The organism is Mesorhizobium yinganensis, from assembly GCF_040081985.1.
Classification (GTDB): Bacteria; Pseudomonadota; Alphaproteobacteria; order Rhizobiales; family Rhizobiaceae; genus Kumtagia; species Kumtagia yinganensis.
The window spans coordinates 1-56,328 of the sequence record NZ_JBEBMH010000001.1; the positions used below are offsets into that span (position 1 = coordinate 1).

54 protein-coding genes and 1 pseudogene (1 of these 55 only partly in view) are annotated in these 56,328 nt (G+C 64.1%); 28 read left to right on the top strand and 27 right to left on the bottom strand.

Annotation, left to right across the window (positions count from 1 at the left end; genetic code table 11):
* Positions 1 to 135 (top strand): integrase core domain-containing protein (locus ABMA59_RS37100; protein ID WP_425475858.1); only part of this gene is annotated, 135 nt, incomplete at its 5' end.
* Between the two features lie 55 nt (positions 136 to 190).
* On the opposite strand, the pseudogene ABMA59_RS00005 reads toward ABMA59_RS37100, so the two are convergent.
* The 7 genes and pseudogenes from ABMA59_RS00005 to bglB all read right to left on the bottom strand — a co-directional run.
* Positions 191 to 1,123: pseudogene (locus ABMA59_RS00005) on the bottom strand (ABC transporter ATP-binding protein); the annotation flags it as partial.
* 9 nt (positions 1,124 to 1,132) lie between these two features.
* Positions 1,133 to 2,185: a carbohydrate ABC transporter permease gene (locus ABMA59_RS00010; protein WP_349003242.1), complete on the bottom strand. Its 1,053-nt coding sequence runs from the start codon at positions 2,183 to 2,185 to the stop codon at positions 1,133 to 1,135.
* On the bottom strand, positions 2,182 to 3,219 hold the full coding sequence (locus ABMA59_RS00015) for a carbohydrate ABC transporter permease (RefSeq protein WP_349003243.1): 1,038 nt from the start codon (positions 3,217 to 3,219) through the stop codon (positions 2,182 to 2,184). The genes ABMA59_RS00010 and ABMA59_RS00015 overlap by 4 nt, the downstream gene beginning before the upstream one ends.
* A gap of 16 nt (positions 3,220 to 3,235) precedes the next feature.
* Positions 3,236 to 4,504: an ABC transporter substrate-binding protein gene (locus tag ABMA59_RS00020; RefSeq protein WP_349003244.1), complete on the bottom strand. Its 1,269-nt coding sequence runs from the start codon at positions 4,502 to 4,504 to the stop codon at positions 3,236 to 3,238.
* Between the two features lie 88 nt (positions 4,505 to 4,592).
* Complete coding sequence (locus tag ABMA59_RS00025) at positions 4,593 to 7,127, bottom strand: hypothetical protein (RefSeq protein WP_349003245.1); 2,535 nt, start codon at positions 7,125 to 7,127, stop codon at positions 4,593 to 4,595.
* On the bottom strand, positions 7,124 to 7,960 hold the full coding sequence (gene kduI, locus ABMA59_RS00030; protein ID WP_349003246.1) for a 5-dehydro-4-deoxy-D-glucuronate isomerase: 837 nt from the start codon (positions 7,958 to 7,960) through the stop codon (positions 7,124 to 7,126). Before kduI ends, ABMA59_RS00025 begins: the two co-directional genes overlap by 4 nt.
* Entirely contained in the window at positions 7,957 to 9,057 is a 1,101-nt protein-coding gene (gene bglB, locus ABMA59_RS00035) for a beta-galactosidase BglB (RefSeq protein ID WP_349003247.1), read from the bottom strand. The genes kduI and bglB overlap by 4 nt, the downstream gene beginning before the upstream one ends.
* 107 nt (positions 9,058 to 9,164) lie before the next feature.
* Between bglB and ABMA59_RS00040 the strand changes: the two genes are divergently transcribed.
* Complete coding sequence (locus ABMA59_RS00040) at positions 9,165 to 10,205, top strand: LacI family DNA-binding transcriptional regulator (RefSeq protein WP_349003248.1); 1,041 nt, start codon at positions 9,165 to 9,167, stop codon at positions 10,203 to 10,205.
* A gap of 335 nt (positions 10,206 to 10,540) precedes the next feature.
* On the opposite strand, the gene aztC is transcribed toward ABMA59_RS00040, so the two are convergent.
* From aztC to aztA, 3 genes are read right to left on the bottom strand one after another with little or no spacing between them, the layout of a single operon-like run.
* Complete coding sequence (aztC, locus tag ABMA59_RS00045; protein ID WP_349003249.1) at positions 10,541 to 11,551, bottom strand: zinc ABC transporter substrate-binding protein AztC; 1,011 nt, start codon at positions 11,549 to 11,551, stop codon at positions 10,541 to 10,543.
* Positions 11,552 to 11,571: 20 nt separating this feature from the next.
* A complete protein-coding gene (gene aztB / locus ABMA59_RS00050; protein WP_349003250.1) occupies positions 11,572 to 12,447 on the bottom strand; it encodes a zinc ABC transporter permease AztB in 876 nt (291 codons plus the stop codon).
* Positions 12,447 to 13,331, bottom strand: a complete 885-nt coding sequence (gene aztA, locus ABMA59_RS00055; protein WP_349003251.1) for a zinc ABC transporter ATP-binding protein AztA — start codon at positions 13,329 to 13,331, stop codon at positions 12,447 to 12,449. The genes aztB and aztA overlap by 1 nt, the downstream gene beginning before the upstream one ends.
* 118 nt (positions 13,332 to 13,449) lie before the next feature.
* Here aztA and ABMA59_RS00060 point away from each other — a divergent pair, with 118 nt between their 5' ends.
* On the top strand, positions 13,450 to 13,848 hold the full coding sequence (locus tag ABMA59_RS00060; RefSeq protein ID WP_349003252.1) for a Fur family transcriptional regulator: 399 nt from the start codon (positions 13,450 to 13,452) through the stop codon (positions 13,846 to 13,848).
* 164 nt (positions 13,849 to 14,012) lie between these two features.
* On the opposite strand, the gene ABMA59_RS00065 is transcribed toward ABMA59_RS00060, so the two are convergent.
* From ABMA59_RS00065 to ABMA59_RS00085, 5 genes are all read right to left on the bottom strand, one after another.
* Positions 14,013 to 14,771, bottom strand: a complete 759-nt coding sequence (locus tag ABMA59_RS00065) for an ATP-binding cassette domain-containing protein (protein WP_349003253.1) — start codon at positions 14,769 to 14,771, stop codon at positions 14,013 to 14,015.
* Between the two features lie 4 nt (positions 14,772 to 14,775).
* Entirely contained in the window at positions 14,776 to 15,762 is a 987-nt protein-coding gene (locus ABMA59_RS00070; protein WP_349003254.1) for an ABC transporter permease, read from the bottom strand.
* Between the two features lie 84 nt (positions 15,763 to 15,846).
* Positions 15,847 to 16,794, bottom strand: coding sequence for a substrate-binding domain-containing protein (locus tag ABMA59_RS00075; RefSeq protein WP_425475851.1), 948 nt, complete (start codon positions 16,792 to 16,794; stop codon positions 15,847 to 15,849).
* A gap of 309 nt (positions 16,795 to 17,103) precedes the next feature.
* Positions 17,104 to 18,186 (bottom strand): hypothetical protein, encoded by a 1,083-nt coding sequence (locus ABMA59_RS00080; RefSeq protein ID WP_349003255.1) that lies wholly within the window; start codon positions 18,184 to 18,186, stop codon positions 17,104 to 17,106.
* Between the two features lie 29 nt (positions 18,187 to 18,215).
* Positions 18,216 to 19,214, bottom strand: a complete 999-nt coding sequence (locus ABMA59_RS00085) for a LacI family DNA-binding transcriptional regulator (RefSeq protein WP_349003906.1) — start codon at positions 19,212 to 19,214, stop codon at positions 18,216 to 18,218.
* Between the two features lie 245 nt (positions 19,215 to 19,459).
* On the opposite strand from ABMA59_RS00085, the gene ABMA59_RS00090 reads away from it, so the two are divergent.
* From ABMA59_RS00090 to ABMA59_RS00110, 5 genes are all read left to right on the top strand, one after another.
* Positions 19,460 to 20,536 carry a Gfo/Idh/MocA family protein gene (locus tag ABMA59_RS00090; RefSeq protein WP_349003256.1) on the top strand — a complete coding sequence of 359 codons (1,077 nt, stop codon included), beginning with the start codon at positions 19,460 to 19,462 and terminating at the stop codon, positions 20,534 to 20,536.
* On the top strand, positions 20,533 to 21,666 hold the full coding sequence (locus ABMA59_RS00095) for a Gfo/Idh/MocA family protein (RefSeq protein WP_349003257.1): 1,134 nt from the start codon (positions 20,533 to 20,535) through the stop codon (positions 21,664 to 21,666). Before ABMA59_RS00090 ends, ABMA59_RS00095 begins: the two co-directional genes overlap by 4 nt.
* A gap of 156 nt (positions 21,667 to 21,822) precedes the next feature.
* Positions 21,823 to 22,668 (top strand): MurR/RpiR family transcriptional regulator, encoded by an 846-nt coding sequence (locus ABMA59_RS00100; RefSeq protein ID WP_349003258.1) that lies wholly within the window; start codon positions 21,823 to 21,825, stop codon positions 22,666 to 22,668.
* Positions 22,669 to 22,773: 105 nt separating this feature from the next.
* Positions 22,774 to 23,571: an SDR family oxidoreductase gene (locus ABMA59_RS00105; RefSeq protein ID WP_349003259.1), complete on the top strand. Its 798-nt coding sequence runs from the start codon at positions 22,774 to 22,776 to the stop codon at positions 23,569 to 23,571.
* Positions 23,572 to 23,671: 100 nt separating this feature from the next.
* Positions 23,672 to 25,105, top strand: a complete 1,434-nt coding sequence (locus ABMA59_RS00110) for a mannitol dehydrogenase family protein (RefSeq protein WP_349003260.1) — start codon at positions 23,672 to 23,674, stop codon at positions 25,103 to 25,105.
* Between the two features lie 34 nt (positions 25,106 to 25,139).
* Here ABMA59_RS00110 and ABMA59_RS00115 read toward each other — a convergent pair whose 3' ends face one another.
* Positions 25,140 to 26,318, bottom strand: coding sequence for a Gfo/Idh/MocA family protein (locus ABMA59_RS00115; RefSeq protein ID WP_349003261.1), 1,179 nt, complete (start codon positions 26,316 to 26,318; stop codon positions 25,140 to 25,142).
* Between the two features lie 282 nt (positions 26,319 to 26,600).
* Here ABMA59_RS00115 and ABMA59_RS00120 point away from each other — a divergent pair, with 282 nt between their 5' ends.
* From ABMA59_RS00120 to maiA, 13 genes are all read left to right on the top strand, one after another.
* Positions 26,601 to 27,515, top strand: coding sequence for a sugar phosphate isomerase/epimerase family protein (locus tag ABMA59_RS00120; RefSeq protein ID WP_349003262.1), 915 nt, complete (start codon positions 26,601 to 26,603; stop codon positions 27,513 to 27,515).
* A 64-nt stretch (positions 27,516 to 27,579) separates the two neighbouring features.
* Positions 27,580 to 28,608 carry an ABC transporter substrate-binding protein gene (locus ABMA59_RS00125; RefSeq protein ID WP_349003907.1) on the top strand — a complete coding sequence of 343 codons (1,029 nt, stop codon included), beginning with the start codon at positions 27,580 to 27,582 and terminating at the stop codon, positions 28,606 to 28,608.
* A gap of 73 nt (positions 28,609 to 28,681) precedes the next feature.
* Positions 28,682 to 30,220 carry a sugar ABC transporter ATP-binding protein gene (locus ABMA59_RS00130; protein WP_349003263.1) on the top strand — a complete coding sequence of 513 codons (1,539 nt, stop codon included), beginning with the start codon at positions 28,682 to 28,684 and terminating at the stop codon, positions 30,218 to 30,220.
* A complete protein-coding gene (locus tag ABMA59_RS00135) occupies positions 30,217 to 31,191 on the top strand; it encodes an ABC transporter permease (protein WP_349003264.1) in 975 nt (324 codons plus the stop codon). Before ABMA59_RS00130 ends, ABMA59_RS00135 begins: the two co-directional genes overlap by 4 nt.
* Positions 31,188 to 32,174, top strand: coding sequence for an ABC transporter permease (locus ABMA59_RS00140; protein ID WP_349003265.1), 987 nt, complete (start codon positions 31,188 to 31,190; stop codon positions 32,172 to 32,174). Before ABMA59_RS00135 ends, ABMA59_RS00140 begins: the two co-directional genes overlap by 4 nt.
* A gap of 158 nt (positions 32,175 to 32,332) precedes the next feature.
* Positions 32,333 to 33,463, top strand: coding sequence for an ABC transporter substrate-binding protein (locus ABMA59_RS00145; RefSeq protein WP_349003266.1), 1,131 nt, complete (start codon positions 32,333 to 32,335; stop codon positions 33,461 to 33,463).
* Positions 33,464 to 33,529: 66 nt separating this feature from the next.
* Entirely contained in the window at positions 33,530 to 34,015 is a 486-nt protein-coding gene (locus ABMA59_RS00150; protein WP_349003267.1) for a hypothetical protein, read from the top strand.
* Positions 34,016 to 34,018: 3 nt separating this feature from the next.
* Complete coding sequence (locus ABMA59_RS00155; RefSeq protein ID WP_349003268.1) at positions 34,019 to 34,315, top strand: type II toxin-antitoxin system RelE/ParE family toxin; 297 nt, start codon at positions 34,019 to 34,021, stop codon at positions 34,313 to 34,315.
* 8 nt (positions 34,316 to 34,323) lie between these two features.
* Complete coding sequence (locus ABMA59_RS00160; RefSeq protein ID WP_349003269.1) at positions 34,324 to 35,244, top strand: branched-chain amino acid ABC transporter permease; 921 nt, start codon at positions 34,324 to 34,326, stop codon at positions 35,242 to 35,244.
* 8 nt (positions 35,245 to 35,252) lie between these two features.
* Positions 35,253 to 36,227, top strand: a complete 975-nt coding sequence (locus ABMA59_RS00165) for a branched-chain amino acid ABC transporter permease (protein WP_349003270.1) — start codon at positions 35,253 to 35,255, stop codon at positions 36,225 to 36,227.
* Positions 36,220 to 36,969: an ABC transporter ATP-binding protein gene (locus ABMA59_RS00170; protein ID WP_349003271.1), complete on the top strand. Its 750-nt coding sequence runs from the start codon at positions 36,220 to 36,222 to the stop codon at positions 36,967 to 36,969. Before ABMA59_RS00165 ends, ABMA59_RS00170 begins: the two co-directional genes overlap by 8 nt.
* Positions 36,966 to 37,652, top strand: coding sequence for an ABC transporter ATP-binding protein (locus ABMA59_RS00175; protein ID WP_349003272.1), 687 nt, complete (start codon positions 36,966 to 36,968; stop codon positions 37,650 to 37,652). Before ABMA59_RS00170 ends, ABMA59_RS00175 begins: the two co-directional genes overlap by 4 nt.
* Before the next feature lie 60 nt (positions 37,653 to 37,712).
* A complete protein-coding gene (gene maiA, locus ABMA59_RS00180; protein ID WP_349003273.1) occupies positions 37,713 to 38,354 on the top strand; it encodes a maleylacetoacetate isomerase in 642 nt (213 codons plus the stop codon).
* Between the two features lie 41 nt (positions 38,355 to 38,395).
* Here the strand turns inward: maiA and ABMA59_RS00185 are convergent, their stop codons facing one another.
* The 8 genes from ABMA59_RS00185 to ABMA59_RS00220 form a co-directional block, all read right to left on the bottom strand.
* A complete protein-coding gene (locus ABMA59_RS00185) occupies positions 38,396 to 40,447 on the bottom strand; it encodes a hydantoinase/oxoprolinase family protein (protein ID WP_349003274.1) in 2,052 nt (683 codons plus the stop codon).
* Between the two features lie 8 nt (positions 40,448 to 40,455).
* A complete protein-coding gene (locus tag ABMA59_RS00190) occupies positions 40,456 to 41,502 on the bottom strand; it encodes a branched-chain amino acid ABC transporter permease (protein WP_349003275.1) in 1,047 nt (348 codons plus the stop codon).
* 2 nt (positions 41,503 to 41,504) lie between these two features.
* A complete protein-coding gene (locus ABMA59_RS00195) occupies positions 41,505 to 42,386 on the bottom strand; it encodes a branched-chain amino acid ABC transporter permease (protein WP_349003276.1) in 882 nt (293 codons plus the stop codon).
* Complete coding sequence (locus ABMA59_RS00200) at positions 42,383 to 43,108, bottom strand: ABC transporter ATP-binding protein (RefSeq protein WP_349003277.1); 726 nt, start codon at positions 43,106 to 43,108, stop codon at positions 42,383 to 42,385. Before ABMA59_RS00200 ends, ABMA59_RS00195 begins: the two co-directional genes overlap by 4 nt.
* Positions 43,108 to 43,860: an ABC transporter ATP-binding protein gene (locus ABMA59_RS00205; RefSeq protein ID WP_349003278.1), complete on the bottom strand. Its 753-nt coding sequence runs from the start codon at positions 43,858 to 43,860 to the stop codon at positions 43,108 to 43,110. The genes ABMA59_RS00200 and ABMA59_RS00205 overlap by 1 nt, the downstream gene beginning before the upstream one ends.
* Positions 43,861 to 43,878: 18 nt before the next feature.
* Positions 43,879 to 45,054, bottom strand: coding sequence for an ABC transporter substrate-binding protein (locus ABMA59_RS00210; protein ID WP_349003279.1), 1,176 nt, complete (start codon positions 45,052 to 45,054; stop codon positions 43,879 to 43,881).
* A gap of 36 nt (positions 45,055 to 45,090) precedes the next feature.
* Complete coding sequence (locus tag ABMA59_RS00215; protein ID WP_349003280.1) at positions 45,091 to 46,887, bottom strand: hydantoinase B/oxoprolinase family protein; 1,797 nt, start codon at positions 46,885 to 46,887, stop codon at positions 45,091 to 45,093.
* 241 nt (positions 46,888 to 47,128) lie between these two features.
* The gene (locus ABMA59_RS00220; protein ID WP_349003281.1) at positions 47,129 to 47,407 is read right to left on the bottom strand and encodes a hypothetical protein; all 279 of its coding nucleotides are present in this window, start codon (positions 47,405 to 47,407) and stop codon (positions 47,129 to 47,131) included.
* A 696-nt stretch (positions 47,408 to 48,103) separates the two neighbouring features.
* Between ABMA59_RS00220 and ABMA59_RS00225 the strand changes: the two genes are divergently transcribed.
* A complete protein-coding gene (locus ABMA59_RS00225; RefSeq protein WP_349003282.1) occupies positions 48,104 to 48,685 on the top strand; it encodes a methylated-DNA--[protein]-cysteine S-methyltransferase in 582 nt (193 codons plus the stop codon).
* A gap of 370 nt (positions 48,686 to 49,055) precedes the next feature.
* Here the strand turns inward: ABMA59_RS00225 and ABMA59_RS00230 are convergent, their stop codons facing one another.
* Together ABMA59_RS00230 and ABMA59_RS00235 are read right to left on the bottom strand one after the other, a co-directional pair.
* Positions 49,056 to 49,562, bottom strand: coding sequence for a methylated-DNA--[protein]-cysteine S-methyltransferase (locus tag ABMA59_RS00230; protein WP_349003283.1), 507 nt, complete (start codon positions 49,560 to 49,562; stop codon positions 49,056 to 49,058).
* A 17-nt stretch (positions 49,563 to 49,579) separates the two neighbouring features.
* Positions 49,580 to 50,329: a 2OG-Fe(II) oxygenase gene (locus tag ABMA59_RS00235; protein WP_349003284.1), complete on the bottom strand. Its 750-nt coding sequence runs from the start codon at positions 50,327 to 50,329 to the stop codon at positions 49,580 to 49,582.
* 156 nt (positions 50,330 to 50,485) lie between these two features.
* On the opposite strand from ABMA59_RS00235, the gene ABMA59_RS00240 reads away from it, so the two are divergent.
* Complete coding sequence (locus ABMA59_RS00240) at positions 50,486 to 50,851, top strand: hypothetical protein (RefSeq protein WP_349003285.1); 366 nt, start codon at positions 50,486 to 50,488, stop codon at positions 50,849 to 50,851.
* Between the two features lie 39 nt (positions 50,852 to 50,890).
* Here ABMA59_RS00240 and ABMA59_RS00245 read toward each other — a convergent pair whose 3' ends face one another.
* Positions 50,891 to 51,916: a LacI family DNA-binding transcriptional regulator gene (locus ABMA59_RS00245; RefSeq protein WP_349003286.1), complete on the bottom strand. Its 1,026-nt coding sequence runs from the start codon at positions 51,914 to 51,916 to the stop codon at positions 50,891 to 50,893.
* 177 nt (positions 51,917 to 52,093) lie between these two features.
* Here ABMA59_RS00245 and ABMA59_RS00250 point away from each other — a divergent pair, with 177 nt between their 5' ends.
* The 5 genes from ABMA59_RS00250 to purU all read left to right on the top strand — a co-directional run.
* Positions 52,094 to 53,197, top strand: coding sequence for a fatty acid desaturase family protein (locus ABMA59_RS00250; protein ID WP_349003287.1), 1,104 nt, complete (start codon positions 52,094 to 52,096; stop codon positions 53,195 to 53,197).
* A 71-nt stretch (positions 53,198 to 53,268) separates the two neighbouring features.
* Complete coding sequence (locus tag ABMA59_RS00255; RefSeq protein WP_349003288.1) at positions 53,269 to 53,583, top strand: MocE family 2Fe-2S type ferredoxin; 315 nt, start codon at positions 53,269 to 53,271, stop codon at positions 53,581 to 53,583.
* Positions 53,584 to 53,618: 35 nt separating this feature from the next.
* Positions 53,619 to 54,836: an NAD(P)/FAD-dependent oxidoreductase gene (locus ABMA59_RS00260; protein WP_349003289.1), complete on the top strand. Its 1,218-nt coding sequence runs from the start codon at positions 53,619 to 53,621 to the stop codon at positions 54,834 to 54,836.
* A 28-nt stretch (positions 54,837 to 54,864) separates the two neighbouring features.
* Positions 54,865 to 55,665 carry a 3-methyl-2-oxobutanoate hydroxymethyltransferase gene (locus ABMA59_RS00265; RefSeq protein WP_349003290.1) on the top strand — a complete coding sequence of 267 codons (801 nt, stop codon included), beginning with the start codon at positions 54,865 to 54,867 and terminating at the stop codon, positions 55,663 to 55,665.
* Positions 55,662 to 56,328 carry the 5' portion of a formyltetrahydrofolate deformylase gene (gene purU, locus ABMA59_RS00270; RefSeq protein ID WP_349003291.1) on the top strand. The gene runs 227 nt beyond the window's last position, so only the first 667 of its 894 coding nucleotides appear in the window; it begins with the start codon at positions 55,662 to 55,664; its stop codon lies off the right edge, out of view. The genes ABMA59_RS00265 and purU overlap by 4 nt, the downstream gene beginning before the upstream one ends.

A 56,328-nucleotide genomic window follows, 5' to 3' on the forward strand; every position in this document is an offset into this window, starting at 1 on the left:
ACGCTCACACAGGCCCGCACCGCCATCACCGCATGGAAGGAGGACTACAACCACCACAGACCACACTCGGCCCTCGGCAATATGCCGCCAGTCGAGTTCGCAATCAAATCCACGCTGGAAAAACAGGCCGCATGAGGCCTAAATCGAAACCCAGGACTCTCCCTCAAGCCGGAGGAGATTGGGGTCTCACGTCAGAGCCCAGCGCCTCCACCAGTGTGACTTGCGCCGGAATGCCCCCGGAACCGGCGTCCGCCGGTTTCAGATGCTGCGGGCGGATGCCGAGCGTAACGTCCGTCCCAGCCGATGCCGGCAATGTTCCGGCGGGCAGGGCTAGCGCCGGGCCGCCGGCGATTTTCAGCGCGCCGCTCCCATCCACATCCGGCTCCAGCCTTGCCGGCAAAAAATTCATCCTCGGCGCGCCGATAAAGCCCGCCACGAACAGGTTGGCCGGCCGGTTGTAGAGGTCGAGCGGCGTGCCGACCTGCTCGATGCGGCCGTCGCGCAGCACGACGATGCGGTGCGCCAGCGTCATCGCCTCGACCTGGTCGTGGGTGACGTAGACCATCGTCGCCTTCAGCCGGGCGTGCAGCGCTGCGATCTCGGCGCGCGTCGAGATGCGCAGTTCGGCGTCGAGGTTGGATAGCGGTTCGTCGAGCAGGAAGGCGGTCGGGTTGCGCACGATCGCCCGGCCGATCGCCACGCGCTGCCGCTGGCCGCCGGAAAGTTGGCCGGGCCGGCGTTCCAGCAGCTTGCCGATCTCGAGCATGCGCGCGGCTTCGGCGATGCGCTGATCGATCTCGGCCCGCGGCATCTTTGCGTTTTCGAGGCCGAAGGCAAGATTCTGGCGCACGCTCATATGCGGGTAGAGCGCATAGGACTGGAACACCATCGCCAGGCCCCGGTCGGCGGCCGGCACGTCGTTCACGCGCTTGCCGTCGATGCGGATCTCGCCGCTGGTCGGCCGGTCGAGCCCGGCGATCTGGCGCAGCAGCGTCGATTTCCCGCAACCGGACGGGCCGACAAAGACGATCAGTTCGCCGTCGATTATGTCGAGGTCGATCTCCTTCAGCACCTTTACCGCGCCGTAGGATTTCGACAGTTTTTCGACCGTGATCCCGCTCACGCCGTCCCCCTATTTCAGGCCGGTGCCGGCGATGCCGGTGGTGATGAAACGCTGCAGGAAGATGAACACCAGCACCACCGGGATCATGGTCACCACGGTCATGGCCAGGATGAAGTGCCATTGCATGTTGAGCTCGCCCGAATAGATGTTCAAGCCCACCTGCAGCGTGTAGAGCTCCTTGCGCGACAGCACGATCAGCGGCCACAGGAAATCGTTCCAGCGCCACATCACCGAGAAGATGCCGAGAACGGCGAGCGCCGGGGCGGCCAGCGGCAGCACGATGCGCCAATAGATCTGCCACTCCGACGCCTTGTCCATCCGCGCCGCGTCGATCAGCTCGTCGGGGATAGTGAGCATATATTGCCGGAGCAGGAAGACGCCGGTGGGCGTCGCCACGGTGGGCAGGATGACGCCCCACAGATTGTTGGTGAGCCCGAGCGCGCTGACGATCGAATAGAGCGGCACCATGATGACGCCGAGCGGCACCATCAGCGTCGCCAGGATCAGCATCATGATCGTCGACTGGCCGCGGAATCGGTATTTCGACAGCGCGAAGGCGGCCATCGAGTTGACGATGAGGGTGATCAGGGTGGCCATCGTGGTGACGAACACGGAATTCCAGAGATAGCGCAAAAAATCGAAGTGGATGAACGGTTCGGTGTAATTGGAAATGGCGAACTCGATCGTCTCCAGCGGTTTTCGCTGGGAAATCGGCACCTTGATGATCTCCGCCGGTACGGCGGGGTCGACCATCTGCGCCACCGTGCCGATGCGGCGCACCTCGGCCAGCGTTTTCGTGCCGCCGTCGTCCATGGTCACGGTGAACAGCGGCAGCGGTTTTTCGTAACCCTCGACAACGGCCTGCTGGGTCACATAAGGCAGCAGCGAGGGCGGGAAGGCGGCGAGTGCGGCTGGCGTCTTGAAGGACGACAGCGCCAGCCATAGCGCCGGGCCGAACATCAGCACCAGCCCGCCGACCAGCCAGATCCAGGTGACGATATCCGTCCAGTGCCAGAACTTTCCGCCGCGCCGGCTCAACAGGAATTCGGCGACAGCGCTCATCGCTGCCCCCGCCTTTCGCTGGCGCGTGAGGCAGCAATTTGGATCAGCGTCAGCACGACCAGCACGATGCCCATCAGGATAGAGGCCGCAGCCGCCAGTCCGGGATTGCGCAGCTGCGAGGCAAAACCCGTCTCGAAGATGTACTGGATGAGGTACATGGTCGAGGTGCCCGGCCCGCCGCCGGTCAGCACATAGACTTCGTCGAACACCTGCACGGCGCGGATCAGCGCCAGCACCAGCACGACCAGCAGATTGGGCATCAGCAGCGGCAGGGTGATGCGCCAGAAGACGCGCGTCGGCCTGGTGCCGTCCATTTCCGCCGCCTCGTAGATATCCTTCGGGATTGCCTGCAGGCCGGCGAGCAGGATCAGAGCGTAGAAGCCGACATGCGCCCAGATCGACACGCCGACCGCCGCGGCGAAGGCCCAGAAGCGGTCGCTCAGCCAGCTATGCGGATCGGCTCCGGCGGTTTCGTAGAGCAACAGGTTGAGCAGGCCCTGCCGCTGAAGAATCCAGCGCCAGATGAGGCCGACGACGACCGGCGACAGCAATACGGGGAAGAAAAACACGGCGCGCCAGAAACTGCGCGCCTTGAGATCCCGGTTGAGTACCAGCGCGGTGACCAGCGCGACCGCGATCAACAGCGGCACCTGGACGAGAAGGAACAGGCCGGTGTTGCGCACCGCGATCCAAAAGCGGTCCTCGGCGCAGGTGCCGGGGTCGAGATAGCTGGCGCAGGTCAGCAGCCGCTCATACTGCTCGGCGCCGACGAAAGTGCGCTCGGCAAGGAAGATCGCCGTGCCGCCGCTCATCGAATAGACGAAATTTATGACCAGCGGCAGAAGCACGAAGATGGTGAAGATCGCCATGTTCGGCAGGAGAAAAAAGCCCGCCATTCCGGTCAGGCCGGCCGCTTTCTGCCAGGCTCGAAGCGGCGCGTCGATCAGGGACATGAGCAGCCTCACCGGCGCGAAAAACGCGCCGGTGAGGCCGGGCGATGGCGCCGGGCGGGGGGAGGAGTCTTGGGCGGCCATCGCCTTCCCTAATGGCCTATTTGGCCTGCTTGACCTTGTCGGCGACGTCCTGGTCGATGCGCTGGTAGGCTTCGTCCAGCGACAACTCGCCGGCCACCGCCTGGCTTACGCGACCGACCATCGCGCTGTAATAGGCGTCCGACCATTTCCAGCCCGGCATCTTCAAAGCCACCGGCGAGGTCGTCGACGAGGCCGCGACGAAGGCGTTGAGCGCGGCCTTCACCTGCGGATTGTCCGACTTGAAGTCTAGCCCGCCGGCAATCACCGCCTTGTTGGCCGGCAGGAACAGCGTGCGCTCGGCGAACTCTTTTGCCACCGGCTCGCTCGCCAGATAGTCCATGACCTTGCCGACATCCTCAGGGTTCTTGGTGTATTTCACCGCCACCAGCCCGGCGCCGCCGGGCATGCCGCTGCAGGCGGCCGGACCGCAGGGGCTGCCGGTCGCCACCCAGTCGAAGGCGTCGCCGATCTTGGTTGCGAAGTTCGGGATTTGCCAGGAGCCTGAATAATAATAGACGAGCTGGGCGTTGATGAAATCCTCCGCGGCGGCGCGATAGGTGGTGCCGGCGGCCGACACCCAGACGTCCTTGTTGGCGATGCCGTCACTGTTCCAGCCGACGAATTTGGCGATGAAATCCTTGGCGCCCTGGTCGAGCGGCGCGGGCATGCCGTCGGCGGCGACATAATTGGCGCCGAAGGAGATGTTGGGCGCGGTGATGCGATGGCCGGAGCGGTCGAGCGCCAGCGGGTAGGGCACCTGCTGGCTTTCCGCCACCTTCTTCGCCGCCGCTGCCCAGTCGTCCCAACTGGCTTTCGCATCAGGCAGCGGCACACCGGCCTGGTCGAACAGCGTCTTGTTGGCAAAGCCGCCGGTCAGCGTGATCTGCGTCATGAACCCGCTGATCTGGCTGGAACCGTCCGGGCGCATCCAGTCGGCCTGCTCGCCGTAATTGTCCTGCCAGTATTTCGGATCTTTCACATAGGGCGTCAGGTCCAGCCAGTGCTTCGACTGCACCTTCAAATCGGTGACGCGCACGATGTCCGGCCCGCCGCCGGCCTCTAGCTGGACGGGAAGCTGCTCGCGGATGTTGGAATAGGAGACGTTGTCGATCGTCACCTTGATGTCGGGGTTGTCCTTCATGAACCGGTTGATCAGGTCCTGAAGCACCTCGCCTTCGACGCCGTCCGAATACCACATGATGCGTACGTCGCCGGCGAGCGCGGCGGTGGTCGACAGCAACCCGACGGTCAGGGTCGCCAGCAGCATTTTCTTGGCCTTGGTCATCACACTCCTCCCAGGATGGACGATGTTCCGTCCGGTTCATCTTCCCATGTTTTCGCCGCCGTCGTCCTCCCGGCCGCTGGCCCAAAATCTACATCCGGTGCGCCAAAAGCGGCCCGTCGGGCAGGCGCGTCGCCTCGCCGCGCACCGTCCATTCAGCCGGGTCGAGCAGACGGCCCTCCGCTTCGACGCGACCGTCGGCGTGAAAAATCACCGCGCCGTATTCCGGGTCATTCACCTTGAGTCGCCCGTCGCCGATATGCTCGATCTCCAGCCCGCCGTAGCGCCCCGCGAATTCATCGTCCTCGCCGACCGTGTTGATGTCACCCAGCCGCACGATCCAGTCTGCACGATGGCCGGGCAGCCGCAACTCGTTGCCGGCGGTCGGGCCATGCGACACCAGCTCGAACGGTACGCTGCCCTTCAGCAGGGCAAGCCCGGCCTGGCCCTGCGCCACGGCGATGCGGCTATCGACGCGCGTGGCGTCGAAGGCATTTCTCGGGAACCAGCAATGGGTGAAATCCGGCTGCTCGGCAGCGCAGGAAAACAGCATGATCGCCAGGCCGCGATACTGGTGGACGCGCGGCAGCGTGCCGGACCCACCCCAGTAGGAAGGCCGTCCGTAGCCGGAATGAATGGTCTCCCCGGGGTGGTTGATCCAGATCTGGGCATCGGGATTGTGCCCCAGCCTGAGATGCAGCACGGTTTCCTGGTAACCCCACTCGTCCCAGCGGTAATGCGCCGCCGTGCCCATGGCGTAGTCGCCGGTCTTGTAATGGTAGAGTTTTGCGATGCGGTCCTGGCCTTGCGCGAACCGCCATTCCTGCGCGTCGCCGCCGTCATGCACGGCGATGCTCTGCAAATCGGCCGGCAGGCGCATGCCGAAATCGCGCAGGCAAAGCGCCAGTTGCGGCAGCGCGTGGAACCGCCGCCCGTAATAGCCGGCGCCCCAAAGCATGCGGGCGATGCCGGAAAGTTCGAGCGAGGAAGCGGCGCGCAACGTGTGTTCGTAGGAGCGGCCCTGCGCGCCGGTCAGCACGCCGTGATGGGCGGAGCGGGCGACGATCTCCAGCAACCGCACTATCGCGGCTTGCGCCCGTTCGCGCACGTCGGCGTTCGGCGCCAGGGCCATCAGCGTTGTCAGGCCCTTCAAATCGATGGGGAAATACGGTGCCGAGTTGAACTCGGCCATTTCCCATTTTTCGAAATGGTCGAGCCAGCCGCGCACCCGTTCCAGCCCGACCTTCGACTGTTCCGCGCCGGACCGTCCCGATCGCACGAACCGCGCCTCGGGCAGAATCGCGCCGGCCAGATAGGCGGCGGTATGGAACAGCAGCGCGTGGTTTTCCGAAAAATACCACTGAACGTCATTGCCGGGCTCGTCCATCCAGTAGCGGTAGCCGAGGATGGCGGCGTCGATGCGCGTGACCACGTCCTGCGCGATGCCGTCCGCGAACGCCTTGCGGCACCACAGCAGCGGCACGAGGATAAAGTCGGCGCAGTCATGGCAGTCCTCGATCGCCGGCAGCATGTCGAGGATCATGCGGTCGGTCTCGGGTCCGGCCCGTTCCGAGGCAAGGCGCGCCAGTGCGCGCACCGTATCGGCCTCGGCATGTTCCGAGACCTCGTCCAGCGCCTCCGTGATTCGCGCGTCGAGCGTTTTGGGCGCCTGCCGACCCTGGCGCTTGGTGTGGCAGATCTCGACGCCGAAGGTTCTGGTCGCCGCGAAGCCGCCGACAGCGAGCGTCACCTCGAAATGCCGGAAATCCGCCGGCAGGTCTTCAGTCTCGGCCAAGGGCAGTTTTACCGCGCCGGCTTCGAGGCGGGTCTGCAAGGTCAGGCTTTCCGTCGACATGAAGTCGCCGGCGACTTTTACCGATACTTCGGCCGCCGCCGGCAAAGGTGCGCCTGTCAGAAGCGCGACACTTCCGGCCTTGTAAGCCGGTTTTTCGAAATGCATGTTGTCCAGTGCCGCCTCGACCGCCGCCGCGACGCTGCCATCGACCGCGACCGGAAGCGCCTGCGTGAGGCTGAGACCGCCGACACAGTCGAGCTGGAAGAAGTAGCGCGCGTCGCGTTCTGCAAGGTCGTCGAACCAGATTCTGATCTCGTTCTCGCCCTTGTCGAGATCGATGCTGAACTCCTGCTTTGACTCGAGATTGCGGACGTAGTCCGCCATCCAGCCCACTTCCTTGCCGTTGACGAACAGGATCGCTCCGCCGCAGGTGCCGAGCCTCAGCGTCGCCCATCCGGACGTCTCGGACGTCAGGAAGGTGCGTGCCCAGGTGCCGAGCGTCGTCGGTCGGAACCAGAAGCCGGAGAGGTCGACGCGCGGCGCGCCGACGGGCAGCCAGTTGCGGGTCGCGGAAAAATCAGCAACCGGCTCCGGCCGCTTTCCGCGCCGCTCTTTGGCAAACACGGTCCGGCAGGGATATTCGTGCGGGATAAAATTCTTGTGTTTGGTCAGGAAGAAGAAGGGGTCCATCTCCCCCTGCATCGGCTGGTCCGGCACGTCGTAGCGCCGTTCGACGGTTTCGCCGAGCTGCCAGTAGATCACCGGCGCGCCCACGGGCAGAGGCCTGCGCAGGAAAGGGTCGTGCCGCGGGCTCGCTGCCGTCTCGCTCATTTCAGCCCCGCGACCGGAACCGGATCGACATCGTCATAGGCCTGGTTCTCGCCCGTCATGCCCCAGACGAAGGCATAGGGGCCGGTGCCCGCGCCCATATGGATCGACCAGGCCGGCGACAACACTGCATCGCCATTGGCGACGATCAGATGACGCGTCTGCTGCGGTCGTCCCATCAGGTGGACGACGCGGTCCTCGGCCGCGAGATCGAAATAAAGATACGCCTCCATGCGCCGCTCATGCAGGTGCGGCGGCATGGTGTTCCAAATGCTGCCGGGCGCGAGATCGGTGATGCCCATCAGCAGCAGGCAGGAGGGCGACACTTCCGGGTGAATATACATGCGCAAGGTGCGCCTGTTGGCGCGGCGCTCCTCGCCCAGCTCCAGCGGTTTCGCCTCTGCTTGCGTGATCAGCCGGTGCGGAAAATCCGCCCCCGCCGGCACGGAGTTCATATAAAACCATGCCGGGTTGTTGGGATCGTCGCTGGCAAGCGTGATCTTTTGGCCGCCGCGCCCGGCATAAAGCACGTCGCGGTTGGCGAGCCGCCAGTTCTGCCCGTCAATCGTTATGGAACCCGGGCCGCCCAGATTGGCGATGCCCATCTCGCGCGCCGACAGGAAATGGGCCGTGCCGAGTTCCCGGCCATCGCCGAAGCCGAGCCGCGCATCGATCGGACAGGCGCCGCCCAAAATCATCCGGTCGACATGGGTATAGACGAAGTTCAACTCGCCGGGTTGAAACAGACCCTCGACCAGGAATTCGGCGCGCAGGCGATCGGTGTCATAAACCGCGATGTCGCCCGGCCCGGCACCGTAGAGGTGGCGCATCGTCATGCCACTGCCTCCAGTCCGGGCACATGGCGGAGGCCCTCGACAAGGCAGAGCATCGCCAGCGCTTGGCCGTAGCCGGTGGGGCGGATCGGGATATCGCGGTAGAACTGCAAATCGTGGCCCATGCGTGTGCCGTAGGAAACGTTGGCAACGGTGCCGTTGGCGTCGATGCTGTCCATCACCGCTGCCAGCGCTTTCAAACCGGCCTCGCGGCAGCCTTCCGGACCGATGCCCAGCCGCGATGCTTTCAGCAGCCCGTAGCTGAAGCCCGCCGTCGCCGAGATTTCCTCATAGGAGGTCTCGTCGTCCAGCAAGGTGCGCCAAGCGCCCGACGGTGCCTGCAGCCGCAACAGGGTTTCAACCTGGCTTTCGAGGATGGCGAGCAGGAAATCGCGGACGGACGGCGTGATCTCAGCCAGTTCCATCAGGTCGAGTATGCCGACGGTGATCCAGGCGTTGCCGCGCGCCCAGCGCGCCTCGGCGAAGTTGTGGGCGCCGTCGAATGTCCAGCCATGGAACCACAGGCCGGTCTCACGGTCCGCGAGATAATGCGCGTGGACGAGGAATTGTTTTTCAGCCTCCTCCACGAGTTCGGCGCGGCCGGACGCATTGCCATAGCTGGCGAGGAAAAGGGCGGCCATGAACAGCGTGTCGTCCCACAATTCGTGGTCGTTGATCTTGTCCGAGACGTCGTGCTGGAAACCGCCGCCGAATGTGCGCGGCGCCTCGGCGACCAGCCGGTCGGCCCAGCGGTCGAGAACCAGCGCCCAACGTGGGTCGCGCGTCTCGTTCCACAGCACGGAGAGCGCCAGCATCGGCGCGCTCGTGTTGATGTTGAGCAGCGGCAGGCCGCGCGCGATCTGGCGTTCGTACCAGTCCTCGACGGTGCGCCGTATCGCCGGGTCGCCGGTGAACTGCCACAGGCGCACCAGTCCGTAAAGGCCGACGCCTTGCGGCCATTCCCACGCATCGAAGCTGATGTAGTCGCCGGCCGTGCCGTCAAGGTTCGGCTCATGGAAGCGGCCGTCATGCCGCAGCGCCGTGATGCCTTCGACCAAAAGGTCGAGGCGCTGACGCAGGATTTCGCCGGCGGCTGGCAACAAGCTTCCTCCCAAAATCTTGTTTGCAATTTGCCTCTCACGGAATGAAAATTTGCGCAACTTGAAAAGTTTTTGCATATTGCGTGTAGGGCTTGGAGGCAGAAATCATGCGGAGCACCGGCAAACGCGGAAAACCCAGCCGGCGGGTGCGGCTGGAGGATCTGGCGCGGCACTGCGGCGTGTCGGTCAGCACGGCATCGCGGGCGCTGGCGGGCGGGAAGGGGGTGCGGGCCGACCTGCGCGCCCAGTTGCTGGACGCCGCGAAAACGCTGAACTACGCCGTTCCCACGTCGATCGCCGACCGCAAGGTGATCCTTGCTGCGAGCAGCGTCGCCATGGTCGACTACATCCGCAACCAGTTCACCTTCTACGTGCTTGAAGGGCTGAACGCCCGCGCCCAGGCGCTCGGCGTCGAGATTCTCACCCGGCCGATCTCCAGCCGCGCCGAGGAAATCCGCGTGCTGGAGGAGGCGCGCGACAATGACGAGGTGGCCGGTTGCCTGTTCCTGACGCTGGACGACGAGGACATGCTGACGCTCACCTCGTCCTTTCCGAAACCGATCGTGCTGGTGAACGGCGACGATCCGTCGATGCGGCTCTCCAGCGTCACGCCGTGCAACCGCTCCGCCGGGCGCCTGGCGACCGAGCACCTGATCGGTCACGGCCATCGGCGCATCCTGTTCCTGATGCGGCGCGGCCGGCGCACCATCGAGCGGCGCTTCGAGGGCTGGCAGGACGCCATGCGCCGGTTGGGAACCTTCGACCCGGAAAACCTCGCCGTCGAGGTCGAGGACTGGCTGCCCGAACTCGGCGCCGAGGCCATCGAGAAACGGGTGCGCAAGAACGGTCTCGACTTCACCGCCATCCTCGCCGCCGGGGACAGCCTTGCCGTCGGCGCCGCCATGGGGTTGGAGCGGCTGGGCTACAAGGTGCCCGACGACGTCTCTGTGATGGGCATGGACGACTTGCCGCAGGCGGCCTTCCACAATCCACCGCTGACCGCCATGCACATCCCCATGCGCGAAATCGGCGCCGCCGCCCTCAACCTCCTGCTCGACGATCTCGGCGGCCTGCCCATGCCACCGCGCCGCGTCGAACTTGCCTGCCACATCGTCGAGCGGCGGTCGGTGGCCAAGCCGAGAGCATAGTCCGGCCAGAGTGTCCCCGAGGTTGGGGATACGCGGGGGACGATTTGACGGCAACAAGATGCATCTCGATTTGGACGCATCTTTCCGCGATAATCACGGCAGCGGCGCAGCCAGCCGCATCGCCCGACAATCGTGGCATGCTGTTGCGGCCGAAACGGACGTTCCTGCAGTCCAAAAGGCAGGGAAAATGGCCTCGCGGCAAGCTCGCGAGGGGGGTGCGTCAGCGCAAAATCCTTCCGCACAAGCCATTTCCCCGTTAACTCCCTGACATTGCTTGTTATTCCGGACTTGCCGAAGGACCTGTCAGGGCGATTCCAGCAGCTTTGGTCGCTCCGTCAGCTTCCGCCAATCGCGCCCTTGATGGTGGCGATGTTGTGCCGCATCAGATCGACGTAAGTCGCGGCCGGGCCGTCTGCATCGGATAGCGCATCGGAATAGAGTTCGCCGCCGATCTTCAATCCCGTCTCACTGGCAATCTGTTCGATGAGGCGCGGATTCGTTATGTTTTCCAGGAAGATGGCCGAAGCCCTATCTTGCCTTACCTGCTTGATGAGCTTCGCCACGTCCGCCGCCGAAGGGTCGGCTTCCGTCGAAATCCCTTCCGGTGCGTGAAAAGTCAGGCCGTATTCATGTTCGAAATAGCCGAAGGCATCATGCGAGGTAATGATCGTCCTTTTGTCCGCCGGGATCGAGGCGACCGCCGCCTTGACCTCCACGTCGAGTGCGTCGAGTGTTGCCAAGTAGTTGCTTGCATTGGATTTATAGGCTTCGCACGAGGCGTTGTCGGCGTGGCAGAAGGCGTCGGCGATGTTGGCGACATAGGTCTTGGCGTTGGCGACTGACTGAAAAGCGTGGGGGTCGATGTCGCCGTGATCATCACCGCCTTTCGCCGCATGGTCACGATCCGCTTCGGCGGCCTCTTCATGATCGTGATTGGCTTCCTCTGTCGCGGCGGCGTGCCCTCCGTGATCCTCCTCTTCGGCGAATTCCGCTTTCATTTTCAATGGCTTAATGCCTTTCGTCAGTTCGACGACACTCGCCTTGCTACTGCTGGTTTCGACCAGTCGCGCCAGAAAACCCTCGAAATGCAGGCCGTTGACCAGCACCACGTCAGCCTTGGACATGGCCACCGCGTCCGCCGGCTTGGGCTCGTAGACATGGGCGTCGCCGTTCGGACCGACCAGAGTGGTTATCTCGACCTTGTCGCCGCCGACGTTCTTCGCGAAGTCGGCGATGATCGAAAAACTGGCGACCACTTTCAGCGGGTCGGCGAGGGCCGGGGCGGTCGCTATTGAAGTTAATGTTATAACAGTCAGCGCCGTAGCGAACATCATCTGTTTCAGCATTGCGCAAAACTCCTTTGAAATCAGGCGGTTCGGTGGGAGGCGGGGCGCAGGCGCGTGGCGACGATACCGCGCGTTCCGGCGACGATCGATACGGCGTAGACGACGCCTGCAGACAGGATGATGGACGGGCCGGAGGACAGGGAGGCGTGGTAGGAGAGCAGCAGCCCGGCCACGCAGGAGGCAGCGCCGATGGCGATGGCGAGCAGACACATCGGCTCGACCCGCACCGTCCAGAAGCGGGCGGCAGCGGCGGGCAGCATCATCAGCCCGACCGACAGCAGCGTGCCGAGCGCCTGGAATCCGCCGACCAGGTTGAGCACCACCAGCGCCAAGAACACAAAATGCACCGGCGAACCCAGCCGCGACACCGAGCGCAGGAACAGCGGATCAAGGCATTCGGCGACCAGCGCGCGCCAGAAAATGCTGAGGCCAATCAACGTGATAGCGGTGATCAGCCCGATCAGCCCGAGCGCCTCGTCATTCAGCGCCAGCACCGTCCCGAACAGCACATGCATCAGGTCGACGCTGGAACCGCGCAGTGACACGATCAGCACGCCGAGCGCCAATGAAATCAGATAGAAGGCAGCCATCGAGGCGTCCTCGCGCTGCACCGTCAGCCGTGACACCGCGCCGGCGCCGAGCGCCACGACGATGCCGGCGATCAGCCCGCCGATGGTCATCGGCACGATCTCCAGACCGAACAGCAGAAAACCCACCGCAGCGCCCGGCAGGATGGCGTGTGCCATGGCGTCGCCGGCAAGGCTCATGCGCCGCAACATGAGGAAAACGCCGACCGGGCAGGAACTGACCGACAGCAGCAGCGAGCCCAACAGCGCACGCTGCATGAAGCCGAACTCGGCGAAGGGCGCGATCAGCCATTGATAAAGCATGTCCATCAGGCGGCGTTCCCGTGGACGTGCCGCGCATCGGCCTGCGCCGGCTTGGGGTGGGCATGAGCGTTATGATGGTCATGCGCATGCCCCTGACCGCCATGCGCATGACCGGCATGGTCATGATCGTGCGAATGGCCGTGGCCGCCGGTCTCCGTCTCAGGGCTGCACCAGGGGGCGTTCTCGTCCCAGGCTTCATGGAACTGTCGGGCGCGCAACAGGTTTTCCGGCGCCAGCGTCTCCCGCGCATCGCCCCAGGCGATCGGCCGGCGGGCGAGCAGCATCGCTTCCGGGAAATGCGCGCGCACCAGATCGAGGTCGTGCACGACCACCATCACCGTACGGTTCTCGCCCTGCCAGCGCTTTATCAGTGCGACGAGATCAGTCACCGTCTTGGCATCGATCGCATTGAAGGGCTCGTCGAGCAGGATCAGGTCGGCATCCTGCACCAAAACCCGGGCAAACAGCGCACGCTGCAACTGGCCGCCGGACAGCGTGTCGAGCGTCCGCTTTTCGAAACCTCCCAGCCCGACGGCCTGGATCGCCTTTGCTACCGCGTCGCGATCCTCGGGCCGGTGCCGGCCGAGCAGGCCGCGCCTCGGCCACAGGCCAAGCGAGACGAGGTCGACGACGCGCGCCGGAAAGGAACGGTCGAGTTCCGACTGTTGCGGCAGGTAAGCGATGCGTGTGTCGTGGGCGACGGCGCAGCCACCCGCCATCGGTTTCAGCACGCCGACGATGCCCTTCATCAGGGTCGATTTTCCCGAGCCGTTGGCGCCGACCACCGCTGTCAGTGAGCCTCTTTTCACCGCGCCACTCAAATGGTGGACCGCCGGGTGGCTGTTGTAGCCCAGCGTGAAGTCGCTAAATGTGATGCAGGCCTCGGCCATCGGCGATGATGATTCCGTGATAGGGTCCGCCGATCCTTGAAGGGGACGGCGATGTGATGTTATTACATCAACATCTGCTGCGACCGCAAGTCGGAATTGGAATGGGACGCGAAAAGCGATGCATGCGCCGGAACTGACAAAAAACCAGCGGCTGGTGCTGGACGCGCTGTCGCGCGAGGACGGCCCGCTCAGCGCCTATTCGCTGCTCGACCAATTGCGCGAGCACGGGTTCCGCGCGCCACTACAGGTCTACCGGGCGCTGGAGAAATTGATCGACTACGGGCTCGTCCACCGGCTGGAGAGCCTGAATTCCTTCGTCGCCTGCTCACACCCGCATGACCACCACGCGCACGGCATGATCGCCTTCGCCATCTGCGAAAAATGCGGACAGGTGGACGAGTTTTCGGACGAAATGGTCGAGACGCGGCTGAGCGGCTGGTCCAGGGATCACGCCTTCAAGCTGTCGAAGACGACAATCGAAATGCGCGGCACCTGCGCGCAATGTCTGGCGGCGTGACTATCTCCTAACAGCTCACATTACCTCACCCGCCGTGCGTCGCACGGCACCCTCCCCTCGATGGAGGTCCGAAGGACGCCCGTGGGGCCGGAGGGGAGTGCCAGGCAGCGACAGCTGGGGCAGTTATGATGCAGAGCTGCGACGCTCCGCTGAAATTGACACGCTCAATGCAGCAGGTGTTCGCCGGTAATCACCCGCTCGACCTGCTCGATGGTCGTCTTCTTCGGGTCGATGTCATCGGCCACAAGCTTGCCGCCGCGCATCACCATGATCCGGTCGACCACCTGGAAGACGTGGTGGATGTTGTGGGCGATGATGATGCAGGAGTGCCCGGTGTCGCGCGCCTCGTGCACGAAGCGCAGCACGCCTTGCGTCTCGGCGACGCCGAGATTGTTGGTCGGCTCGTCCAGAATGATCAGGTCACTGTCGAACTGCATGGCGCGGGCGATTGCCACCGCCTGACGCTCGCCGCCTGACAGCGCGGTGATCGGCGTCTCCGGCGGAATGTCTTTTGTAATACCGACCTTCTTCAACAGGTCGCGCGCCACCGCGCCCATCGTCTCGTGGTCGAGCCGGTTGAGAAAGGCCGGCCCCTTGATCGGCTCGCGGCCGAGGAACAGGTTGCGGGCGATCGACAATTGCGGCACCAGCGCCGAATCCTGATAGATTGTCTCTATGCCGTTGGCGATGGCGTCGGTGGTCCGCCTGATCTCGACCTTCTTGCCCTTTACATAGATGTCTCCGCTCGTCAGCGGCACGGCGCCAGACAACACCTTGATCAGGGTGGATTTTCCGGCGCCGTTATCGCCCAGCAGACCGACGACCTCGTGGCGATTGATCCTCAGGCTCACGTCGCGCAGCGCATGGATGCGGCCGTAGAACTTGTTGATGTTTTCCATGCGGACGAGTTCTTCACCAGCCATCGGTTCAGGTCCCCGCATTGTGACGGCGTTCGAGCCAGGAATGCAGCGCCATCATGCCCAAGATGATCGCGCCGATGAAGATGTTGTAGGCCAGCCCCGGCACGCCGATCAGGACGATGCCGTTGCGCATGATGCGCAGGATGAAGATGCCGATCACGGTGCCGATGATGGTGCCGCGGCCGCCCGTCAGCACCGTGCCGCCGATGACGACCATGGCGATGACTTCCAGCTCGTAGCCGGTGCCGCTGTTGGGGTTCGCGGCGGACGTGCGTATCGAACTGATGATGCCGGCCAGCGCCGCCATGGCGGACGAGAACATGAACAGGGCGATCTTGGTGCGGTTGACGTTGACACCGCGGGCGCGCGCTGCGTTCGGGTTGCCGCCCGAAGCCTGTATCCAGTTGCCGGCCTTGGTCTGCGTAAGCAGGTAGTGGGTGCCGACCGCGGCCAGCGCGAACCACACCACTGACATATAGAGGCGCAAGCCGCCGATTGTGACGCTGCCGACCAGAGCGCTGGCCAGCCACGAGCCCTCGGCGCTCCAGGTGCGCTGCGGGAAACCGTCGGTAACGTAAAGCGCCGTTCCGCGCACGACCAGCAGCATGCCGAGCGTGACCAGGAAGGATGGGATGTTCAGCCGGGTGACGAACCAGCCATTGACGTAGCCGATGAATATGCTGATCGCGATGGTGACGACGAACGCGATCTCCAGCGAGACGAGGCCGGCGTTGAACAGCGTCCACATCAGCACCGCCGAGAAGCCAAAGACGGAGCCGACCGAGAGGTCGAATTCGCCCGACGTCATCAGCAGGGTCATCGCCAGCGCGATGAGGCCGAGTTCGACCGTGAAGGCCAGCGTGTTGCCGATGTTCTGGAGCGACAGAAAGCTCGGATTGAGCGACCAGAAGATCGCCAGTTCCAGCACCAGCAGGACAAGCGGACCGAATTCAGGCTTCGCGATGAAGCGCTGAAGGAAAGAATGTTGCTGCATGAGGACCGCCGTCAGAGGAAACCGCCCGGCTCAAACTGTTGGCTCAAGCCGGGCGAAGGATCGAGATGCAATTCCGGACGAGGTCTATTTGCCCGAAAGGATATCGTCGTAGATCTGGGCGGTATCCTTCTCGTAAAGCGCCCCGGTGATCACGTTGAAGCCTGCGGGTATGCCGCCGGCTTCCATGGCGGCCATAGAAAGCGCGATGTAGCTGGTCGCCTGCGGGTCCTGCCACTGGCCGGCATTGACATAGCCCGTGAGCACTTCCTGCGTGGTGTCGAGCGAGTTGCCCCAGCCTACGACCGGGATTTCACCCGGCTTGATGCCGGCCTGGTCCCAGACGCGCTTCACCGAGCCGGTGACGAGATCGCCGAGGCCGATCATCGCCTTGATCTTGGTGCGGTTGGCTGTGACGTAGTCGACCATGCGGTTGATGGCTTCGGCCTGATCGAGGGTCGCTTCCGTCACCTCATAGGTGATGCCGAGCGGCTCGAACACGCTTTTGATGCCTTCCTCTTCCTGCACGCCATAGGTGGCGCCGGGGATTTCGACGGGCATCCAGACAAAGTCGCCCTTTTTCACCAGGCCCTTGTCGACGAGGTACTGCGCCCAATGCCGGCCGAAGGCAACATTGTCGCCGCCGACATAGGCGTCGAAGCTTGCCTTCGGATCGGGTGTGTTGAAGTTGATGATCGGAATCTTGGCGTCGTTGGCTTCCTTGGCGATCTCGATCAGGCTGCCCGGATCCGGACTGGTCGTGGTGATGCCGGCGGCCTTGGCCGCGATGGCCGCACGAACGGCTTCCTGGTGCGAGGCCACGTCGCCATTGTGGAACGACGTGTTGACCGTGTTGCCGGTGTCCTTTTCCCACTGCCTCACGCCGGCAAGGAAATAGGTCCAGACCGGGTCGGCCGGGCCGCCGTGCGAAATCCAGTAGTAGGTCTTCTTGTCCTGCGCATAGGCAGTCGACACCGCGCCGAGGCTTACCGCCACAGCCGCCGCCGACAGCAACATGAATGTACGTCTGAGCACTTGATCCTCCTCCACTTGCCGGGCCGATCGTTCGGCCCCTTTCGGACTGTCCGAAATCGTACTCGCGTGACCGGGCTCCTCCCGGCCTTGCCACGCGCGCCTGGGTCGCCTCGGCGGCACAGGCAGTCATTATGTCAGCCTGCTCAAAATGATACTTTCTTGTGCATCATTTTGATGTTGGCGAATGCTAGTGGCAAGGCCGAGGACGAGTCAAGCCGCAATGGTCGCGGCTCACTTTTTCCCGTTTATGCCGCAGATGCGTTCCTTCACGCGGTCGCCTCAACCGATGCCGCTTCATTTTGAGGTGTTTCAGACCAAGTCCAGAAAATGGCTGCCGCGGAAAGGGAGAGTGCGCGAATCGCCGCCTTCGTCCGTCAGAGTGACCTTACCATTCTCGACAGCTATGTCGGCCACACGCGCCCAGCCCATGGGCACGGCGATCGCGCCGAAGGCATAGCGGATCGACGTGATTCTGCCCGGCGCCAGAGTGAGGCCGGAGGGCGGATCGGGCGGCTTGCCGGGCTTTGCCAGGTTGATGCCGAGATCGGCGGCGCCTTCCTCGATGCCGATCACCGCACGGTGCCGTCCGTTCCATGGCGCGTAGTCGCGGCCGCCATTGCTCATCCACAAGATGGTTTGCGGCAGCATCGCCGCGTCCTTGACCGCGAAGAACAGAAAACCGTCCTTCGCCGCGAGCGCCGCCGACCAGCCGAGTTTGGCGCTTGGCGTCTCCGACATCATGATCAGGTCCTCGTGCGAGCGGTCGAACGGGTAGAAACTGGCATCGACGGCCTGGCCATCGGCCCGGCGCACCGACGACAGGTTTTCGAATCGTTGTGGATAGGCGAGCATGGATCGGCCCTTTGCCGGATCGGTTTCCAGCGGCGTTGCCGGAGTGCCGCCGCCGATCTTCGGCGAGAAACTGAGTTGTGCGCCGCCGGGCACATGCAGCATGGCGTGATGGGCGACGGGAAGCCGGCCGGAACCGCCCTCGAATATGTGCTCCTGATAGACGACCGGATGGCCGGGATGCAGCGAGATGCGTTTGGTCAGACGCGCGCCCTCGATCGGCTGGCGCAGACGGTACGTGGCGGTTACCGTGCCGCCCTCCGCCGTCTCGGTTCCGGCGTTCACCCAATCGCCATTGGCGGCCCAGCCGTGGATTGCGACCTCGGCGGTGGCGACCCCGAAAGGCGCGCAGAAAAAATCGCCGGCAAGCCGCCGCTCCACGGGCGCGACGTGCTCGGGCACCGCTTCGCCGTCACGAACCCAAGGCGCCTTGTGCAGAGGGCGCAAAGGTATTCCGCCCGCCGGCTCGATCAGAAGGTCGTCGATGATGCCGCCTTGAGGGTTGAAGGCGACCGTGATGCCGTCGGTGGCAATTTTGTCCATAAGATGCTCTTCCGGAAGGAGAATTCGGATCACGGTTCGTTCGGGATGTTCTCCCGAAACACCGACTGGATGCGTATCGTGGCGGTTGAAATATTGCTCTCATTGCGAATGGCGCGGACCAGCCGGTCGACGGCCTCGCGCGCCTCTACGCGGGCATTCTGGTCTATCGCGGCATCCATCACGCCGTTCAGCAGGAACTGGCGCGTGTCCTCGGTCAGGTCGTGACCGATGAAAATGATCGCGTTCTCCCGTCCCGCCTCGGCGAGGGCGCGCGCTATGCCTTCGTGACCGGCGCCGATGCAGTAGATGGCGACGAGGTCGGCGTGTTCCGCAAGCAGCGCGCGGACTTCCGAATAGGCTCTGCCGGCATCCTCGTGGACCTCGCGTGCGGCGACGATGTCAAGGCGCGGAAAGCTCTCCTGGAGCACGTGTCGGAATCCCATCTCGCGTTCCTCGTGGCCACGATAGGCGAGCGCGCCGGCGATCAGTGCCACTTTGCCGGCGGAGCCAGGCAGGAAGCGGCCGATCAGATAACCCGCCAGCCGCCCGGCGGCGCGGTTGTCGATGCCGACATAGTTCACCCGGCCCACATGGCTGATGTCGGAGACCAGCGTCAGCACCGGAATGCCTGCCGCCACCAGCCTGCGAACGGCCTCGCGGACGGACGGGCTGTCCAGGCCGATCAGACCGACGCCTTGCGTTCGAGGGCGCAAGCTGCCGAGTTTTGCCGCGATCTCTTCCGGGGTTATGCCATCGAGCCGGTGGACCGCGATATCGACGTCGCCGCGAAGCTCGACCTGCCGTTCGATCTCGTTCGCCAGATCGGTGATGAAGGCATTTTCGCCACCCGGCAGGACGAAATCCAGTCGGATACGACTTCGCTCAGCGCCTTGGGAATGCATGCCGGCGAGGTCGGCGACGATCGTCAGCACATGCTTGCGTGTGTGCTCCTGCACGCCGGGACGGTTGTTCAGCACGCGGTCGACCGTGGCCTTGGAGACGCCGGCGGCGCGCGCGATCTCGTCCATCTTGGGTCGCGCGTCGCTCAACAGTCTCTCTCGGATTGGCCCCATCTCCAGTCGACACTAGGGCCGACAAGCGGTCCGGTCAATGAAGAAGCCTCAAAATGAGGTCTTTATATCATCATAAAGATGTGGATGCATTTCGTACGGCTTGGTTCTGTCCTAGGCGGCTTGACGCAAACTGCCCGACCGCACTAGCTTCAAAATGAAGCATCAAAATGAAGTTGATTGCGGCGACCCAGGAGGAAAGTATGAGCAGGTGGCGTGTCGCCGGCATCAATTTCGACCACATGCACATGGGCGACCTGCTGAGGGAGGTCTTCGATCATCCCGACGCCGAGATCTGCGGCATCTATGACAAGCACCCCGACCGCATGAAGTCCGCGATCGGCAATTTTGCCATATCCTCCGATCGCGTTTTCACCGATCTGGACGCCTGCCTGGAGGCGACGAAGCCCGACCTCGCCATCATCTGCGCGGCCACCGCCGAGCATGCCGACCATGTCGAGCGCGTGGCGCGTCACAACGTGCACGTGCTGGTCGAAAAACCCTTCGCGGCGTCGGTCGCCGAAGCCGACCGGATGATCGCCGCCATGAAAGCAGCCGGCCGCAGCCTGGCGATCAACTGGCCGCTCGCCTGGTATCCCTGCCATGTCACCACCAAACGACTGATCGACGAAGGCGCCATCGGCGAGGTGATCGAGGTCCATTATTACGATGGCAATCGCGGTCCGCTTTTCCATCTCGCCGACAAGGTCGAGGTGACACCCGAAGAGGTCGAGGCGGCGAAGCCCAACTCCTGGTGGTACAAGAAGGCTTCCGGCGGCGGCAGCCTGCTCGACTATCTCGGTTATGGCGTGACGCTCGGCACTTGGTTCCTGGACGGGGAGAAGCCGATCGAAGTCACCAGCGTGGTAGACGAAACGTCCGGCATCGAAGTCGACCAGCACTCCATCACGGTCTGCCGCTACCGGCGCGGCCTGTCGAAATTCGAGACGCGCTGGGGGACGTTCTCCGACCCATGGACGCTGCAGCCGCAGCCGAAATGCGGTTTTGTCGTCGTCGGCACTTATGGGACGATTTCCAGCTACGACTACGATCCGCATGTGACGATGCAGACGCGCGAGCGGCCGGAACCGGCCCGCATTCCCGCCGATACGCTGCCGACCGGCCGCCGCTCGCCGGTCGAATATGTGCTGGACCGCATCGCCCGGGGCGCGCCGATCAGCGGGCCGCTCGACCCGGCGCTCTGCCGCATCGGCCAGCAGATCATCGACAGCGCCGTGCTGTCGGCCCGCGAAAAGCGCAGCGTGGCGCTGCTGCCATGACCGAAACGCCGAGCGAGGATTCTTATGCGCTGGCCGTCAAGGCCGTGGAGCGCATCGCGGCGCCGGACCTTGACTACCGGCCGCCGCGGACAAGGACCTACAGCCCGAAGATCGCGCTGGTCGGCGCTGGCGGCATTTCCTTCGCGCATCTCAATGCCTACCGGAAGGCTGGCTATGACGTCGCCGTCATCTGCAACCGCACGCTTTCAAGGGCCGTCAGCCGCCGTGACGAATTTTTTCCACTGGCCGAGGCGACCGACGATTTTACCGCGTTGTTGAATCGCGGGGATATCGAGGTCTTCGACATCACCACGCATCCGAAAGAGCGCGAGGCGATGATCGAACAGGCGTTGAACGCCGGAAAGCACGTGCTGTCGCAGAAGCCGTTCGTGCTCGATCTCGACACGGGCGGACGCCTTGCCGAACTTGCGAATGCGAAGGGAGTGAAACTCGCCGTCAACCAGAACGGCCGCTGGGCGCCGCATTTCGCCTATATGCGCGAGGCGGTGCGGACCGGCCTCATCGGCGAAGTGATGTCCTGCCATGTCGGCGTCCACTGGAACCACGGCTGGATCAAGGGCACGCCCTTCGAGGCGATCGACGACCTCGTCTTCTACGATTTTGCCATCCACTGGTTCGATTTCCTGGCCAGCATAATCGGCGATCGCGCGACGTCCGTCTATGCCACCCGCGCCCGCGCCGCAGGGCAGGAGGCCGGGCCGCCGTTGCTGGCGCAGTCGCTGGTCGCCTTCGATGGCGGGCAGGCCTCGCTGGTGTTCGACGGCGCCGCACCCTTCGGCCCGCAGGACCGCACCTACATCGCAGGCACCAAAGGCAGTCTTTTCAGCATTGGCCCCAATCTAGGCCAGCAGACGGTCGAGATCACCACCGGGGCCGGCGTCGCCACGCCGATGCTCGAAGGCACCTGGTTCAACGACGGCTTTCACGGTGCGATGGGCGAGTTGCTGTGCGCCATCGAGGACCGGCGCGAACCGCTCAACGGCGCGCGCGGCAACCTTGTCAGCCTTGGCATGGCGTTCGCGGCCATCGCCTCGGCCCACAGCGGCGTCGCGGTCCGGCCGGGCAGCGTGCGTAGTCTTGCATCTGCGCAGCAAGCCGGGTCGCACTGATACGAGGGAGGCAGAGCCTGGCTGCCTCCGCAATTGAGTTTTCCAGAATTTCCAATATGGAATTGTGCTTCCGCAATGTTCGGACCCGACTTCTGGCTGGCAGTGCGGACGGCCGGCGCGCCAGAATGCCGGCTGCTTCGCGGGCGGGGAGGGCACATGGCGTCAGGTCAGGCCGAAGACTATGGCAGCCTTGTCGCCATGCTTACCGCGCGCAAGGCAAAGCTCAGCAAGCGGCTGCAGCAGGTGGCGCAGTTCTTCCTGAACAATCCGGAAGACGTAGCGATCTACACCATCGTCGAACTCGCCAAACAGGCCGGCACACACCCTTCCACCATTTCGCGTTTCGCCAAAGAACTCGGCTTCGAAGGCTTCGCCGAACTCCAGGGCGTTTTCCGGCAGCGGCTGGTCGGCCCGAAGATGACCTATGCCGACCGCATGAAAGCGCTGTCGGAGGGACCGGGCAGAGCGCCTTCCGCCGGACTGGAACTGGACGAGCCGCATGTGGTCTTCGACACTTTTGTGCTGGCGGCGATGGATGCGTTGCTGCGCCTGCGGGAAGACGTGCAGCCGGAGGCGCTGGCCGGATTCGTCGAGACGCTGCGGCAGTCAGGCGCGGTGCATATCGCGGCGGCAAAGGGTGCCTTCGGGGTCGGCGCCTACTCCTACTACGGCTTTTCACGCATCGGCAAACGCGCGCATCTGATCGACAATCTCGGCGCAATGCGCGAGCAGCAACTCGCAGCGATGGCGGCGGACGATGTGCTGCTGGTGCTGACCTTCGACGACTACACGCCCGAAACCATCGAACTGGCGCTGGCCGCCCACAAGCGCGGGCGAAAACTGCTTGTGATCACTGACAACGAACTGAGCCCGGTGGCAAAACTCGGCCGGCACACGCTCTACGTGAAGGAGGCAAGACTCGGCCATTTCCGCTCGCAGGTGCCGGCCATGGTGCTCTGCCAGTCGATCATCGTCAGCCTCGGCAGCCATATCGACCGGTAGCGCATGGGGTATGCGCAACCAGGTGGCGTCTGCGATTGACAATGTGAATTTGGAATTGCAATTCTAATATGTAGAAACTGAAAATTTCGGTTTCGGGAGGATGACTTGAACGTTGGCCTTGACGGAAAAATCCTGGTGGTGACCGGCGGTACGCTGGGTCTCGGCGAAACAATCTGCCGGCTGGCGGCGCAAAGCGGCGCGGCCGGGATCGCACTGGTCGGGCGTAACACCGAGCGCGGCGCCAATGTCTCGCGCGCCCTTGAGGCGCTTGGCTGTCCGGCACATTTCATCCAGGCGGAACTTGGCGAAGCGGATGCGCCCGCCACCGTCATGGCAGAGGCCATCGCGAGGTTCGGGCGTGTCGATTGCCTGGTCAACGCCGCCGCCCTTACCGACCGCGCCTCGCTGCTCGACGGAACGCTGGCCGACTGGGAGCGGCTGTTCGCGGTCAACGCCCGCGCCCCGTTCTTCCTGATGCAGGCGGCGGCGGCCGACATGAACGCGCGTGGCGCGCCGGGCTCCATCGTCAACATCCTGTCGGTCAACGCGCATTGCGGCGCGCCGGAGTTGGCCATCTATTCCGCGACCAAGGGCGCACTGTCGACACTGACCCGAAATGCCGCCAATGCCCATCTCGCCGACCGCATCCGCGTCAACGGCATCAATATGGGTTGGGTGGCCACGCCGAGCGAAAACATCATGCAGGGCAAGATTTTGGGCAATGGCGACGACTGGGAGCGCAAGGCGGCAAGCGGCCTGCCGCTCAAACGCATGCTTACGATGCAGGAGGTCGCGCAACTGACGCTGTTCCTGCTCAGCGATGCTTCCGGCCTGATGACCGGCACGCTCACGGACCTCGAGCAGTCGGTCCTTGGTGCGCCCGGACGTGGAATTGGCTGGTGACGGTGCAGCGGACGTGACTTCCGATCTTCGCCTCGGGCCTTCCTCCATTAACCGCCTACCCGCGTCGGTCCGCCGCCCCGGCTACGACCGGTCACGGCTCATGCCCGGTATCTTGCATGTCGGCGTCGGCGCCTTCCATCGCTGCCACCAGGCGGAATACACCGACGATGCGCTGGAGGCGGCGTTCGGCCCATGGGGCATCGTTGGCGTGAACCTGCGGGCGCCCGACCTTTCCGCGACGCTCGGCGCGCAGCAGAATTTTTACTGCCGCGAGCTGCGCAACCATTGTGAGGTCGAGCGCCGGCTGATCGGCGCGCTGGTCGAGACGATTTCGGTGATCGGCGAGGACGGCGCTCAGCAGTCGGCCGCACTGGGGCGGGCGCTGAAAATGGCTTCGAGCCCCGAGATCGGCGTCGTCACGCTCACCGTGACGGAAAAGGGCTATTGCCACATTCCGGCGACCGGGGAGCTCAACTTCGATCATCATGACATCCGCCACGACATCGCCAATCCTGAGACGCCGGTGTCCGTGCCGGGTTTTGTGCTGCGCGCGCTCGCCATGCGCCTTGCATCCGGCCGGCCGCTGCCGGCGCTGATCAGTTGCGACAATGTTCCCGACAATGGCAGCACGCTGCGCCGGTCGGTGCTCGGCTTGGCGGAAAAGACCGATCCGGCCCTGCATGAGCGCCTCGAACGCGAGGCGTGTTTCGTCAATACGATGGTCGACCGCATCGTGCCGGCGACGCGGCCCGAGGATATTTCCGGCTTTGCCGCCGCCACCGGCGAAGAGGACCTGGGTCTCGTGGTGGGCGAGCCGTTCCGCATGTGGGTGCTGGAGGACCGTTTCGGCGGGCCGCTGCCGGCCTGGGATCGCGCCGGTGCGATGCTCGTAAAAGATGTCGCGCCCTACGAAATTCTCAAGATGCGCGTCGTCAACGGCATCCAGTCGAACCTCTGCCAACTCGGCGTGCTCTCGGGTATCGATTTCATGGCCGACATGATGGCCGAGGATGTGTTCAGCGATTTCGCATTGCGCACGATTTCGCGGGAGGTCGTGCCGCATCTGCCTGCCGTGCCCGGCATCGACGTTTCGGCCTATGTCGCCGAGACTGTCAGCCGGCTGAAGAACCCCGCGCTGAAACACCGGACGCTGCAGATTTCCACGGACGGTTCGCAGAAGATAAAACAGCGGCTGCTGGAACCGCTACGCGCTGCGTTGAAGGCCGGCACCCCTTGCGACGGATTGCTGATCGGCATCGCCGGCTGGATGAAATACGCCAGCGGCGTCGACAGCTCCGGCAAGGCGCTGGAGGTGCTCGACCCGTTCGCCGAACGCACGAAGGCCATCGCCGCGGCGAGCGGCGGCGACGCGGCGCGGCTGGTCGAGGGCATGCTTTCCATCGAGGCGATCTTCGGCACCGATCTTGCCGGGAATTCCGCAGTCGTCAGTCGGCTCGCGGCGACGGTAGGACAGTTGCAGAAGCGTCCCGCGCGGCAGGTCGTCAAGGATTTCCTGGCGTCGCAGGCAGTGTAGAGGCGGCTACAGGCGAAACCGTGTCCGGTTCGGTCTATTCGAAGCGGGAAGAGGTCCACTTGCCGTTCGAACCGTGGGATTCGACCGCTGCCGCGACGAATTGTACGCCGCGCGCGCCATCCACGACATCCGGGACGAGAGCCGCACGCGCCGCATCGATCGGATTGCCGGAACGGTGCGCCCGGATAATCTCAGCCGCGTCGCGATAATAGTTGGCGAACGCCTCGATGTACCCTTCCGGGTGCATCGCGGGCATGCGCGAGACGCGACGCGCCTCGTCGGTCGAGCCATGGCCGCCGCGAGCGATAGTTCGCGTCTCCTCGCCGAAGACGGAGAAGCGAAGCTCTTCAGGGCGCGTTCCATGCCATTCGAGACCCGCGCGTTCGCCATAGACGCGGACGGAGAGGTCGTTGTAGTGGCCGGGTGACGTCTGGCTGGCGACGATGGTGCCGCGCGCCCCGCCGGTCCAATGGACCATCACATGCGCATTGTCGTCGAGACGTCGACCTGGCACCGCCGTGAACAGGTCCGCTGCCACCTCCTGCGCCTCGCAGCCGGAGATGAAACTTGCCAGATTGAAGGCATGGACGCCGATGTCGGCGAGCACGGCCGATTGCCCCGCGCGTGCCGGGTCCGTGCGCCATTCGGCCTGCTTCTGTCCATCGGCATCGATCGGCCTGGTCAGCCAGTCCTGAATGTAGGATGCGTGGATCGAGACAAGCTTGCCGAGTTCGCCCGCGGCAACCATCTCGCGCGCCTGTCGAACCATGGCGTAGCCGGTGTTGTTGAGAGTCACCAGAAGCTTTCGGTTGCTCCGGCGAGCCAGATCGACCAGCGCCGATGCTTCAGCCAGGGTGGTCGATAGAGGCTTGTCGCAGATGACGTCGATTCCAGCTTCGAGGAACGCCGTTGCGATCGGCGCATGCAGATGGTTCGGCGTGACGATCACAACGGCTTCGATGCCGTCGGCACGGCCGGCTTCCGCTTTCGCCATCGCCTCGTAGTCGGCATAGCTGCGATCGATGCCGATTTCGCGCGCGGACCTCGCTGCCTTCTCCGCATCCGACGACAGCGCTCCGGCAACAAGGTCGTACTGGTCGTCCAGCCGCATGGCGAAGCGGTGCACGGCGCCGATGAACGCATCACGTCCTCCGCCCACCATGCCGACCCTAAGCCGCCTGTTCTGTGTGCCGTCCGCCGTCGCATAGACCATTGGAATTCCTTTCAGATCTTTCTGTGCGTTGACACGCAGCGAACCTTATTTCCGCCCCAGCGGCTTTGAAGCGCCGCCGTGCCGGCGAAGAGGACCGCATCGCCCGAAGCGAAACACGAAACTGATAGTCGCACAATTGACGATTCGAAACGATTATTTCATAACAAGAAAAATAGAAAATTGTGTTCCAATGGCGGTTTTCGGGAGATGGCCTTCGGACACTAGATCGTCAGTTGAATTCGAGGACGCAAACGGTCTAGTAGGTCATGTGCGGGAGGATGTATGAAGCTTGGGATTCTGACTGCGCCGTTTGCTGAAACGGCTCTTAACGACGTTGCCGATTGGGCTGGCTCCGTCGGGTTCCGAGCGCTCGAGGTTGCCTGCTGGCCGCGCATTTCCGGCCCCACCCGCCGCTACGCCGGGACAAGCCACATCGATGTCGCCAGCATCTCAGCCTCCGAAGGCAAGGAACTGGTCGCCGCCCTGGCCGAAAAAGATCTCGAGATTTCCGCGCTGGGTTATTATCCGAACCCGCTGCATCCCGACCTTTCCCACCGGCAGGATGTGATCGACCATCTGAAGAAGGTCATCGGTGCTGCCGGACGCATGGGCGTCGGTCTCGTCAACACATTCTGCGGCGGCGACGCGTCGAAGCACGTCGACGCCAACTGGGACGAGGCGGTCAAGGTCTGGCCCGACATTATCAAGTTTGCCAGGGACAGCGGCGTAAAGCTCGCCTTCGAGAACTGCCCGATGATCTTCAGCTACGACGAGTGGCCGGGTGGGCACAACATCGCCTATTCGCCCTATGTCTGGCGCCGAATCCTGGAAGCCTGGGGCGGCGACGTCGGCATGAATTTCGACCCGTCGCACCTCGTCTGGCAGATGATCGACCAGGCACGGTTCATCCGCGAGTTCGGTCCCCACATGTCCCATGCGCATGCCAAGGACTTGATGATCGACCGCGAAGGACTTTATGAACGCGGCATCCTGTCGGCCGGAATCGGCTGGCAGGTTCCGCGCATGCCAGGCCTGGGCGATGTCGAGTGGGGAACCATCTTTTCCGGTCTCTATCGTGCCGGGTATGATGGGCCGATCATCATCGAGCACGAGGATCGCAGATTCGAAGGGGCCGACGAGAAGGTCAAGCGCGGCTTCCTGCTTGCGCGCGACATCTTGAGCCCCTTCGTGAAGTGACGGCGGATACGAGTTTTATAGAAACGCAAACCGGTTCATCATTCGGAGGAAAATACCAATGCGACTGACCAAGAAACTGACATTGCTGCTCGGCAGCGTGGCCCTCTTGGCCTCGGCTGCTTCGGCTGGCGCGCAGGGCACCTACACGATCGGCGTGTCCAACACCGTGCAGGGCAATGGCTGGCGTGAAGAGATGATCTGCGCGATCAAGGCGCAGGCGCTCGCCTCGGGCAAGGTGGCCAAGCTCAACATCGCCCACCGCAACACCGACGCGGCCGGCCAGTCGGAAGACATCCGCAACCTGATCAGCGCCAAGGTCAATGCCATCGTCGTCAATCCGGCCGATCCGGCGGGTATCCAAGCCGCGATCGCCGAGGCAACCGCCGCCGGCATCACCGTCGTCGCCGTCGACCAGGCAGTGACCGAGCCGTCGGCCTACATCATCTCCAACAACCAGGAGCAGTACGCGTATCTCGGCGCAAAATGGCTGTTCGAGCAGATGGGCGGCAAGGGCAACGTCGTCTACATGCGCGGCGCCGCCGGCGCCTCCGCCGACAGCGACCGCGACAAGGGTTTCAAGAAGGCTTTGGCCGAATTCCCGGATGTTAAGGTTGCCCAGGAGACCTTCACCGGCTGGCAGCAGGACCAAGGCAAGCAGCAGATCCTCGACTATATTGCCACCGGCGTGCCGTTCGACGGCATCTGGACGTCGGGCATTGACAACGTGATCGTCGATGCCCTGGTCGAAAGCCAAGCGACGTTGGTGCCGGTCGTCGGCGCCGACAATGCGGGCTTCGTCGGACAGCTCAACTCGGTCGAAGGCCTGAAAGGCGCTGCCGTCACCAATCCCGGTTCGATCGGGGGCGCGGGCCTGACGCTCGCGCTGCAGATCCTCGACGGGAAGAAGCCGGCGCAGCAGACCGTGCTGGTCGAACCGTCGCTGTGGGAAAACGTGACCGACGCCGGCAAGGCTCAGCTCAAGGCCGCCGCCGATCCGTCGCTCTCGCCGGAATGGCCGGTCTCCATCTCGATCCCGGACTGGACCACCTATACAAAGGACCAGATCGTCGCCTGCAAGGGCCCCGGCGAGTAAGCGCCTGACAAAGTCATGGAGGGGACGGCGGGCCTGGCGCACGTCGTCCCCTCCTTCTTGAGGTGGCGAGCTTTTGACGACAAATCCTCTTCTCGACGCCACCGGTGTGGCTAAGAATTACGGCGCGGTCGCCGCGCTGAAGAATGCTTCGCTGTCGGTTCTCCCGGGCGAAGTCCATGCTCTCATGGGGGCGAACGGCGCCGGAAAATCGACGCTGGTCAAGATCCTGACCGGGGCGATCCGGCACGATCGCGGCACGATCCTCGTGCGCGGCAAGGCGCATGTGGTGCGCTCGCCCGCCGATGCGCGCCGCGCCGGCCTGGTCTCTGTCTATCAGGAACCGTCGCTCATCCCCGACCTCGACGTGCTCGCCAATCTGCGCCTCACCCAGACGCCGGTTGAACCCTTCCGCAACTGGGTGCGCGAACTCGGCGTGCCCGACCTCGACATGCGCGACAATGCCCGCGACGTGCCGCTGGCGATCCAGCGCGTGCTGGACCTTGCGCGTGCGCTGGCAATCGAGCCGGACGTGCTTCTGCTCGACGAGATGACCGCGGCCCTTCCGGCCAACCTGGCCGAGCGCGTGCTGGACGTGGTCAAGCGGCAGAGCCGGAGCGGTCGTTCCGTCATCTTCATCTCGCATCGTTTCGTGGAGATTTCCGCGCTTTGCGACCGTGCCACCGTGCTGCGCGACGGCGAGACCGTCGGCGTGGTCGACATCGGCCCCGGCGTCGAGGAACGCATCGTCGAACTGATGCTTGGCGCGAAGATCGAAAAGGCGCGCGCCGCACAGAGGAAGGCGACCGAAGCCAGCGCGCATGGCGAGGCCGGAACCCGGATCGCGGTGCGCAATCTTCGCGTCGGCACGAAACTGCAGGACGTGTCCTTCGACCTCAGGAATGGCGAGGTCGCCGGCGTCGTGGCGCTGGAGGGGCAGGGTCAAGACGAACTTTTCGCGGCCCTCGCGGGTTCGACAAAACCCACCGGCGGCACGATCGAGGTCGATGGCCGGCAGGTCCGGTTTGCACACCCCGTAGACGCCGTGCAGGCCGGCATCGCTTATGTGCCCGGCGACCGCTCGGAAGCGCTGGCCATGCAGCAGTCGGTTCGGGAAAACATCGCCCTGCCGTTCAGCGCGGCCTTCCGCAACTGGGGGCCGATCCGCATGAAGCAGGAGCGCGCCACCGTGCAGAGCGCGATCGAGCGTCTGCAGATCGACACGCGCGCCCAGCGCGAGGTGCAGAGGCTTTCCGGCGGCAATCAGCAGAAGGTGACCATCGCCCGCTGGATCGCCGCCGATGCGCGTACCATCCTGTGCTTCGACCCGACGCGCGGCATCGATGTCGGCACCAAACAGGAAATCTACAGGCTGCTGCGCCAGCTCGCCGCGCAGGGCAAATCCGTCCTGTTTTACACCTCCGAACTGGAGGAGATTCAGCTCGCCTGCGACCGCGCCATCGTCATCTTCGGCGGCAGGGTGGTCGACATCCTGCCGGTCGAGATCGCCGACGAGCCTGCGCTGACCCGCGCGGCGTACGGCCTGCCGCGCGATGCCAAGGCCGATGTCGGCATCCTGGCGGACGCCGCGCCGAGCGAGGGAGCCCGCCCGTGATGCGTTTTCTCCGCCAGCAGGGCTGGGTCGCAGGCCTGTTCGCGTTGCTCGTCCTGCTCTTCATCCTCACCAAGATCATCCAGCCGGGCTATGGCGCAGGCGATTTTGGCTCGCTGGTGCGCGCCGTGCTGCCCTATGCCTTCGCGGTCGCGGCGCAGACGGTGGTGGTGATCGCCGGCGGCATCGACCTGTCGGTCGCCTCGATGATGGCGCTGACCAGCGTGACCGCCGCCTCGATGATGGCGGGTGCCAGCGAGGAATACGCGCTGTTCGTCGTGCCCTTCGTATTGGCGCTCGGTTTCGCGCTCGGCGCCCTCAACGGCATCCTGATCGTGGTGACGCGCGTGCCGGACATCGTCGTGACGCTGGCGACGCTGTTCATGCTGCAGGGCGCGGCACTCCTGGTACTCGGCGCGCCGGGCGGCGGCGCCGCCGAATGGCTGAAGAACCTGATCATCGGCACCGTGCCGCTGCCCGGAATTCCGGACCGCCTCACCGCCTGGATACCGAAGGCCCTCGTGCTTTTGGTCGTGCTGCTATGCATCGTCTGGATTCCGCTGATGCGTTCGCGCCTGGGCCTGTCCATCTACGCGATCGGCTCCAACCAACTCGCCGCCTTCCGCAGCGGCGTTCCGGTCGCCCGCACGAAGATCCTCGCCTACGCGATCGCCGGCCTGTTCGGGGCCATGGGCGGCCTGTCGCTGACGATGAGCACCGGCATCGGTGCGCCGATCCCAGGTCCGTACCTGCTCGCCAGCGTGGCCGCCGTGGTGCTCGGCGGCGTGGCGCTCGGCGGCGGCAAGGGCGGACTGCTGGGCCCGATCGTGGCGGTGTTCGTGCTGCGGCTCGTGCGCACCGACCTTACGCTGCTCGCCATCGACCCGAACGTCACGGCGATCGTCGAAGGCACGATCATGGTGGCGGTGGTCATGTTCGGTGCCTTCATCACCTTGCGGAGCCGCTCGTCATGAGCATCAGCGCGACAGCCCCCCAGCAGGTCTCCCTGGGCCGCAGAATCAAGCGCTTCATGGGCGACTATCCTCTCGTGCCGCTGCTCATCCTGCTCGCCCTTCTGGTCGTCGTTCTGCAGATCATGCAGCCCGGCATCGTCAACCAGCGCTGGATCGCCAACACCATAAAATTCGCCATTCCGCTCGCGCTGCTCGCAGGCTGCCAGACCATGACCATGCTGACCGGCGGCATCGACCTTTCCGTCGGAACGGTCGCCACCATGGCGGCCTTCATCGTCGCCACGCAGGGTGTCGACCATGCGGCGCCTGTCGCCATCCTGATCGCGCTCATCCCTGCCATCATCATCGGCTTCGCCAATGGCATCGGCGTCGGCGTCTTCCGCGTCCACCCGCTAATCATGACGCTGGGCACCAGCCTGATCGGCGTCGGTTGCCTCCAGGTCTACCAGCGCACCGTCATCGGTTCTGGCGCCAAGGTTCCGGACTTTTTGATCTGGCTCGGAACCGGCGTGACCGGGGGCTTTCCGAACGCGCTGCTGCTGTTCATCCCCGTCGCCGCCCTGCTGATCTTCATCCAGAAGCGCACGGGCTTCGGGCGCCTTCTCTACGCGGTCGGCGACAATGAGCGGGCGACGCGCCTCGCCGGAGTGCAGTACTGGCAGGTGATCCTCGCCCTCTACATGTTCTCCAGCGTGCTGGCCGGCATCATGGGCCTGCTCTACATGGGCCTGATCCGCGCCCCGTCGCTGTCGCTGGCCGAACCGCTGGTGCTGCCCTCGGTTGCCGCCGCGGTGATCGGCGGCACGTCGATCTTCGGCGGGCGCGGCGGCTATACGGGCACCATCATCGGCGCGCTGATCCTGACCGTGCTGACCACGCTGCTCACCATCCTGCAGATGCCGGAAGGCGCGCGCCGCATGCTGTTCGGCGCGATCGTGCTGCTCGTCACCGCCGCCTACCTGCGCATCATCGAGGATCGGTAGTTGGTCCTTTAAGCAGCGCGGTTCGGCAGTTCTACGCCGCCGAAGCGGATCTGTGATCCTTTATCGCTTCCCGGTTGAACTCCCGACCGATCTCTGAAAAATTCATCTCACCAAGACGCGCCGAACGCGCGCGGGGAACATTTGGGAAGGAGCATTTGATGAAACGAATCCTGGCGGCCGGTCTTCTCGGCCTCTCGCTATCCGTGGCGGCGCAGGCCGAGCCGGTGAAGATCGGCGTCATCACCACGCTGTCGGGCGGCGGCGCGGGCCTCGGCAACGACATGCGCGACGCCTTCACGCTGGCGATAAAGCAGTCCGGCAACAAGGACATCGAGCTGGTCGTCGAGGATGACGCGCAGAAGCCAGAACTGGCCGTGCAGATCGCCGACAAGATGATCCAGAGCGACAAGGTCGATCTGTTGACCGGCATCATCTGGTCGAATCTCGCCATGGCCGTCGTGCCGAACGTGGTGGCACAGGACGTCATCTATCTCTCGCCCAACGCCGGACCCTCGGCGCTGGCCGGTGCCGGCTGCAACGCCAACTATTTCAACGTCGCCTACCAGAACGACAATTTCCACGAGGCGATGGGCCAATACGCTAATCAGGACCATAAGAAAATCTTCATCCTCGCCCCCAACTACCCGGCCGGCAAGGACGCGCTGACCGGCTTCAAGCGCTATTACAAGGGGGAACTGGCCGGCGAACTCTACACCCAGGTCGGCCAGACCGACTACGCCGCCGAGATCGCCCAGATCCGCGCCTCGGGCGCCGATTCCGTCTTCTTCTTCCTGCCCGGCGGCATGGGCATCGCCTTCATGAAGCAATATGCCCAGTCCGGCGTCGGCATCCCGGTCATGGGCCCCGGCTTCTCCTTCAGCCAGGACGTGCTGCCGGCCATCGGCGATGCCGCGCTTGGTGTGAAGAACTCTGCAAGCTGGGCAAAGGACCTCGACAACGAGGCCAACAAGAAATTCGTTGAGGCTTTCACGGCAGAATACAAGCGCCTGCCTTCGATCTATGCCGCACAGAGTTGGGATACGGCGAACCTCATCCTGTCGGCGCTCGGCAAGGCCAGCGTCAAGGACAAGGAAGCCTTCCGCGCCGCGCTGAAATCCGCCGACTTTAAGTCGGTGCGCGGCAACTTCACCTTCAACACCAACAACCACCCGATCCAGAACATCTACGTGCGCGAGGTAGTGAAGGAAGGCGACACGCTCACCAACAAGATCATCGCCACCGCCTTCGAGAAACATGGCGACGCTTACGCCGAGCAGTGCAAGATGTGATTTTCCGCCGCTGGACAGCGATGCGCGATTATCTGATAATCGCGCATCGCTGTCCGAGGTCGCACCATGGCAAATGCTCCAAAAGAATCGCCCAGTATCATCAACGGCAGGGCCGTGAAGGATCTGGTCGAAGCCAAGGAAATCCGCAGTGCCTTGGTGCTGGGGCAGCCGGGCGGCTTCGCGGTGGTTGTCCGCTACGGCTCGCAGGAACGTGCCATAGCCGCCCAGCGCTCGCGGCGCGTTCGCCTGTGGCGCAACCTCAACACAGCCGCCGCCTATGTTCGCGACGAACTCGGCATGCAGCGTTTCGAGATCGACATGGCCGAGCATGATCCCGCAGCGCTAGATCGCGCCCGTCCCGATACCGCCGAGCGGCAGCGCCAGTTGCGAGAGGCGGCGGAGCACGATGCCTGGTTCCGGGCGCAGGTTCAGGAGGCTTTGGACGGCATCGCGGATGGGACGAACAGGTTGATTTCGGAAGAGGAGTGGGAGGACTGGTTCTCGAAGAAAATCGCCTCTCTCGAACGGCGCGCCGCGAACAGTGGCCGGTAGAGCGTGCAACTGATCCGCAGCAGTCAATACCGGGACGACTTCGAAAACATTTTCGAGCATATCGCTCAGCAAAGCCCTCAGGCTGCGAAGAACATCGGTCTTGAAATCGAGCGTCAGGTCCGGCGACCGGAGGAATTTCCGATGCTGGGACGCGCCGGTCGCCTGGCGGGAACGAGAGAGTTGGTGATTGCGACTACGCCTTATATCGTCGTCTACTACACAAACGGTGTTGTCGTTCTCCTGCGCGTGCTGCATGGCGCGCAGAAATGGCCGCCTTCGCGTCCTGACTCTCTGAGATAGTCCCGCCCTTGTCCCTCGCCCTCCTCCTCGAACAACTCCTGAACGGGCTGCAACTCGGCGTCATGCTGTTCCTAATGGCGGCGGGGCTGACGCTGATCTTCGGCGTCATGGGGCTGATCAATCTCGCCCACGGCTCGCTCTACATGATCGGCGCCTTTGCCTGCGCCTCGGTCGCCGCCGCCACCGGCTCGTTCTGGATCGGGCTTATCGCAAGCCTCGCCGCCGCGGCGGCCGCCGGCGCGCTGCTTGAGGTCGCCGTCATCCGGAGACTCTATGATCGCGACCATCTCGACCAGGTGCTCGCCACCTTTGCGTTGATCCTCATCCTGTCGGAAGGCACACGCTGGCTGTTCGGCTCGTTCCCGCTCTACCTCGACATTCCACCCGTCCTGCAGGGCGCGGTGCCGCTGCCCGGCGGCGGCCAGTACCAGCTCTACCGGCTCGCGATCATTGGCGTCGGCGTGCTGGTGGCCATCGGCCTCTACTGGCTGATCGCCCGCACCCGGCTCGGCATGCGCATCCGCGCCGGCGAATCCGACCGCGAGATGATCGGCGCGCTCGGCGTCGACATCTCGACGCTCTACACGGTGGTGTTCGCGCTGGGCGCCGCGCTCGCCGGCTTCGCCGGGGCGCTGGTCGGCGCGCTGCAATCCGTGCAGGTCGGCATGGGCGAGCCGGTGCTCATCCTCGCCTTCGTCGTCATCGTCATCGGCGGAATCGGCTCGATCAAGGGCGCGCTGGTCGGCGCGATCCTGGTCGGCGTGGTCGATACGATGGGCCGCTTCCTGCTGCCGCAACTCCTGGCGCTGATGCTGCCCGCTGCGCAGGCCGGCATGGCGGGCGCGGCGCTCGCCTCGATGCTGATCTACATCGTCATGGCGCTGATCCTGGCGCTTAGGCCGAACGGCCTGTTTACGGCCCGGGCATGAACGCCGCCATGTCCAGCCGCGAAATTTTCGCCAACATGCTTATCGTCGCGCTGTTCCTGGCGATTCCGCTGGGGGCAGTGCTTTTGGACGAGCCTTTCCACCTGACGCTCGCCACGCGCATCGCCGTGCTGGCGCTGGCGGCGACGGGGCTCAACATCGCGCTCGGCCTCGGCGGGCTGGTGTCGTTCGGCCATGCCGCTTTCTTCGGCCTCGGCGGCTACACCGCCGGCATCATCGCCTCGCATGCCCTCAACGTGGAGCCGCTGGCCCTCGGCCTGCCCGCCACCCAGTCCATGCCAGTCATCGCGCTGGTGGCAGTCGCGGTCGCAGCACTCGTGGCGCTGCCGATCGGCGCGATCAGCCTGCGCACCTCCGGCGTCTATTTCATCATGATCACGTTGGCCTTCGCGCAGATGATCTACTTTTTTGCTGTCTCCTGGCCGGCCTATGGCGGCGAAGACGGGCTGCCGATGACGCTGCGCAACGCTTTTCCGGGCGTCAATACGTCCAAGCCGCTGCCATTTTTTCTCGTCTGCCTCGCCGTGCTCGCCGTGGCCCTCCTCCTTTTCTGGCTGATCCGCGGTTCGCGTTTCGGCGCTGCCCTGCAGGCCGGTCGGCAGAACCCAACGCGGCTCGCAGCCGTCGGCATCTCGCCGTTCGGCATACGCCTCGCCGCCTTCGTGATCTCGGCGATGGTCGCGGCCCTTGCCGGTGTGCTGTTCGCCAATCTCAGCCGCTTCGCCAGCCCGTCCATGCTGTCCTGGCAGATGTCGGGCGAACTCATCGTGCTGATCGTTCTGGGCGGCAAGGACCGGCTGCTCGGGCCGCTGGCCGGCGCCATGCTCTACGTCTTCTTCGAATACATGCTGGGCGGGCTCACCGAGCGCTGGCAGTTCTTCCTCGGCCTCATCCTGCTCGGCGTCGTTTTGTTCGCGCGCGGCGGGCTGCTGGGGCTCCTGGCGGGGAGGCCGCGCCATGGCTGAGCCGGTGCTGGAGATCCGCGACCTGCGTAAGAATTTCGGCGCGCTGAAGGCGACCGACGGCGTGACGCTCGACGTGCGGCCGGGCGAAATCCACGCGCTCATCGGCCCCAACGGCGCCGGCAAGAGCACGCTGATACACCAGATCTGCGGCACCTTCCCGCCCGACAGCGGCGCGATCCGCCTGCTCGGAGAGGACCTCGCGGGTATCGGCATGGCCGGGCGAGCGCGGCTCGGGCTTGGTCGCAGCTTCCAGATATCCTCGCTAGCCCCGGAATTCTCCGCGCTGCAAAACGTCATGCTGGCGGTGCAGGCGCGCCAGGGGTCCAGCTTCCGCTTCTTCCGGCCGGTGATGGGCGACCGGGCGCTGATTGAGCCCGCGCGTGCGATGCTGGAGCGTGTCGGACTTTCCGCCCGCACCGACGTGCCCGCTGCGAAATTGTCGCATGGCGAGCGCAGGCAGCTCGAGGTCGCGGTAGCTCTGGCGCTGGGGCCGAAGATTTTCCTGCTCGACGAACCGATGGCCGGCATGGGGCCGGAAGGCTCAAAAAGCCTGACGAAATTCCTCGACGGCCTGCGTCGTGAAGCGCCGATCCTGCTGGTCGAGCATGACATGGACGCCGTCTTCGCGCTCGCCGACCGCGTATCCGTGCTGGTCTACGGACGCATCATCGCCACCGGTCCGGTCGACGATATCCGCCGCGATCCGGAAGTGCGCCGCGCCTATCTCGGAGACGCGGCATGAGCTTGCTCAGTGTCGTCGGTCTCGAAACTTTTTACGGCGCCTCGCAGGCGCTGTTCGGCGTGACGCTCGAGGTTGGTGAGGGCGAGGTGGTTGCCCTTATGGGCCGCAACGGCATGGGTAAGACCACTGCCATCCGCTCCATCCTTGGCCTGGAGCGGCCGCGGCGCGGCACCGTCCATTTTGCGAGCCAGCCCATCGCCGGCATGCGGCCGCACCGCATCGCACGGCTCGGCATCGGCTTGGTGCCGGAAGGCCGCCGCTGTTTTCCAAACCTCACCGTGCTGGAAAACCTGGTCGCCGCCGCGCGCGCCGGCGACTGGACAGTCTCGCGCATCGTCGATCTCTTCCCGCGCCTCGGCGAGCGTCGCGGCCAATATGCCAGCACGCTGTCCGGCGGCGAACAGCAGATGCTCGCCATCGGCCGGGCGCTGATGACCAATCCGCGCCTGCTCATCCTCGACGAGGCGACCGAAGGCCTGGCGCCCGTCATCCGCCAGGATATCTGGGCGGCGATCCGCACGCTGAAGGGCAGGGGGCAGTCCATCCTGGTGGTCGACAAGACCCTGTCCGAACTGTTGCCGGTCGCTGACCGCTGTTTCGTTCTGGAAAAAGGCGCCACGGTGTTTTCCGGCCCGCCGACCGCGCTGACAGGGGAGCTTCAGGACCGATATCTGGGGGTGTGAGAGTGGGAGCCGGACCGTCGCCGCCCCTCGTCTCCCTGCAAGTACAAAGGAAACAGATCGATGCCCGCGCTCACCCTCTACGACTATTTCCGCTCGTCAGCCGCCTATCGGGTCCGTATCGCGCTCCGGCTGAAGGGCCTGTCCTACGACCAGATCCCCATCCATCTCGTGCGCAACTGCGGCGAACATCTGTCGGAGGCTTATCGCGCCATCAACCCGCAGCGCCGCGTGCCGGCGCTGGCGGTGGGGGAGGAAATCCTCATCCAGTCGCCGGCGATCCTCGAATGGCTGGAGGAAACGTTTCCCGAACCTTCGCTGCTTCCGTCCGATCCGTTTGCCCGGGCGCACTGCCGCGCCATAACGTCGATTGTCGCCTGCGACATTCACCCGCTTAACAATACCGGCACGATAAAATATCTGCGCCAGAATCTCGGCTGCGATCAGCCCACCATCGATGCCTGGTACGCGCACTGGATCCGCCAAGGTTTTGAGGCGATCGAAACGATGATCGAACCGAAACCCTTCGCCCTGGGCGACACCGTCACGCTCGCCGACCTCTTCATCGTGCCGCAGGTCTTCAATGCCCGGAGGTTCTCGGTGCCGCTCGACGCCTTTCCGAAGATCGTCGCGGTGGCCGATGCCTGCGCCACGCTGCCGGCCTTCCGCGACGCCGCGCCGGCAAACCAGCCGGACGCGGAATGATCAAGGCTGCCGCGCTGGCTGGTCTTTTCAAGCGCCCGGCATCAGCCGCCGACCTCGACGAGCAGATTGCCTTTGGTGTCCATTTGCCCGCGCTGGCCGTCAACGAGCAGGATGGTTGTCGTCGGCATTTCGAGCAGGGCCGGGCCGGTCAGTTCGCTGCCGGCTCCGAGCCCGTCTATGTCATAGACCGGCAGGTCGCGCAGTTGACGCCCGAGATAGACATTTCGTCGCGACTTCTCACGCGGCTTCGCGCGCTTGCCTTCGAGAATTGCGCCCTGGCGAAGACTGCCGCCGGTGTCGCCGATCGCGCGCACCTTCCAGGTGGTGAACTCGACCGTGTCGGCCTCGTCCTTGATCGTGTAGATGCGCTCGTGCTGGTCGTGGAACGCCTTCGTGAGCCCCGGCAGCGACGTTTTGCCGAGCTTGCCGTCCGGCATGTCGAACGGCACCTCGATGTCCCAGGACTGGTAGAGATAGCGCCCCTGGAAGGCGAATTCGAAGCGCTGCGCGGCAGGCGCCACGCCGGAGCGCTTGAGGAACGCCGCGCCGCGCTTCTTCAGCGATGCGAGCAGCTTGTTGACGCCGGCCAGGTCGAAATTCTTGTCGGTGGTGTTCAACGTGCCCGTCTCTTCCCAGCGCACGTCTGAGATCAGTCCGCCATAGGCGCTGAGCCCCGCCGCGAAGCGCGGGATCATGAAACTCTTCACGCCGAGGATGCGCGCCATGTCGCTGATATGGCAGGCGGTCGCGCCGCCGCCGCTGACGACATAACTGTCGCGCGGGTCTATGCCTTCGTTGACGGTGATGTCCTCGATCGCGCCGATCATGTTGTGGTTTGTGGTTGTGTAGATGGCGTAGGCGGCTTCCAGCAGGCCGAGGCCTAGTTTCTTGGCAATCTTGCCGATCGCGGCTTCCGCCTTGGCGCGGTCGAGTTTGATGCGGCCGCCGAGGAAATAATCCGGATCGATGATGCCGAGTACCACGTTGGCGTCAGTCACCGTCGGCTCCGTGCCGCCACGTCCGTAGCAGGCGGGACCGGGCACGGCGCTGGCGCTGTGCGGGCCGACGCGCAGCAGGCCGCCGGCATCCACCCAGGCGATCGAGCCGCCGCCGGCGCCGACCGAACGCACGTCGATCTTCGGGATGCCCAGCATCTCCATGCCGAAGGTGGCTTCCGGCGTGACCACCAGATGCCGGTTGCGCAGCGCCGACACGTCGAATGTGGTGCCGCCCATGTCGACGACGATGACGTTGGGCGCGGTGGTCAGGCTGATCGCGGCGATCGGCGCCAGGGTCGGGCCGGACATGACACTGTAGATCGGCCGCGCCACGATCTCCTCCGGCGGCATCATGCCGCCGACGCAGTTGGCGATCAAAAGTTCGCCGCCATAGCCCGCCCCTTTCAGCGCCTTGGTCAGGTTGCCGACATATTCGCTGACGATCGGATAGAGCGAGGCGTTGATGGCGGTCGAGATGGTGCGGCGGTATTCGCGCGGGATCGGGTTCAACTCGTGGCTGAGCGTCACCGGGATGCCCGGCAGCTCCTCGGCAAGGATCTCGCGCACCCGCCGCTCGTGTGACGGGTTGACGATCGACCACAGCAGGCAGACGCCGACCGCCTCGACGCCACAGGCCTTAAGATGCTTCGCCGCCGCGCGCACGTCCTCGTCGGAGATCGGCTCGATCTCATTGCCCATGGAATCGATGCGGCCGCGCACCTCGCAGGTGCGGCTGCGGTGGATGTAGGGGGGCGGAAAATCGATCTTGATGTTGAAGGCGCGCTTTCGCGGGGATTCGCGCAGCGTCAGGATATCGGGATGGCCGGCGTTGCAGATCAGCCCGGTCGGCGCGACCTTGCCCTCGACCAGCGCATTGGTTGACACGGTGGTGCCGTGGACGATCATGTCGGTCTTGGCGAGGAAATCGGCGAGTGTCAGGCCATGGCTTTTCGCGGCGACTTCCAGCACGTCGAGAAAGCCGCGCTCGAATTTTCCGGGGGTGGTCGGCGATTTGTGGATTTCGAGATCAGCCCCCTCGCGATGGAGCACGAGGTCGGTGAAGGTTCCACCGATATCGATGCAGGCGACGAACATTTTTCTCGCTATCCCTGTTGTGTGAGTGTTTCGGCCTTGCACGATGCGCGACGGCGGGGCAGGCCGATCTCAAAATCGCCGAGCAGGCCGGCCGGTCGCCGCACCAGGATTGCCAGCAGGATCACCGCCAATGCGATTTCCTGGAGGCCGGGCGGTGCCGCTATCGTCGTGTCGCCGACCGTGAATCCGCGCTCGATGCCGCGAAAAAGTTCCGACACGATGGAGACGAGCGCCACGCCGACGAAGGCGCCGGTGAGGCTGCGCATTCCGCCGGCGACCAGCATGGTCAGGGTGACAAAGGTGAGGTCGAGATAGAATGTGTTGGCGGTGATCGTGCCGATGAAATGGCTGAACAGCACGCCGCCGGCCGCCACGATCATGGCGCTGAGCACGAAGGCTATCAGCCGCTCGCGCTCCAGGTCGATGCCGGTCGCGGCCGCCGCCACCTCGTTCTCGCGCGAGCATCGCAGCAAGAGACTATGCCGGGTCATGCCGTAGAGGGCTGCGGCGAGGATGGCGAGCGACGCGCCGCCGAAGGCGACCCATAGCCCGGTGTAGCGTGGCAGGCCGACCAGCGCCTGTCGGCCGCCGGTGACCTCCTTGAGGTTGGAGGCGATGACATAGGTGATGATCAGCACGGCAAAGGTCGCCATCGGCAGCGCGATTCCCCGCAGCCGGCAGAGCGGCCAGCCGATCAGCAATGCCAACAGGCCGACGGTTACGAGTACGACGAGAAGTGCCACGGGCCACGGCAGTTGCAGCGCCTCGAGGAAGCCGGGCAGGTCGAGCAGCGTCTCCTTGCGCGCCGGCGTCAGCGTCAGGATCGCCGACATGTAGCCGCCGATCGCCATGAAGGCGACGTGGCCGAAGGAGAATACGCCGGAATTGCCGACGAACACGAACAGGCCGACCACGACCACCAGCTTGATCATCGCTTCGACGATGGTGCGCTGCATGGCCGGCGGCGTCAGCGTGGCCAGCAGCGCCACCACGAGCAGCGCCGCGATCAGGATGAGGGCGGTCTGGAGCGGTCGAAACGCGGGGTTGCTGAGCATGGCTACACCCGCTCCCTGTCGGCACGGCTCTTCAGCAGGCCCTCGGGCCGCCAGAACAGGAAGAGGATGAAGATCAGGAACACGAAGGCGTCGCGGTAGGGCCGCAGCTCGACCGGCAGGTAGGCTTGCAGCGAGACCGATATGATGCCGACAAGGAAGCCGCCGAGCGCTGCGCCCGCGATGGAGCCCATTCCGCCGACGACCGACGACACGAAGGCGATCAGCACCATCGAGACGCCCATCTTGTAGGAGACGCTGCCGGTCTGGGCGACGAGGTAGAAGGAGACCATGCAGGCAAGCACCCCGGAAATCGCAAAGGCGAAGGCGATAACGCGGTTTGCTTTCACCCCGACGAGGCGCGCCATGTTGAAGTCTTCCGCCGCGGCTCGCATCTGCAGGCCTATCCGTGACAGCCGGAAGAAGGCGACCAGCCCGCCCATCAACAGAAGGGTTACAACGATGGTGACGATCTGCAGGCGCGGTACCCTCAGCCCGCCGAACTCGACGCTGGTCGCGAGCTCCGCGAGGAACGGCACGCCCATGGCACGCGAGCCGTAGAGCATCAGTACGACGTGCTGGACGAAATAGGAGACCGCGAAAGAGGCGATCAGCAGCGTCGCCGGGTTCGCCTTGCGCAATGGCCGGAAGGCGACACGCTCCATGCCGAGCGCCAGGATGGACGTGACGATCAGTGCGGCGAGGATCAGTACGAGCAGCGGTTGGCCGACCAGCGAATAGAGCGTGAAGCCGCCGGCCATGATCAGCTCGCCATGGGCGAAATTGATCAGCCGCATGATCGAGAAGATCAGGCCGATGCCAAGTGCCGCCAGCGCGTAGACCGCGCCGAGGCTGATGGCGTCGATGGCGTTCTGCAGGAAATTCATGGCGCGCCCGCTCCCGCCGACACGCCGAAATAGGCGGCGTCGAAGGCCGCTGTTCCCTTCAGCTCGCCAGAAGTTCCCGACATGGCGATGACGCCGGAATTCAGCACATAGATGCGGTCGGCGACCGAAAGCGCGCGCGAAGCGTTCTGCTCGACAACCAGCACCGTGACGCCAGAGGCCCGCAAATTCTGGATCGCCTCGTAGACCTGGCCGACGACGATCGGCGCAAGGCCGAGCGAAGGCTCGTCGAGCAGCAGCAGGCGCGGCCTAGCCAGCATGGCGCGGCCGATGGCCAGCATCTGCTGTTCGCCGCCGGAGAGCTTGTTGGAGCGCTGGCGGTAGCGGTCCTTCAGCACCGGGAACATGGTGAGCACCCGGTTGATGTCGCGGGCGATCTCGGCGCGGTCGTGGCGCACCGTCGCGCCGAGCGCCAGGTTCTCGGCGACGCTCAGCGATCCGAAAATGTGCCGCCCTTCCGGCACCAGCGAGAGGCCGGCGGCGACCAGCGCCTCGGGCTGCATCTGCCCCGAAATATGGCCGGCAAAGATGACGCTGCCGGAGCGCGGCCGCACCATGCCGGCCGCCGTCAGGAGCAGCGTCGACTTGCCGGCACCGTTGGGTCCGATGACCGCAACGATTTGCCCCTCGGCCACCTCCAGCGAGATGCCGCGCAGGGCAACGATGTTGCCGTAGTTCACGTGAAGATCGGTGATCTCAAGCATCACGCGACCTCCTCGCCGAGATAGGCGGTACGCACTTTCGGATCGGAGCGGATCTCGGCCGGGCTGCCGATCGCCAGCGTGGCGCCGAGCCGCAAGACCTGGATGCGATGACAGAGTTCGAACACAAGCGACATGCGGTGCTCGATGAACAGCACGCCGCAGGCGAGTTTTTGGGTGATGCCGTTGATGATGTCGCGGAGGTCGCGGCATTCGGCGTCGTTGAGGCCGGCCGCCGGCTCGTCCATCAGCAGGAAGCGCGGCCGCATGGCGATCGCGCGGGCGATGCCGACGCGGCGCTCCTCGCCGAACGGCAAGGTGCCCACCTGCCGATGCAACTTCGCCGTCAGCGCCATCTCGCCGAGAATCCTTTCCGCCTCATTGCGCGCTTCGGCGCGGCTGAGGCCGATGGCGACGCCGCCTGCCTCGACATTCTCCAGGGCCGAAAGCCCCGCGAAGGGCAGCACGCTCTGAAACGTGCGCACCAGCCCGCGGCGGCTGCGGATATGCGGTTTCCAGCCGTGCAAATCCTCGCCGTTCAAATGGACGCTGCCCCGCGTCGGCTCCTGGAAGCCGGTCAGCACGTTGATCAGCGTCGTCTTGCCGGCGCCGTTGGGGCCGATCAGGCCGAGAATCTCGCCGGGCTTCAGCACGAGGCTGACGTCGTCGATCGCCCGCAGACCCTGGAAGTCGACGGTGACGTTGCGGACTTCAAGAAGAGCGCCGGCCCGATCGGCCGGCGAAACCACCGACATGACGAAGCCTGCCGGGAACTATTTCGGCATCTGCTCGGCGCGGATCACGCCGACGACATTGCCCGGCTTGCCGCCCTTCACCTCCAGCAGGATCAGGTCGCGCTGCATGTTGATGTGGGTTTCCTTGGTAAAGCTCGTCGGGCCGGTGATCAGCGGCTCGTTGACGAAGGTTTCCAGCGTCTCGCGCACCTTGTCGGTGTCGAAGGTACCGGCCTTCTCGACCGCTTTCGACCAGCCCTGGATGACGCTGTAGCCGGTCAGGGCGTGCGAGGTGACGGGGGCGGCGCCATACTTCGTCTTGAACTTGTCCATGAAGGTGGCGACTTCCGGACGCGGATCGTTGCCGAACACCGAGCCGTAGGTCACCAGATACGCATCGCTGAGATTGGGCACGGCCTCCAGCCAGTAGTCGCCATCCCAGGATTCGGACAGGACCAGCGGCTGGTTGACGCCGGCGGCGCGCAACTGGCGCATGGCGCTGGAGCCGCCCGGCGGGAAGGAGGCCAGCACCATCACGTCGGGCTGTTTCGGCAGCGCCTTGATACGGGTGATCTGGCTGGCGATCTGCGGATCCTCGCCGCCGAACGTGTCCTTGCCGAGCAGCCCGTCGGCGCCGGCAAGCTCCTTCCACCGCCGCTCGAAGGCGTCGGCGAAGCTGGCGTCGAAGGCGATGGTGGTGTCGAGCAGGATGTAGGCCGTCTTCCAGCCCTGCTTGTTGTAGGCCCATTCGGCCAGCGCGACGGCCTGGCCCGGCGAGCCGGTCGACATGGTGAAGGCGTTGGGGCCGATGCCGGACGGACCGAATTTGGGGTCGCCGGCGCAGGTGGAGAAGGCGATCAAATTGGCGCCGTCGGCAACCGAGGCGGCCGCGCCACCGTAGTCGTAGTCGCAGGTCACCACGACCATGCCGGCGCCCTGGTCGATGACGTTCTGCGCCGCGGTGGCGCCATAGGCGATGTCGGACTTTGTGTCCGAATAGATGATCTTCAGCGGCCGGCCGAGCAGGCCGCCCTTGGCGTTGATCTCCTCGATGGCGATTTCCATCGCCTTCGCCGGGCCTTCGTCATAGGGCGCGATCGCGCCGCTCTGGGCTATCGCCGCGCCGATCACGAAGGGCTCCTGCGCCTGTGCGGCCGTCGCCATGCCGGCGGCAAGAAGCAGGCCGCTCAATCCCAAAGTCCGGTAGTTTTTCACGCCGTTCCCCTTTGTCGCTTTTTATGATCCTGGCAGTTACTGCGTCTGGCCGCGCAGGTTTTGGGTGGCGGCCATATCCACCTCGAAGTCGATGCCGTTGGCGGTCAGGCGAACCGCCACGCCGAACACCTCCTTGGCGGCGGCCGCGCTCAGCCATTTGCGGTTGACGTCCTCGACCACGTGCTCAGGCTCGCGTTTGCGCGGATCGCCATAGCCGCCGCCCGCAGCCGAACGATACCCCACGGCCTCGCCGTCGGCGATCGAGCCGCTGAAGAAATCGGTCAGGCGCTCGACGGTGCCGTCGCCCTTGTGCCGCCAGGTGCCGCAATGGGCGCCGGGCTGGCCGCCGAGCACGCCCTTGGCCGGAAACGTGCCGCCGTCGCCGCAGACATAAAGCGTCATGCCGCCGGTCAGGGAGCGATAGCTGCCCTTCACGGCCGGCGCGCCGTTCCACTGGCCGAAACCCATGGAGTCCTCGCAGATGCGCCGCTCCTCGACCAGGATCGGATAGGTGGCCTCGTCGACCTCGACGGAATCGGTGACCATGATGCCGTTGCCCACCGAGCACTCATAGGTCAGCCAGCCGTCGTGGCCGTGGTTGGCGGGGCCGCCGGACAGCGCCATCATCAATTGCGTGATGTATTCGACCGGCTGCTCCCGCCTTTTGTCGATGCCCGAGACCACGCCAAGGGCGGCCGAAAAATTGCCGCCGCCCTCGGCCATGCCGTAGGGTGCGCCCATTTCCGAAAAGGCGCATTGCACGGCGTTGGCAAGGCGCTCGTTGACGTTGCTGGTGGCGCAGGACGTGCCGATCGGATGGCTCGGGCGCCCGACCACGCAATTGTCGCGCAGCAGCGGCACGATGCGGCTCGAACTGCCCTCATTGTGCGGCACGCCGGCATCGAGATTGTAGTAAACGCCGATGCGGCAGGAGGCGACGGCGCAGGCTTCCGTGAGGTTCAGGCCGCCCGGCACGCAATCCGGGTTGTCGCGCACGTCGACGGTGATCAGCCCCTTCTTCGGATCGACTGTCACCTTGGCCTTGATCGGAATGCCCTCGTCGGCGACGCCCGCGACCGGGTCGTGCCGGACTTCATAGGTATAGGTGCCGGCCGGCAGCGTTTTGATCGCGGCAATGGCGCGGCGCTCGCCATAGTCCATCCAGGCCTCGACGAAGGCGCGGATTGTCTCGATGCCGTATTGCCCGACCAGTTCTTTCAGCCGCCGCTCGCCGGTGCGACAGGCGCCGACCTGGGCGCGGTAATCGCCGTACCAGATGTTGCTGACGCGGATTTTCTGCAGCCCGATGCGGATCAGGTCTTCCTTGTCCTTAAAATTCTCCTGGATCCGCACGCAGGGGAAATGCACGCCTTCCTGGTAGATCGTCGCGGCGAAGGGCAGGTAGGTCGATGGTTCCGGCGCGCCGATGTCGGCGTGGTGCGAGCGCGAAAGCGTCCAGAACAGTGGCACGCCGTCGAAGAAAACTGGCACGCTCAGCGTCAGGTCGGCGTGGTGGGTGACGCCGTAGAACGGGCTGTTGTTCAGGAAGGCGTCGCCCTCCTTCACGTCGTCGAATAGTTCGGTGATCGGTTTTGTGGTCAATTCCAGCGCGTTGACGTGGATCGGCAGCGCTTCCTCGACCGAGACCAGCCGGTGGTCGTAGGTGAGGATGCCGCAGGACATATCGCGTGCGTTCTTGATCACGCTGGAGCGGCTGGCCTTCATGACCGTGTTGGTCATTTCGCGGATGATGGATTCGAAGCGGCTCGACAGGACCGCGAGCAAAACCGGATCCAAGCCCGCAACGTCCTTGCCTTTGCCCGACCGCTTCATCACACCATCCGAAATGGAGTTTTGAGCGACGCCATTCAGGCGTCGCCTATTCCGGCAGCACACCGTAAAATGAATATGAAGTCAATATCATTTTTGTGATCGACTGAGGCGAACGCATTGTGTTTCGGACGGGCAGGACGGAACGGTCGCGGCAGCGTTTAGGCGCCGGAAGGGGATGTGTTTCGATTTGGGGGTCCAAAAGGGGGGAGGCGGACTCGGCGTCGATGTTTTTACAGATTGGTTATGCGCTCTCCCAAGACGACCAGTTGCTACGAACTGACGCGAGTCGATCTTCCGATGATCCTTTTCGATCTTGAAAGTGAGGGAACATCTCAATTCCCCATTCCGTCTGCTCGATGAAGTGGGTCACGGCATCCGCTTGAGAGAACCCGAAGCGTCTCTCAAGTTCGCCGATAGTTTCGCTATCACTAGCGTGGATCAGCTCGGCTGCCTGCTCACACATCATGATCGAATGCGCCATCCCGGCGACGGCAGCTTGTTGAATACGGTCGTTGCCCAAATCTGTCCGATCTCTCTTTTTGCGGACACAATATGCCTATACGGACTGATGTGACGCAATGTCTGCGATCGGTGGTTAGCTGCCACGCGGGCACATTAGACCTCGATCAGGATTGCGGCAGGCCAACTGCCAAGTGGCTGCGTAGGCACAACCCGATAGGACAAGGTGCGAACCAGTCAAGCTGCGAATGGTGCATTCATGCTTGCGAGAGTATTTGGGAGAGGTGAGGAACCCGTCACTCGGCCAGTAAACGCCCTGAGATCTTGGTTTCGCACTGTCGTCCTCGATTATGAGATTGGTTCCGTAAGTGAGGAAGCTGCTTAAGCCGGTTCGCCCTTCACCTTTGCCAAAGACACCGGAAAGGAGCCTCCCATATTCACCAAAGCACAAAAGGTTAGATCCAACTGACCCGTCGTCGGGTTTCGTCTCGGCCCTCCAGCAACCGCTCATGCCGCTGGCGTAGTGGCTATTCGAACGTGGTACGCAGCCTGCGACGACGATGGCCACCGCAGTGACTACAGCGAACTCGTGCGGCCTCATTGTAGCCCTCGAAGCGAAAACGCCGAAGATAGTAGAAGTGTCCATGTCCGCAATGGGGGTCGTTACCGGACATTCAATCTGGGCACGAGCAAGAATCGGGTTGTATTCGCACCCGCATTGCATGACATCCTTGGCAGACGAAAAGGAGGCCATGCCATGGGCCAGACAACGCAACACTACGCCATCTTCGAAACCGCCAACGGGTTCTGCGGGATTGCCTGGACAGGCGAGGGCGTCAGCCGCTTCCAATTGCCGACCAGCACGCCCGACGCCGCGGAACGCATGATGCTGCGTCGCCTGCCGGATGCCGAGAAAGCCGCACCGAACGCGGAGATCGCCAGGACGATAGAGGCTGCAAAGCGCTATTTTGCGGGCGAGGTGGTCGACTTCTCCGAAATCCGCCTCGATCTCGGCGACCAGGAAGCGTTCTTCGGAAAAATCTATGATGCGCTGCGGCAGGTCGGCTGGGGCCACACGACGACCTACGGCACGCTGGCGAAACAGCTCGGCGCCGGGCCGGAAGCGGCGCGCGACGTCGGCCAGGCTATGGCCAAAAACCCCGTGCCGCTGATCATCCCTTGCCACCGCGTGCTGGCGGCCGGCGGCAAGGTCGGTGGATTTTCGGCTCCCGGCGGCGCGACGTCAAAAGTGCGGATGCTGGAGTTGGAAGGCGTTCATATCGAGCAGGCGCAGCCTGCAAAGCCCGCGCAGAAGGCGCAGCAGTCGTTCGGGTTTTGAGGCGGATGATTGGAGAATGTTTGGGTGCGTCCTTCGAGGCTCGCCCTTCGACATCTGCGCCAACCTTTCGACCGTTAGCGAGGGCGAGCACCTCAGGATGAGGGAGGCCGTTCCTGCATCATCCTTCAACGTCGCGCTCAGTCTCTTGCTTGCCTGATTTCGCCGGCAGACTTGTACAGTCACAACAGCGACATTTCCGCGGCGCAGCTTAATTCCGCCGTTCGGCACTACAGGCGTGACACTGAAGGTTGGCCTGCAGGCACGACCTTCCTTATTCTGAGGTGCTCGCCTCCATGGGCTTCGAAGATTGGCGCAAACGAAGATGGGCGAGCCTCGAAGGACGCACCCTTTGGTGTCAATAAATTGAGTCTCAGCCCGCGTGCTTGGCCTCATGGTCGAGCAGCCAGCGTTTTCGTTCTATGCCGCCGGCGTAGCCGGTCAAGTCGCCGTTGGAGCCGACCAGCCTGTGGCAGGGAACGACGATGCTGAAGGGATTTGCGCCATTCGCATGGCCGACGGCGCGCGGCGCGGACGGCCTGCCGATGCTCGTCGCCAGTCCGGAATAGGTGAGCGCGCGCCGCGGCGCGATCTTGCGCAGTGCCGTCCAGACCGATTGCTGAAATGGCGTTCCGCCATAGTTGACCGGAGTATCGTCGATCGCGCCGACATCGCCGGCGAAATAGGCCTCCAAGGCAGATTTGGCGCTGCCGGAAGTCTGGGCGCTCTCCAGCCTGTATCGTCCGGCACCCAGCCGGCGGTCGAGCAGCAGGTAAAACCTTTCCTCGCAATCGGCGAATTCGACGGCCCGCAACGCTCCGTCCGGATCGGCAGCGAGCAGCATGTCGCCGAGCGGTGTCGCCATGCGTTCGAGGGTCAATTGCAAAATCATCGAGATCACTTCGCGTCGTGAAAGATGATGCCGAGCGTGTGGCGCCGGCCGGAACGAAGCCGGCTTACCCCATGCCGCAGATTGACGCGATAGTTGCCTCGCGTGCCTTGGACGGGACGGTTGTGGACGGCGAACGCCACCGCGTCGCCTTGCCTCAGAGGAACCACTTCGGCGCGGCTCTGCATGCGCGGCCGCTGTTCTGTCAGCACGAACTCGCCGCCGGAAAAATCGCGGCCGGGTTCCGACAGCAGCACCGCAACCTGGATCGGGAAGGCCAGGTCGCCATAGAGATCCTGATGCAGCGCGTTGAAGTCGCCGGGGCCATATTGCAGCAGCAGCGGCGTCGGCCGTTTTTGGCCCGCGTCGTGGCAAAGGCGCAGGTAATCCTGGTGCTCGTCGGGATAACGGATCTTGTCGCCCATGCGTTCGTTCCATTGATTGGCGACGGGCGCGAGGCGGGCGTAGAGCGAGGTTCTCAGCTCTTCCAGCAGGCCGGGGAGGGGATAGCGGAAGTAGCGGTATTCGCCCTTGCCGAAGCCATGCCGGGCCATGATGACATGGCTGCGGAAATGCTCCTCATGCGGATAGAGCGCGGCGAACATCTCGCATTGTTGCGGGTTCAGCAGTCTTTCAATCACTGCGCAGCCATAGGCATTGAGGTCGTCTCCGAGCGCCTGCCAGTCGTAGTCGTCGACACGTTGCGCGGCGTCGGCCATGGCAGGTTCCGACGGAAGAATCTTTGCCTCGGCGTTCATGAAAAATCTCCTCGTCAAGGGCAACCGCATCTGAGACGTCGCAGCGGCTGCTTCCGCATCGAAGTAGTCAGAACGGACTGCACAGCGCCACCCGATTCCGGAATCTCTCGAATGCCGGAATCCGGCGAGACTGTCGGCAGGCAATTGCCGACCTAAATGGATGCGGAAGGATTGAGCGCCCGACGGCGTTTATTTGGGTATGAGCAGAGGGAGTTCGTGATGATCCGGTGCATTCTCGTCGCCGTCGCCCTCCTCCTCGCGACGGAGGCACAGGCGATTTCCCGGTTCTCATCCAACCGGATGAGCTGCGCGAGCGTGCAGCAGAGGATCGTCGGCGAAGGCGCGGCCATCGTCAGCTACACTTCCAGGCGAGGCAATCCGCTTTACGATCGTTTTGTTCGCAATGCCCAATTCTGCCAGGTCGGAGAAGTCACGGATTACGCCTACATCACCGCCGCCGATACGAAATCCTGTCCGGTTCTGCGCTGTGAGGAATTCGAGTCGCAGTTCGACTCCAGGTAAGGCGTGTGGCTGCCGGCGCGGCGGTGCTCCTGCCGGCGTTCAGATGCTCTCCGGTAGGTAAATGTCGAACGGCAGAAAAATCTGTGCCGGTGCGCTGCCACCTGGCTTCAGCGACTCCGCCATCAAGGGCACCAACTCGCGACAGACGCGTTCGACCGGCGTCGCGATCACCATGGTCAGCAGTTTCTCTGCCAGGGCGGCGCGCCGGTCGGCGGTGAGTTCGTTGCAGACGGCGATGGGTCGCCGGTCGGGCTCCATTTCGCGCAATGCCGTGACCAGGCCGCCCGAACCGCCGCCGGCGACATAAACGCCGGCGAAATCGTCATGCCGGCGGTACAGGTCGAGCATGGCCTCGTGCGTCAGTTCATGGGTCTCCAGGTTGACGATGGTGTCGAGCACCGTGAATTCCGGGGCCTCCTCGCGGAAAAAGGCCCGAAAACCGATCTCGCGCAATTCGTGGCCGTGAAAACGGTGGCTGCCTACGAACAGCGCCACTTTTCCCGGGCGCGCGCTGTGCGCGATCATCCATGCGGCAGTGCGCCCGACCTTGCTGTTGTGCACGCCGACATAGGCACGCCGGGCCTCCGGCGCGAAATCCGACAGGAGTGCAAAGACCGGCACGCCGCGCTCCTTGAGCCGCTCCACCGCCGCCGTCAAAGTCGGATGCTCGGGCGCCACCATCGCGACCGCGTCGCAATGGGCCGCCACGGCTTCCAACCGGGCGACGGCTTGGGACGGATCCTGAGAGGAAATGAAATCAATCTTGCAGGATGTGCGAAACGCCTGCAAAGCGGCGACAGCGGTCGCGATTTCGTCGGCGAAGCGGCCATAGAACTGCCGGTCGGTCTCCAGCAGCAGGAAGCCGAGCCGGAATGTGGGCTGCTCCTCGCGAAGCCGCTGCCCGATCAGGCCGGCGGCATGAAAGCCGATACGCAGCGCGGCTTCATAGACACGATGTGCGGTCTCGGCACGGACGGGCAGGCGTTTGTTGAGGACGCGGTCGACTGTGGCGACGCTGACCCCGGATTCCTGGGCGAGTTGCTCGATCGTCGGGCGCTTGGCCATAGGGCTGGACTCCATTCGTCCCAAGCGTCTTACTCTCATGCAGTCAGGCAGGCAATGATAGAAATGATAGAAAGTATGTCATGATGATTGAGGGGCTTGAGGATATTCTGTATTGTGCCGGAATACATTCATGCCGGCCCTGCATCGGGGCGGAACCGGCTCTCACATCGCGAGGTCATGACAGTGGCTGCAGCCGAAATCGCAAAGAAGCGCGACTACAGCCTCGTCGGCGAGAGCACGAGGCGGGCGATCGAGACCGGCCTTGCCTCTGCCGACTGGTATCACACCGACGTTCCCCGCAAGGTGATGAAGGAACTGATGCAGCGCTCGGACGGGCCGGCGATCCGCGACACGGTCATTTGGATCGCTGTCATCCTCGGTTCCGCGGCGGGCGCCATCTGGTTCTGGGGAACTTGGTGGTGCGTGCCGTTCTTCCTCGTCTACGGCGTGCTCTACGGCTCGTCGAGCGACTCGCGCTGGCACGAGTGCGGCCATGGCACCGCCTTCAAGACCCAGTGGATGAACGACGTCGTCTATCAGATCGCCAGCTTCATGCAGATGCGCAATCCCGTAACCTGGCGCTGGAGCCATGCGCGGCATCATACCGATACGATCATCGTCGGTCGCGACGCCGAGATCGCCGTGATGCGGCCGCCGGACCTTCTCAAGGCGGCGCTCGCTTTCACCGGCCTGCTCGACTTCCGCTATGCGCTGCCCATCCTGGTGCGCAACGCCTTTGGATACCTCTCGCCGGACGAAAAGAGTTTCATCCCGGAATCCGAACAACCGAAGGCGGTTACAGCCGCGCGCTGGCACATGGCGATCTACGTCGCGACCATTGCTCTTGCGGTTTACATGTGGTCGTTCCTGCCGCTGATGCTGGTCGGTCTGCCGCGCCTCTTCGGCACCTGGCACATGGTGCTGACCGGTCTGCTGCAGCATATCGGGCTTGCCGACAACGTCATCGACCATCGGCTGAACACGCGCACCGTCTACATGAACCCGATCAGCCGCTTCATCTACTGGAACATGAACTATCATGTGGAGCACCACATGTTCCCGATGGTGCCTTACCACGCGCTGCCGCGGCTGCACGAGATCATCAAGCACGACCTGCCGGAACCCAGCCCTTCGATGTGGCATGCCTATAAGGAAGTCTGGCCGGTGCTGATGAAACAGCTCAAATACGAGGATTATTTCCTCAAGCGGGAACTGCCCCCGACGGCGAAACCCTATCGCGGCGAGTTTCACGACACGACCATCCCGGTGGCGGCTGAGTAAGCCAATCCGGCGAGGGACCACGGGACCATCGCGCGGCGCGCGAAAAGACTGCATTCAAGCGGAGGACGATAATGGCTGAATGGGTAGAAGCTTGCGCGGCTGATGATGTCGACGAGGAAGACGTGATCCGCTTCGACCATGGCGGCCGCACTTTCGCGATCTACCGTTCGCCGGACGACGAATATTTCGCTACCGACGGATTGTGCACGCATGAGAAGGTGCATCTGGCCGACGGGCTGGTTATGGACGACGTCATTGAGTGCCCGAAGCACAATGGCCGCTTCAACTACAAGACCGGCCAGGCGAAGCGTGCTCCCGTCTGCGTCGACCTCAAGACCTATCCGGTCAAGGTCGAGGCGGGCAGGGTGATGATCCAGATCGGCTGATTGGCGGGGGGACGTCCATGAGCTCGGAAGCCGGAATGGTAATCATTGGTGCCGGCGAATGCGGGGCGCGCGCCGCGCTCACGCTGCGCGAGGGAGGCTTTGCCGGCCCGGTTACACTAATCGGCGCCGAGCCGCATCTTCCGTATGAGCGCCCGCCGCTGTCCAAGGATGCGATGGCCGACGAGGCCGAGCCCTTGCCCAGGCACGTGGCGACGGGGGAGCGCCTGGCCGAGGCCGGCATTGTCCATCTTGCCTCGACGGAAGTGCGCCTGATCGACCGGCAGAAGAAGAATGTCATTTGCGCCGATGGGACGTCGCTCGGCTACGACAAGCTGCTGCTCGCCACCGGTTCGTCGCCGCGCCGGCTGCCGCTCGCCGAAGCGAGCCGTCGCTCCGTCTATCTCCGCACCTTCGACGATGCCTTGGCGATCCGCGCGCATCTGCGCAGCGGCGTCCGCGTGCTGATCGTCGGCGGCGGCTTCATCGGGCTGGAACTCGCGGCGTCGGCCCGAAAACTCGGCTGCCCGGTCACCGTCATCGAGGCGCAGCCGCGCATCCTGATGCGCGGCGTGCCGACGGAGATTGCCGAAATCATCCATGCCGCCCATGCGGCTGCTGGCGTCCACTTCTTCTGCGGCAAGGGTATCGCGGCCATAGAGGATATTGCTGACGGCGTCCGCGTCCAGTTGGCGGACGGCCATGCGGTCGAGGGCGATCTCTGCGTGATCGGCATCGGCGCCGTGCCCAATGTCGGGCTGGCCGAGGCCGCAGACCTGGCGATCGACAATGGCATCGCTGCTGACGAGCAGTTGCGCACCAGCGATCCGGACATCTTCGCAGCCGGTGACTGCTGCTCGTTCCCGCTGGCGCTCTATGGCGGGCGGCGGGTGCGGCTGGAGGCCTGGCGCAATGCCCAGGAACAGGGCGCGCTGGCCGCCAGGAACATGCTCGGCGGCGGCGAGGCGCACAACGCTGTGCCCTGGTTCTGGTCGGATCAGTACGATCTCGGTTTGCAGATCGCCGGCCTGCCGAACGAAGGCGTCGAGATCGTGCGCCGTGAGATGGGAGAGGCGCTCATCCTCTTCCATCTGGCTGCCGACGGCCGCCTCGTTGCCGCGAGCGGCATCGGTCCGGGCAATTCGGTCGCGCGCGACATCAGGCTGGCCGAGATGCTGATCGCCAAACGTGCTCATCCGCCGCAGGAAAAACTTGCCGCGCCGGACGCGAAACTCAAGGCCTTGCTGGCCGCCTGACACGCATAAAAGGGGGGAACCAAAACCTATGACCAGAAAAAGACCGACGATCGCCGACCTTCGCGCCATGAAAGGGAAGCGGCAGCTTACCATGCTGCGCGTGATGACGCTCGACGAAGCCGAAGCCGCCGAGCGGGCAGGCGTGGATATCGTGTCGATCCCGCCGACGCTCATCCTCGATCCGCGCTATCGCGAGGTGGCGCCTAGCCTGTTTTCCATGCCGGGCGAGAATTTCTTCGAGATCGGCACCGCCGACGATTTCGTGCGCTGGGCGTTCCGCATGTACAAGGCTGGCGCCGACGCGGTCTATTGCAGCGCCAGCTATGCCACGGTGAAGCGCATGGCCGACGAAGCGATCCCGGTCATCGGCCATGTCGGGCTGATCCCGTCGCGCGCCACCTGGACCGGCGGGTTCAAGGCGGTCGGCAAGACGGCCGACACGGCGATGCAGGTTTTCGACGCGGTCAAGCAGCTTGAGGCTGCCGGCGCTTTCGGCGCCGAGATCGAGGTCGTGCCGGTGGAGGTCGCCGAGGCAATCTCGCAGCGCACGTCGCTGTTCCTGCTCTCCATGGGCGCGGGCACAGGCTGCGACGCGCAATATCTGTTCGCCGAGGATGTGCTTGGCCAGAACCGGGGCCATATGCCGCGCCATTCCAAGGTTTACCGCAATTTTGCCGCCGAATATGACCGGCTGCAGGCCGAGCGCGTAGCCGCCTTCTCCGAGTTCGTCGCCGACGTGAACAGCAAGGCCTATCCCGAGGACAAGCACGTGGTGCACATGGCGCCCGACGAGCTTGCCCGCTTCATGGAACGGATCGAAACCGCATGAACGCACAAACCACTGCCAGCAACGGTCCCGCGGAAACGCTGGCGCAGCCGGTGCATATCTTCAATCTTTCCTGCGAGGATCGGCCGGGTATCGTCGCGGCTGTGAGCGCCGAACTTGCGGCAATCGGCGCCAACATTGCCGAGAGCAGCCAGTTCTGGGACCGGCAGAGCAACCGCTTCTTCATGCGCATCGCTTTCGCCGGTCCGCCGGACGCGAAGGTCGACACGCTGGGCCGGGTGCTCCAGCCGACCATCGAGCGTTTCGGCATGACCACCTCGCTGCTCGATCACGGCCGCCGGCCGAAGATCGTCATCATGGTCTCAAAATTCGACCATGCGATGCTGCATCTGATCTACCAGATCCGTGTCGGCTGGCTTAACGCCGAGATCGCGGCGATCGTCTCCAACCACGAGGACGCCCGCCGCATCGCCGAACTTGAAGGCATCCCGTTCCATCACTGGCCGGTCACCCGCGACACCAAGGCGGCGCAGGAAGAGCGGCTGGAGCGTCTCGTCGCCGAGAGCGGCGCGGAACTGGTCATCCTCGCCCGCTACATGCAGGTGTTCTCCGAAGGTCTCGCGGACCGGCTCTACGGCCGTGCGATCAACATCCACCATTCGTTCCTGCCGAGCTTCAAGGGCGCGAAACCCTATCACCAGGCTT

Excerpts from the sequence above, each read along its gene's own strand:
- ABMA59_RS00010 (WP_349003242.1), bottom strand. The coding sequence starts at position 2,185 with ATGAGCGCTGTCGCCGAATTCCTGTTGAGCCGGCGCGGCGGAAAGTTC.
- ABMA59_RS00015 (WP_349003243.1), bottom strand. The coding sequence starts at position 3,219 with ATGGCCGCCCAAGACTCCTCCCCCCGCCCGGCGCCATCGCCCGGCCTC.
- ABMA59_RS00020 (WP_349003244.1), bottom strand. The coding sequence starts at position 4,504 with ATGACCAAGGCCAAGAAAATGCTGCTGGCGACCCTGACCGTCGGGTTG.
- ABMA59_RS00025 (WP_349003245.1), bottom strand. The coding sequence starts at position 7,127 with ATGAGCGAGACGGCAGCGAGCCCGCGGCACGACCCTTTCCTGCGCAGG.
- kduI (WP_349003246.1), bottom strand. The coding sequence starts at position 7,960 with ATGACGATGCGCCACCTCTACGGTGCCGGGCCGGGCGACATCGCGGTT.
- ABMA59_RS00040 (WP_349003248.1), top strand. The coding sequence starts at position 9,165 with ATGCGGAGCACCGGCAAACGCGGAAAACCCAGCCGGCGGGTGCGGCTG.
- aztC (WP_349003249.1), bottom strand. The coding sequence starts at position 11,551 with ATGCTGAAACAGATGATGTTCGCTACGGCGCTGACTGTTATAACATTA.
- aztB (WP_349003250.1), bottom strand. The coding sequence starts at position 12,447 with ATGGACATGCTTTATCAATGGCTGATCGCGCCCTTCGCCGAGTTCGGC.
- aztA (WP_349003251.1), bottom strand. The coding sequence starts at position 13,331 with ATGGCCGAGGCCTGCATCACATTTAGCGACTTCACGCTGGGCTACAAC.
- ABMA59_RS00060 (WP_349003252.1), top strand. The coding sequence starts at position 13,450 with ATGCATGCGCCGGAACTGACAAAAAACCAGCGGCTGGTGCTGGACGCG.
- ABMA59_RS00065 (WP_349003253.1), bottom strand. The coding sequence starts at position 14,771 with ATGGCTGGTGAAGAACTCGTCCGCATGGAAAACATCAACAAGTTCTAC.
- ABMA59_RS00070 (WP_349003254.1), bottom strand. The coding sequence starts at position 15,762 with ATGCAGCAACATTCTTTCCTTCAGCGCTTCATCGCGAAGCCTGAATTC.
- ABMA59_RS00080 (WP_349003255.1), bottom strand. The coding sequence starts at position 18,186 with ATGGACAAAATTGCCACCGACGGCATCACGGTCGCCTTCAACCCTCAA.
- ABMA59_RS00085 (WP_349003906.1), bottom strand. The coding sequence starts at position 19,214 with ATGGACGAGATCGCGCGCGCCGCCGGCGTCTCCAAGGCCACGGTCGAC.
- ABMA59_RS00090 (WP_349003256.1), top strand. The coding sequence starts at position 19,460 with ATGAGCAGGTGGCGTGTCGCCGGCATCAATTTCGACCACATGCACATG.
- ABMA59_RS00095 (WP_349003257.1), top strand. The coding sequence starts at position 20,533 with ATGACCGAAACGCCGAGCGAGGATTCTTATGCGCTGGCCGTCAAGGCC.
- ABMA59_RS00100 (WP_349003258.1), top strand. The coding sequence starts at position 21,823 with ATGGCGTCAGGTCAGGCCGAAGACTATGGCAGCCTTGTCGCCATGCTT.
- ABMA59_RS00110 (WP_349003260.1), top strand. The coding sequence starts at position 23,672 with ATGCCCGGTATCTTGCATGTCGGCGTCGGCGCCTTCCATCGCTGCCAC.
- ABMA59_RS00115 (WP_349003261.1), bottom strand. The coding sequence starts at position 26,318 with ATGGTCTATGCGACGGCGGACGGCACACAGAACAGGCGGCTTAGGGTC.
- ABMA59_RS00120 (WP_349003262.1), top strand. The coding sequence starts at position 26,601 with ATGAAGCTTGGGATTCTGACTGCGCCGTTTGCTGAAACGGCTCTTAAC.
- ABMA59_RS00140 (WP_349003265.1), top strand. The coding sequence starts at position 31,188 with ATGAGCATCAGCGCGACAGCCCCCCAGCAGGTCTCCCTGGGCCGCAGA.
- ABMA59_RS00145 (WP_349003266.1), top strand. The coding sequence starts at position 32,333 with ATGAAACGAATCCTGGCGGCCGGTCTTCTCGGCCTCTCGCTATCCGTG.
- ABMA59_RS00150 (WP_349003267.1), top strand. The coding sequence starts at position 33,530 with ATGGCAAATGCTCCAAAAGAATCGCCCAGTATCATCAACGGCAGGGCC.
- ABMA59_RS00165 (WP_349003270.1), top strand. The coding sequence starts at position 35,253 with ATGTCCAGCCGCGAAATTTTCGCCAACATGCTTATCGTCGCGCTGTTC.
- ABMA59_RS00170 (WP_349003271.1), top strand. The coding sequence starts at position 36,220 with ATGGCTGAGCCGGTGCTGGAGATCCGCGACCTGCGTAAGAATTTCGGC.
- ABMA59_RS00175 (WP_349003272.1), top strand. The coding sequence starts at position 36,966 with ATGAGCTTGCTCAGTGTCGTCGGTCTCGAAACTTTTTACGGCGCCTCG.
- maiA (WP_349003273.1), top strand. The coding sequence starts at position 37,713 with ATGCCCGCGCTCACCCTCTACGACTATTTCCGCTCGTCAGCCGCCTAT.
- ABMA59_RS00185 (WP_349003274.1), bottom strand. The coding sequence starts at position 40,447 with ATGTTCGTCGCCTGCATCGATATCGGTGGAACCTTCACCGACCTCGTG.
- ABMA59_RS00190 (WP_349003275.1), bottom strand. The coding sequence starts at position 41,502 with ATGCTCAGCAACCCCGCGTTTCGACCGCTCCAGACCGCCCTCATCCTG.
- ABMA59_RS00195 (WP_349003276.1), bottom strand. The coding sequence starts at position 42,386 with ATGAATTTCCTGCAGAACGCCATCGACGCCATCAGCCTCGGCGCGGTC.
- ABMA59_RS00200 (WP_349003277.1), bottom strand. The coding sequence starts at position 43,108 with ATGCTTGAGATCACCGATCTTCACGTGAACTACGGCAACATCGTTGCC.
- ABMA59_RS00205 (WP_349003278.1), bottom strand. The coding sequence starts at position 43,860 with ATGTCGGTGGTTTCGCCGGCCGATCGGGCCGGCGCTCTTCTTGAAGTC.
- ABMA59_RS00215 (WP_349003280.1), bottom strand. The coding sequence starts at position 46,887 with ATGAAGCGGTCGGGCAAAGGCAAGGACGTTGCGGGCTTGGATCCGGTT.
- ABMA59_RS00225 (WP_349003282.1), top strand. The coding sequence starts at position 48,104 with ATGGGCCAGACAACGCAACACTACGCCATCTTCGAAACCGCCAACGGG.
- ABMA59_RS00235 (WP_349003284.1), bottom strand. The coding sequence starts at position 50,329 with ATGAACGCCGAGGCAAAGATTCTTCCGTCGGAACCTGCCATGGCCGAC.
- ABMA59_RS00240 (WP_349003285.1), top strand. The coding sequence starts at position 50,486 with ATGGATGCGGAAGGATTGAGCGCCCGACGGCGTTTATTTGGGTATGAG.
- ABMA59_RS00245 (WP_349003286.1), bottom strand. The coding sequence starts at position 51,916 with ATGGCCAAGCGCCCGACGATCGAGCAACTCGCCCAGGAATCCGGGGTC.
- ABMA59_RS00250 (WP_349003287.1), top strand. The coding sequence starts at position 52,094 with ATGACAGTGGCTGCAGCCGAAATCGCAAAGAAGCGCGACTACAGCCTC.
- ABMA59_RS00255 (WP_349003288.1), top strand. The coding sequence starts at position 53,269 with ATGGCTGAATGGGTAGAAGCTTGCGCGGCTGATGATGTCGACGAGGAA.
- ABMA59_RS00260 (WP_349003289.1), top strand. The coding sequence starts at position 53,619 with ATGGTAATCATTGGTGCCGGCGAATGCGGGGCGCGCGCCGCGCTCACG.
- ABMA59_RS00265 (WP_349003290.1), top strand. The coding sequence starts at position 54,865 with ATGACCAGAAAAAGACCGACGATCGCCGACCTTCGCGCCATGAAAGGG.